This window comes from Actinomycetospora lemnae, assembly GCF_028737315.1.
Lineage (GTDB): Bacteria > Actinomycetota > Actinomycetes > Mycobacteriales > Pseudonocardiaceae > Actinomycetospora > Actinomycetospora lemnae.
Genome location: NZ_JAQZAO010000017.1, coordinates 1 through 56,613, shown reverse-complemented (window position 1 = coordinate 56,613; position 56,613 = coordinate 1). Strand labels below are relative to the sequence as shown.

Annotated in this window: 55 protein-coding genes and 2 tRNA genes (1 of these 57 only partly in view); 39 read left to right on the top strand and 18 right to left on the bottom strand. The window is 73.9% G+C overall.

The features are described from left to right. On the bottom strand, positions 1–1,044 hold the 5' portion of the coding sequence (locus PGB27_RS26740; RefSeq protein ID WP_274203492.1) for a PQQ-dependent sugar dehydrogenase. The gene continues 126 nt to the left of window position 1, outside the view; the window shows 1,044 of its 1,170 coding nt (coding positions 1–1,044); it begins with the start codon at positions 1,042–1,044; the stop codon falls past the left edge of the window. A gap of 77 nt (positions 1,045–1,121) precedes the next feature. On the opposite strand from PGB27_RS26740, the gene PGB27_RS26735 reads away from it, so the two are divergent. Together PGB27_RS26735 and PGB27_RS26730 are read left to right on the top strand one after the other, a co-directional pair. Then, positions 1,122–2,051, top strand: coding sequence for a 2-hydroxyacid dehydrogenase (locus tag PGB27_RS26735; RefSeq protein WP_274203491.1), 930 nt, complete (start codon positions 1,122–1,124; stop codon positions 2,049–2,051). A 129-nt stretch (positions 2,052–2,180) separates the two neighbouring features. Beyond that, a complete protein-coding gene (locus PGB27_RS26730) occupies positions 2,181–2,363 on the top strand; it encodes a hypothetical protein (RefSeq protein ID WP_274203490.1) in 183 nt (60 codons plus the stop codon). A 60-nt stretch (positions 2,364–2,423) separates the two neighbouring features. Here PGB27_RS26730 and ilvD read toward each other — a convergent pair whose 3' ends face one another. Together ilvD and PGB27_RS26720 are read right to left on the bottom strand one after the other, a co-directional pair. Next, on the bottom strand, positions 2,424–4,265 hold the full coding sequence (ilvD, locus tag PGB27_RS26725) for a dihydroxy-acid dehydratase (protein WP_274203489.1): 1,842 nt from the start codon (positions 4,263–4,265) through the stop codon (positions 2,424–2,426). A gap of 44 nt (positions 4,266–4,309) precedes the next feature. Next, positions 4,310–4,906: a PH domain-containing protein gene (locus PGB27_RS26720; RefSeq protein WP_274203488.1), complete on the bottom strand. Its 597-nt coding sequence runs from the start codon at positions 4,904–4,906 to the stop codon at positions 4,310–4,312. 248 nt (positions 4,907–5,154) lie between these two features. Between PGB27_RS26720 and PGB27_RS26715 the strand changes: the two genes are divergently transcribed. The 7 genes from PGB27_RS26715 to lysS all read left to right on the top strand — a co-directional run bounded on the left by PGB27_RS26715 (position 5,155) and on the right by lysS (position 14,408). Beyond that, positions 5,155–7,164: an acetolactate synthase large subunit gene (locus PGB27_RS26715; RefSeq protein WP_274203487.1), complete on the top strand. Its 2,010-nt coding sequence runs from the start codon at positions 5,155–5,157 to the stop codon at positions 7,162–7,164. Beyond that, positions 7,161–7,667 carry an acetolactate synthase small subunit gene (ilvN, locus tag PGB27_RS26710; RefSeq protein WP_274203486.1) on the top strand — a complete coding sequence of 169 codons (507 nt, stop codon included), beginning with the start codon at positions 7,161–7,163 and terminating at the stop codon, positions 7,665–7,667. The genes PGB27_RS26715 and ilvN overlap by 4 nt, the downstream gene beginning before the upstream one ends. 43 nt (positions 7,668–7,710) lie before the next feature. Continuing rightward, the gene (gene ilvC / locus PGB27_RS26705; RefSeq protein ID WP_274203485.1) at positions 7,711–8,751 is read left to right on the top strand and encodes a ketol-acid reductoisomerase; all 1,041 of its coding nucleotides are present in this window, start codon (positions 7,711–7,713) and stop codon (positions 8,749–8,751) included. Positions 8,752–9,018: 267 nt separating this feature from the next. Then, positions 9,019–10,581, top strand: coding sequence for a phosphoglycerate dehydrogenase (gene serA / locus PGB27_RS26700; RefSeq protein ID WP_274203530.1), 1,563 nt, complete (start codon positions 9,019–9,021; stop codon positions 10,579–10,581). 198 nt (positions 10,582–10,779) lie between these two features. Beyond that, positions 10,780–11,826, top strand: coding sequence for a 3-isopropylmalate dehydrogenase (locus PGB27_RS26695; RefSeq protein WP_274203484.1), 1,047 nt, complete (start codon positions 10,780–10,782; stop codon positions 11,824–11,826). A gap of 84 nt (positions 11,827–11,910) precedes the next feature. Continuing rightward, positions 11,911–12,702, top strand: coding sequence for a fumarylacetoacetate hydrolase family protein (locus tag PGB27_RS26690; RefSeq protein WP_274203483.1), 792 nt, complete (start codon positions 11,911–11,913; stop codon positions 12,700–12,702). 47 nt (positions 12,703–12,749) lie between these two features. After that, positions 12,750–14,408 (top strand): lysine--tRNA ligase, encoded by a 1,659-nt coding sequence (gene lysS, locus PGB27_RS26685; RefSeq protein ID WP_274203482.1) that lies wholly within the window; start codon positions 12,750–12,752, stop codon positions 14,406–14,408. A 3-nt stretch (positions 14,409–14,411) separates the two neighbouring features. On the opposite strand, the gene PGB27_RS26680 is transcribed toward lysS, so the two are convergent. Next, positions 14,412–15,152 (bottom strand): AIM24 family protein, encoded by a 741-nt coding sequence (locus tag PGB27_RS26680; RefSeq protein WP_274203481.1) that lies wholly within the window; start codon positions 15,150–15,152, stop codon positions 14,412–14,414. Positions 15,153–15,481: 329 nt separating this feature from the next. Between PGB27_RS26680 and PGB27_RS26675 the strand changes: the two genes are divergently transcribed. Together PGB27_RS26675 and PGB27_RS26670 are read left to right on the top strand one after the other, a co-directional pair. Continuing rightward, positions 15,482–16,636 (top strand): CaiB/BaiF CoA transferase family protein, encoded by a 1,155-nt coding sequence (locus PGB27_RS26675; RefSeq protein ID WP_274203480.1) that lies wholly within the window; start codon positions 15,482–15,484, stop codon positions 16,634–16,636. A gap of 47 nt (positions 16,637–16,683) precedes the next feature. Continuing rightward, positions 16,684–17,973 (top strand): MFS transporter, encoded by a 1,290-nt coding sequence (locus PGB27_RS26670; RefSeq protein WP_274203479.1) that lies wholly within the window; start codon positions 16,684–16,686, stop codon positions 17,971–17,973. Positions 17,974–17,986: 13 nt separating this feature from the next. On the opposite strand, the gene ileS is transcribed toward PGB27_RS26670, so the two are convergent. Further along, entirely contained in the window at positions 17,987–21,187 is a 3,201-nt protein-coding gene (ileS, locus tag PGB27_RS26665) for an isoleucine--tRNA ligase (RefSeq protein WP_274203478.1), read from the bottom strand. 176 nt (positions 21,188–21,363) lie between these two features. On the opposite strand from ileS, the gene PGB27_RS26660 reads away from it, so the two are divergent. The 3 genes from PGB27_RS26660 to PGB27_RS26650 all read left to right on the top strand — a co-directional run bounded on the left by PGB27_RS26660 (position 21,364) and on the right by PGB27_RS26650 (position 22,413). Beyond that, positions 21,364–21,435, top strand: a tRNA-Gln gene (locus PGB27_RS26660). A gap of 48 nt (positions 21,436–21,483) precedes the next feature. Further along, positions 21,484–21,556, top strand: a tRNA-Glu gene (locus PGB27_RS26655). Positions 21,557–21,618: 62 nt separating this feature from the next. Continuing rightward, positions 21,619–22,413 (top strand): alpha/beta hydrolase, encoded by a 795-nt coding sequence (locus tag PGB27_RS26650; RefSeq protein WP_274203477.1) that lies wholly within the window; start codon positions 21,619–21,621, stop codon positions 22,411–22,413. Here PGB27_RS26650 and PGB27_RS26645 read toward each other — a convergent pair. Together PGB27_RS26645 and PGB27_RS26640 are read right to left on the bottom strand one after the other, a co-directional pair. Then, complete coding sequence (locus PGB27_RS26645; protein WP_274203476.1) at positions 22,410–23,357, bottom strand: EamA family transporter; 948 nt, start codon at positions 23,355–23,357, stop codon at positions 22,410–22,412. The genes PGB27_RS26650 and PGB27_RS26645 overlap by 4 nt on opposite strands. Positions 23,358–23,400: 43 nt before the next feature. Beyond that, a complete protein-coding gene (locus PGB27_RS26640) occupies positions 23,401–25,305 on the bottom strand; it encodes a S9 family peptidase (protein WP_274203475.1) in 1,905 nt (634 codons plus the stop codon). A 44-nt stretch (positions 25,306–25,349) separates the two neighbouring features. Here PGB27_RS26640 and PGB27_RS26635 point away from each other — a divergent pair, with 44 nt between their 5' ends. After that, positions 25,350–25,685, top strand: coding sequence for a GNAT family N-acetyltransferase (locus PGB27_RS26635; RefSeq protein ID WP_274203474.1), 336 nt, complete (start codon positions 25,350–25,352; stop codon positions 25,683–25,685). Here the strand turns inward: PGB27_RS26635 and PGB27_RS26630 are convergent. The 5 genes from PGB27_RS26630 to glnT are packed head-to-tail and all read right to left on the bottom strand — an operon-like array spanning position 25,648 to position 32,207. Beyond that, positions 25,648–26,355 carry an aminomethyltransferase family protein gene (locus tag PGB27_RS26630; RefSeq protein ID WP_274203473.1) on the bottom strand — a complete coding sequence of 236 codons (708 nt, stop codon included), beginning with the start codon at positions 26,353–26,355 and terminating at the stop codon, positions 25,648–25,650. The genes PGB27_RS26635 and PGB27_RS26630 overlap by 38 nt on opposite strands. Next, positions 26,348–29,194, bottom strand: a complete 2,847-nt coding sequence (locus PGB27_RS26625) for a 2Fe-2S iron-sulfur cluster-binding protein (RefSeq protein WP_274203472.1) — start codon at positions 29,192–29,194, stop codon at positions 26,348–26,350. Before PGB27_RS26625 ends, PGB27_RS26630 begins: the two co-directional genes overlap by 8 nt. Next, positions 29,191–29,487, bottom strand: a complete 297-nt coding sequence (locus PGB27_RS26620) for a sarcosine oxidase subunit delta (RefSeq protein WP_274203529.1) — start codon at positions 29,485–29,487, stop codon at positions 29,191–29,193. The genes PGB27_RS26625 and PGB27_RS26620 overlap by 4 nt, the downstream gene beginning before the upstream one ends. 49 nt (positions 29,488–29,536) lie before the next feature. Continuing rightward, positions 29,537–30,823, bottom strand: coding sequence for an FAD-dependent oxidoreductase (locus PGB27_RS26615; RefSeq protein ID WP_274203471.1), 1,287 nt, complete (start codon positions 30,821–30,823; stop codon positions 29,537–29,539). A gap of 31 nt (positions 30,824–30,854) precedes the next feature. Beyond that, positions 30,855–32,207, bottom strand: a complete 1,353-nt coding sequence (gene glnT, locus PGB27_RS26610; RefSeq protein ID WP_274203470.1) for a type III glutamate--ammonia ligase — start codon at positions 32,205–32,207, stop codon at positions 30,855–30,857. A 224-nt stretch (positions 32,208–32,431) separates the two neighbouring features. Here glnT and PGB27_RS26605 point away from each other — a divergent pair, with 224 nt between their 5' ends. From PGB27_RS26605 to PGB27_RS26550, 12 genes are all read left to right on the top strand, one after another. Continuing rightward, positions 32,432–33,160 carry a FadR/GntR family transcriptional regulator gene (locus PGB27_RS26605; RefSeq protein WP_274203469.1) on the top strand — a complete coding sequence of 243 codons (729 nt, stop codon included), beginning with the start codon at positions 32,432–32,434 and terminating at the stop codon, positions 33,158–33,160. Positions 33,161–33,372: 212 nt separating this feature from the next. Beyond that, positions 33,373–33,672: a hypothetical protein gene (locus PGB27_RS26600; RefSeq protein ID WP_274203468.1), complete on the top strand. Its 300-nt coding sequence runs from the start codon at positions 33,373–33,375 to the stop codon at positions 33,670–33,672. Next, positions 33,669–34,145: a hypothetical protein gene (locus tag PGB27_RS26595; RefSeq protein ID WP_274203467.1), complete on the top strand. Its 477-nt coding sequence runs from the start codon at positions 33,669–33,671 to the stop codon at positions 34,143–34,145. The genes PGB27_RS26600 and PGB27_RS26595 overlap by 4 nt, the downstream gene beginning before the upstream one ends. Beyond that, positions 34,142–34,324 (top strand): hypothetical protein, encoded by a 183-nt coding sequence (locus PGB27_RS26590; protein ID WP_274203466.1) that lies wholly within the window; start codon positions 34,142–34,144, stop codon positions 34,322–34,324. Before PGB27_RS26595 ends, PGB27_RS26590 begins: the two co-directional genes overlap by 4 nt. Then, positions 34,321–35,802 carry an APC family permease gene (locus PGB27_RS26585; protein ID WP_274203465.1) on the top strand — a complete coding sequence of 494 codons (1,482 nt, stop codon included), beginning with the start codon at positions 34,321–34,323 and terminating at the stop codon, positions 35,800–35,802. Before PGB27_RS26590 ends, PGB27_RS26585 begins: the two co-directional genes overlap by 4 nt. 2 nt (positions 35,803–35,804) lie before the next feature. Next, positions 35,805–36,518 (top strand): hypothetical protein, encoded by a 714-nt coding sequence (locus PGB27_RS26580; RefSeq protein WP_274203464.1) that lies wholly within the window; start codon positions 35,805–35,807, stop codon positions 36,516–36,518. Continuing rightward, a complete protein-coding gene (locus PGB27_RS26575) occupies positions 36,515–36,814 on the top strand; it encodes a hypothetical protein (RefSeq protein WP_274203463.1) in 300 nt (99 codons plus the stop codon). Before PGB27_RS26580 ends, PGB27_RS26575 begins: the two co-directional genes overlap by 4 nt. 99 nt (positions 36,815–36,913) lie before the next feature. Continuing rightward, positions 36,914–37,807 carry a class II glutamine amidotransferase domain-containing protein gene (locus tag PGB27_RS26570; RefSeq protein WP_274203462.1) on the top strand — a complete coding sequence of 298 codons (894 nt, stop codon included), beginning with the start codon at positions 36,914–36,916 and terminating at the stop codon, positions 37,805–37,807. After that, on the top strand, positions 37,795–38,526 hold the full coding sequence (locus PGB27_RS26565; RefSeq protein WP_274203461.1) for a glutamate synthase: 732 nt from the start codon (positions 37,795–37,797) through the stop codon (positions 38,524–38,526). The genes PGB27_RS26570 and PGB27_RS26565 overlap by 13 nt, the downstream gene beginning before the upstream one ends. Next, a complete protein-coding gene (locus PGB27_RS26560) occupies positions 38,527–39,849 on the top strand; it encodes an FMN-binding glutamate synthase family protein (RefSeq protein ID WP_274203460.1) in 1,323 nt (440 codons plus the stop codon). Positions 39,850–39,882: 33 nt separating this feature from the next. Next, positions 39,883–40,548, top strand: a complete 666-nt coding sequence (locus PGB27_RS26555) for a helix-turn-helix domain-containing protein (protein ID WP_274203459.1) — start codon at positions 39,883–39,885, stop codon at positions 40,546–40,548. Between the two features lie 11 nt (positions 40,549–40,559). After that, positions 40,560–40,988 carry an SRPBCC family protein gene (locus PGB27_RS26550; protein ID WP_274203458.1) on the top strand — a complete coding sequence of 143 codons (429 nt, stop codon included), beginning with the start codon at positions 40,560–40,562 and terminating at the stop codon, positions 40,986–40,988. Positions 40,989–40,994: 6 nt separating this feature from the next. Here the strand turns inward: PGB27_RS26550 and PGB27_RS26545 are convergent, their stop codons facing one another. Continuing rightward, a complete protein-coding gene (locus PGB27_RS26545; RefSeq protein ID WP_274203457.1) occupies positions 40,995–41,435 on the bottom strand; it encodes a DoxX family protein in 441 nt (146 codons plus the stop codon). Next, positions 41,432–41,857, bottom strand: a complete 426-nt coding sequence (locus PGB27_RS26540; protein ID WP_274203456.1) for a MarR family winged helix-turn-helix transcriptional regulator — start codon at positions 41,855–41,857, stop codon at positions 41,432–41,434. Before PGB27_RS26540 ends, PGB27_RS26545 begins: the two co-directional genes overlap by 4 nt. 156 nt (positions 41,858–42,013) lie before the next feature. Here PGB27_RS26540 and PGB27_RS26535 point away from each other — a divergent pair, with 156 nt between their 5' ends. Genes PGB27_RS26535 through PGB27_RS26525 form a run of 3 tightly spaced genes read left to right on the top strand, consistent with a single transcriptional unit; the run spans position 42,014 to position 42,926 of the window. Then, positions 42,014–42,469 (top strand): hypothetical protein, encoded by a 456-nt coding sequence (locus PGB27_RS26535; protein WP_274203455.1) that lies wholly within the window; start codon positions 42,014–42,016, stop codon positions 42,467–42,469. Next, positions 42,466–42,729 carry a DUF3817 domain-containing protein gene (locus PGB27_RS26530; protein ID WP_274203454.1) on the top strand — a complete coding sequence of 88 codons (264 nt, stop codon included), beginning with the start codon at positions 42,466–42,468 and terminating at the stop codon, positions 42,727–42,729. Before PGB27_RS26535 ends, PGB27_RS26530 begins: the two co-directional genes overlap by 4 nt. A gap of 14 nt (positions 42,730–42,743) precedes the next feature. Next, positions 42,744–42,926, top strand: a complete 183-nt coding sequence (locus tag PGB27_RS26525; protein ID WP_274203453.1) for a hypothetical protein — start codon at positions 42,744–42,746, stop codon at positions 42,924–42,926. Between the two features lie 7 nt (positions 42,927–42,933). On the opposite strand, the gene PGB27_RS26520 is transcribed toward PGB27_RS26525, so the two are convergent. Next, positions 42,934–43,176, bottom strand: a complete 243-nt coding sequence (locus PGB27_RS26520) for a hypothetical protein (RefSeq protein ID WP_274203452.1) — start codon at positions 43,174–43,176, stop codon at positions 42,934–42,936. Between the two features lie 109 nt (positions 43,177–43,285). On the opposite strand from PGB27_RS26520, the gene glyA reads away from it, so the two are divergent. From glyA to PGB27_RS26485, 7 genes are read left to right on the top strand one after another with little or no spacing between them, the layout of a single operon-like run. After that, positions 43,286–44,575, top strand: a complete 1,290-nt coding sequence (gene glyA / locus PGB27_RS26515; protein ID WP_274203451.1) for a serine hydroxymethyltransferase — start codon at positions 43,286–43,288, stop codon at positions 44,573–44,575. Further along, entirely contained in the window at positions 44,572–45,819 is a 1,248-nt protein-coding gene (locus tag PGB27_RS26510; protein ID WP_274203450.1) for a sarcosine oxidase subunit beta family protein, read from the top strand. Before glyA ends, PGB27_RS26510 begins: the two co-directional genes overlap by 4 nt. Before the next feature lie 21 nt (positions 45,820–45,840). Then, on the top strand, positions 45,841–46,101 hold the full coding sequence (locus PGB27_RS26505; RefSeq protein ID WP_274203449.1) for a sarcosine oxidase subunit delta: 261 nt from the start codon (positions 45,841–45,843) through the stop codon (positions 46,099–46,101). Then, positions 46,098–48,875: a 2Fe-2S iron-sulfur cluster-binding protein gene (locus PGB27_RS26500; protein ID WP_274203448.1), complete on the top strand. Its 2,778-nt coding sequence runs from the start codon at positions 46,098–46,100 to the stop codon at positions 48,873–48,875. Before PGB27_RS26505 ends, PGB27_RS26500 begins: the two co-directional genes overlap by 4 nt. Positions 48,876–48,879: 4 nt before the next feature. Further along, positions 48,880–49,482 carry a sarcosine oxidase subunit gamma gene (locus PGB27_RS26495; RefSeq protein ID WP_274203447.1) on the top strand — a complete coding sequence of 201 codons (603 nt, stop codon included), beginning with the start codon at positions 48,880–48,882 and terminating at the stop codon, positions 49,480–49,482. A 32-nt stretch (positions 49,483–49,514) separates the two neighbouring features. Further along, positions 49,515–51,983 (top strand): GcvT family protein, encoded by a 2,469-nt coding sequence (locus tag PGB27_RS26490; protein WP_274203446.1) that lies wholly within the window; start codon positions 49,515–49,517, stop codon positions 51,981–51,983. Positions 51,984–52,033: 50 nt separating this feature from the next. After that, positions 52,034–52,540, top strand: coding sequence for a cyclodeaminase/cyclohydrolase family protein (locus PGB27_RS26485; RefSeq protein WP_274203445.1), 507 nt, complete (start codon positions 52,034–52,036; stop codon positions 52,538–52,540). Between the two features lie 54 nt (positions 52,541–52,594). Here PGB27_RS26485 and PGB27_RS26480 read toward each other — a convergent pair whose 3' ends face one another. Beyond that, positions 52,595–53,263: a GntR family transcriptional regulator gene (locus PGB27_RS26480; protein ID WP_274203444.1), complete on the bottom strand. Its 669-nt coding sequence runs from the start codon at positions 53,261–53,263 to the stop codon at positions 52,595–52,597. 99 nt (positions 53,264–53,362) lie between these two features. Here PGB27_RS26480 and PGB27_RS26475 point away from each other — a divergent pair, with 99 nt between their 5' ends. Continuing rightward, positions 53,363–54,727 (top strand): L-serine ammonia-lyase, encoded by a 1,365-nt coding sequence (locus PGB27_RS26475; RefSeq protein WP_274203528.1) that lies wholly within the window; start codon positions 53,363–53,365, stop codon positions 54,725–54,727. Between the two features lie 10 nt (positions 54,728–54,737). Further along, a complete protein-coding gene (purU, locus tag PGB27_RS26470) occupies positions 54,738–55,604 on the top strand; it encodes a formyltetrahydrofolate deformylase (RefSeq protein WP_274203443.1) in 867 nt (288 codons plus the stop codon). A gap of 4 nt (positions 55,605–55,608) precedes the next feature. Here the strand turns inward: purU and PGB27_RS26465 are convergent, their stop codons facing one another. Beyond that, a complete protein-coding gene (locus tag PGB27_RS26465; protein WP_274203442.1) occupies positions 55,609–56,385 on the bottom strand; it encodes an IclR family transcriptional regulator in 777 nt (258 codons plus the stop codon). Between the two features lie 26 nt (positions 56,386–56,411). After that, positions 56,412–56,613: hypothetical protein (locus tag PGB27_RS26460; protein ID WP_274203441.1), on the bottom strand; the 202-nt coding region annotated here is incomplete at its 5' end.

Sequence of the window (56,613 nt, the reverse complement as noted above, 5' to 3'; positions counted from 1 at the left end):
GTCCGTGGCCGTGATCCGCCCATAGGTGCCGGCCAGCACCGACTGCGGGGTGCCGACGAACGAGCCCTGCGGCGTCGGCCGCAGCACGAACATCGCGCTCGCGCCCTCCAGCCCGACGACGAGCGTCCCGGGCAGCCCCGCGCACCCGGCCACGCCCGGCCGCTCCGGCCAGGTCCACGCGGGTGCGGCTGCCGCCCCCGGGCCGGGCGCCTCGCCCGGGCGCACGGCGACGAGCACGTCACGGGGACCGGCACGGTCGGTCACCCAGCTGACGCCGGTCGCGGGGTCGGCGCAGACGTCGCCGGGCGCGTGCAGCCCGCTGCCGACGACCGGCGAGGCCGGGTCCGGCGTGCCCGGCGCGGGGCGCCCGAACGGGTCGATGCGCAGGAGCTTGCCCGCGAGCGAGGTCGGCGAGGTCGCCGCGGCCCGGTCGCCGCCGTCGCCGGTCGCGACCAGCAGCGTGCCGTCGGGCTCGACGCCGACCGCGCCCCGGTTGCCCGAGGCCCCGCGCGGGATGCCGCCCAGCACGGTCTTCGGGACGTCGCCGGGGGCGATGCGCACCACGGCGTTGCCGCCGCCCGTGGTGGCGTAGGCGTACAGGAGCTGGTCCTCGGCGTAGGTGGGGGAGAGCGTGAGACCGGTGAGCCCGCCGTCCCCGGCCGCGTCGACGGGCACGGTCGCCACCGGCTCCGGCGGCTCGTCGGGGGCGACGCGCAGGATGCGCCCGGTGGTGCGCTCGGCCACCAGCGCCGCCTGTCCGCCGGGCAGGGTCACGACGGCCGAGAGCGGCGCGAGGCAGGTGGCGACGACCTGCGGGTCCGGGTCGACGCACGGCGGCGGCACCGACGGCCCGCCGGAGTTCGGGGCGGGCGTGGGCTCGCCGGTCTCGGGCAGCTGGGGCTGCGGGGCGCGTTCGGCGCCGAGGTCCGGGCGCTCGCGCCACGGCGCCTGGCCGGCGTCCGGGAACTGCGCGCACCCTGCCAGCAGCGCAGCCAGCACCGTCAGGGCCGCGAGGATCCTCGCGCGGGAGACGGACACGGGCACGGGTGGACACAGTAGGCGTCCGCGACTGTGCCGGCCGTGAGACGGGGTGCCGTCCGGTGGACTACCCTCCGCGCACCGTGGCCCAGGAACCCGTGACCGTCCTCGTCCCGCACCCCGAGGGCGAGGCCGCGCTCGCCGACATCGAGGGCCTCGAGCTCGTGCGCTACGACGAGCAGGCCGACGCGCTGCCCGACGCCGCCGACCGGGCCGCCGTGCTCATCCCCGGCTTCCTGGCCACGACCGATGCGTTGAAGCTGGTGGAACGGTGCCCGCGGCTGCGGCTGGTGCAGCTGCTCTCGGCCGGCGCGGAGATGTGGGTCGGGCGCCTGCCCGACGGCGTCGCGCTCTCCGACTGCCAGGGCGCCCACGGCGGCGTCACCGCCGAGTGGGTGCTCGCCGCGACGCTCGCGGTGCTGCGTGAGATCCCGGTGTTCGTCCGCGCGCAGGACGAGGGCCGGTGGGACCAACACATCACCGACACCCTCACCGGCAAGCGCGTGCTGCTCGTGGGCGCGGGCGACCTCGCCGAGCAGACCGCCCGCCGGCTCGAGACCTTCGACGTCGGCACCATCACGCGCGTCGGGCGCCGGGCCCGCGACGGGGTGCACGCCACCTCGGAGCTGCCCGACCTCCTGGGAGACCACGACGTCGTCGTCCTGCTCGTGCCCCTCACCGACGAGACGCGCGGGCTCGCGGACGCCGACTTCCTCGCGGCGATGCCCGACGGCGCGCTGCTGGTCAACGCCGCGCGCGGGCCCGTCGTCGACACCGACGCCCTGCTCGCGGAGCTGCGCGCCGAGCGCCTGCGCGCCGTCGTCGACGTCGTCGACCCCGAGCCCCTGCCCGCCGACCACCCGCTCTGGTCGGCGCCGAACCTCCTCATCACCCCGCACGTCGGCGGGAGCGTCCCCGGGCACCTGGAGCGCGCCTACCGCGTCGTGCGCACCCAGCTGGAGGCCGTCGCCCGCGGCGAGGACCCGCCGAACCTGGTGGTCAACGGGTACTGAGCACCGCCGTCGGGCGCTTCGGCGATGACTCGCGTCGGTTACATACTTGCGAGATAACACGCAAGTATGTAGAACGGACAGCAGCGCCCACGCACTCCCGACGTGGACGACGGTGGAGCGGAGCCGGCCATGACAGCGACGACGAGCATCAGCACGGGCGCGGGCGAGGAGATCGTGTCCGTGCACGTCGAGGACGAGGACCCGTTCGCGGTCCTGACACTGGGACGGCAGACCGCCGTGCTCACCCGCGACGAGTGCCGCCGGATCGCCGACGCCCTGCGCGCGGCGTCCCTGCGGCACCCGCCGCGCTGAGGTCGGTGACGTCGGCGACGGGACCCGCGCCGGGCGCGGGCCCCGTCACCGGGGACGGCGTCAGATGCTGCGGACCGCGCCCGTCGCGCCGGAGGTCACGAGCTTGGCGTAGGCGCGCAGCGCGCTGGTGAGGTTCCGGTGGCGCTCGACGGCGGGCTGCCAGGGGCGCTCGGAGGCGTCCATCTTGGCGCGGCGCTCGGCGAGCACGTCGTCGTCGACCAGCAGCTCGATGCGCCGGCTGTCGACGTCGAGGAGGATCTCGTCGCCGTCCTGCACCAGCCCGATGGCGCCGCCGGCCGCGGCCTCGGGCGAGACGTGGCCGACGCTGATGCCCGACGACCCGCCCGAGAAGCGCCCGTCGGTGACCAGCGCGCACACCGCGCCCAGGCCCGCGCCCTTGAGGAACGCGGTCGGGTGCAGCATCTCCTGCATCCCGGGGCCGCCGGAGGGGCCCTCGTAGCGCACGACGAGCACGTCGCCGGGCTGCACCTGCTTGCCGAGGATGACCGAGACGGCCTCCTCCTGGCTCTCGACCACCCGCGCCGGGCCGCGGAAGAACCGCCCGTCCTCCGGCAGCCCGGCGCTCTTGATCACCGCGCCGTCGGGGGAGAGGTTGCCGCGCAGCACCGCGAGCCCGCCGTCGGCCGAGAAGGCGTGCGCGACGTCGCGGATCACGCCGCCGGCGCCGTCGGTGTCGAGCGACGACCAGCGGTTGGTCGTCGAGAACGGCTCGACGGTGCGGACCCCGCCGGGCGCGGCGTGGAAGAGCTCGACGGCCTCGGCGGAGGGCGAGCCGCCCCGGATGTCCCAGGTGCCCAGCCACTCCGCGAGCGACGGGGCGTGCACCGCGTGGACGTCGCGGTGCAGCAGGCCGGCGCGGTCGAGCTCGCCGAGGATCGCGGGGATGCCGCCGGCGCGGTGCACGTCCTCCATGTGGTGGCTGGAGTTCGGGGCGACCTTCGACACGCACGGCACGCGCCGGCTGACCGCGTCGATGTCGGCGAGCGTGAAGTCCAGCTCGGCCTCGTGGGCGGCGGCGAGGATGTGCAGGACGGTGTTGGTCGAGCCGCCCATCGCGACGTCGAGCGCCATCGCGTTCTCGAACGCCTGCTTCGACGCGACGTTGCGCGGCAGCACCGCGTCGTCGTCCTGCTCGTAGTACCGGCGGGCGAGGTCGACGACCGTGCGCCCGGCCTGCAGGAAGAGCTCGCGGCGCGCGGCGTGCGTCGCCAGCGTCGAGCCGTTGCCGGGCAGCGACAGACCGAGCGCCTCGGTGAGGCAGTTCATCGAGTTGGCGGTGAACATGCCCGAGCACGACCCGCACGTCGGGCACGCCGAGCGCTCGACCTCGGTCAGCCCCTCGTCACTGACCTGCGACGACGCCGACGCGGAGATCGCGGTGATGAGGTCGGTCGGCGCCTGCGCGACGCCGTCGACGACCACGGCCTTGCCGGCCTCCATCGGCCCGCCCGAGACGAACACCGTGGGGATGTTCAGCCGCATCGCCGCGTTGAGCATGCCCGGGGTGATCTTGTCGCAGTTCGAGATGCACACCAGCGCGTCGACGGCGTGACCCTGGACCATGTGCTCGACCGCGTCGGCGATCACCTCGCGGCTGGGCAGCGAGTGCAGCATCCCGCCGTGGCCCATCGCGATGCCGTCGTCCACGGCGATCGTGTGGAACTCGCGCGCGATCCCGCCGGCCTCGCGCACCGCGCCCGCCACGAGCTCGCCCAGCTCCTTGAGGTGCACGTGGCCGGGCACGAACTGGGTGTAGGAGTTGGCGATCGCGACGAGCGGCTTGCCGAAGTCGGAGTCGGTGAGGCCGGTGGCGCGCCAGAGGGCCCGGGCCCCGGCGGCGTTGCGGCCCTGGGTGGTGACGCGCGAGCGCAGCGGCGGCACGGCTGACCTCTCAGGGGTGGATCAGTGGTGGGCTGACGGCGAGGCTACGCCCGCTCGTCGGGCGCCCCGGCGGGGTCCGGGTCAGCACCCTGCCCAGCACCCTGGCCGGCACCCTGCCCGGCCGCCTGCTCCGCCTGCCGCTCCCGGAGCCGGGCGATGCGCAGCCGGGTGGCCTCGAGCTCGCGCTGGTGGTCGCGCGCCTCCGCGACCTCCTCCGGGGTCGGCATGTCGATGCGCCCGCCGCTGGCCGCCGCGATCCGGCCCAGGTCGCGCGTGCGCACCCCCACCAGTGCGACCTCGGTGTCGTCGCGGCGGACGGCGCGCACCCACCCGCGGGCGACGACGCGCAGCGTCGCCACCTCGTCCCAGCCGACACGGCGCGTGCCCCACGCCAGCAGCACCCGCAGCGCGTCGCCGTCGACGACGGTGCGCGTGCGGACGACCCAGAGGGCGAGCACGAGCGGGGCCAGGAACACGAGGAACCACGCGCCGCCCTGGAACGCGATCGGGGAGAGCCCGAGGGCGACGAACCCCACGGCCACCAGCGCCGGCAGCGGCACCGGCCGGAAGGTGGCGGGCCCCGCCGGGGCGGGCCGCTCCGTGGCGTCCCTCGTCTCCTCGCTGGTCTGCTCGCTCGTCACACGTCGATGGTGCCACCGGCGCAGCAGGGGGACCCGGTTTGACGATCCGTCGACCGGCCACCTACCCTCGCGGTCGTGATCCAGCGGCGAATTCTCGTACTCCCGGGGCGCGTCAGCGCCTGACGGGCCGACGAGCCCGCCGCGAGAACCTGCTGACGCGCCTGCCCTCTCCGCCTCGAGGCGGTGGGGGCTTTTTCATGTCCGGCCCCCCGTGACGCACCCGGCGACCCTCCCGAGGCAGACACCCGATGACCCAAGCCAGACCGACCGCGGCCCCCGGCACCCCGGGGCCGGCGGCGAACGGCACGCGGCGACCCGCACCGCGTGCCGGCGCCCCGACCGAGCAGCAGGACACCGTGCTGCAGACCCCCGTCGCGCCGGACGCCCCGCGTCCCACCCGCGTCGACCCCGAGCCCGCGACCGGCGCGCAGTCGCTCGTCCGCTCGCTCGAGGCCGTCGGGTGCGACGTGGTCTTCGGCATCCCGGGCGGGGCGATCCTCCCCGCCTACGACCCGCTGTTCGACTCGCGGCTCGTGCGCCACATCCTCGTGCGCCACGAGCAGGGCGCGGGCCACGCCGCCACCGGCTACGCCCAGGCGACGGGCCGGGTGGGCGTCTGCATCGCGACCTCGGGGCCGGGCGCGACGAACCTCGTCACCCCGCTCGCGGACGCGATGCTCGACTCGGTGCCGCTCGTCGCGATCACCGGGCAGGTGGGCCGCAAGCTCATCGGGACCGACGCGTTCCAGGAAGCCGACATCTGCGGCATCACGATGCCGATCACCAAGCACAACATGCTGGTGACCGACCCCGCGGACATCCCGCGCGCGATCGCCGAGGCGTTCCACATCGCCGCCACCGGGCGTCCCGGCCCGGTCCTGGTCGACCTGCCCAAGGACGTCCTGCAGGCGCAGACCACCTTCAGCTGGCCGGTCGAGACCCGGCTGCCCGGCTACCGGCCGACCACCCGGCCGCACAGCAAGCAGATCCGGGAGGCCGCCCGCCTGATCGGCGAGGCGCGTCGTCCCGTCCTCTACGTCGGCGGCGGTGTGATCAAGGCCGAGGCCTCCACCGAGCTCCTCGACCTCGCCGACGAGACCGGCGCGCCCGTGGTCACCACCCTCATGGCCCGCGGCGCCTTCCCCGACGGCCACCGCCAGAACCTGGGGATGCCGGGCATGCACGGCACCGTCGCCGCCGTGGCGGCGATGCAGAAGGCCGACCTGCTCATCGCCCTCGGGGCCCGCTTCGACGACCGCGTCACCGGCGACCTGTCGACGTTCGCCCCGGGCGCGAAGGTGATCCACGCGGACATCGACCCGGCCGAGATCGGCAAGAACCGCCCCGCGGACGTCCCGATCGTCGGCGACGCCCGCGAGGTCGTCACCGAGCTGACCGCCGCGCTGCGCAGCTCCGCGGTCGACCGCGACACCCGGCACGAGCAGCTGCGCGGGTGGTGGGAGCAGCTCGAGAGCTGGCGGCAGACGTTCCCGCTCGGCTACGACGACCCGGCCGACGGCACCCTCTCGCCCGAGTACGTCATCGAGCGGATCGGTGCCATCGCCGGCCCCGACGCGATCTACGCGGCGGGCGTGGGCCAGCACCAGATGTGGGCCGCGCAGTTCATCGCCTACGAGAAGCCCCGCACCTGGCTCAACTCCGGCGGCGCCGGGACCATGGGCTACGGGGTGCCGGCGGCCATGGGCGCGAAGGTCGGCTGCCCCGACACCACCGTGTGGTGCATCGACGGCGACGGCTGCTTCCAGATGACCAACCAGGAGCTCGCCACCTGCGCGATCGAGGGCATCCCGATCAAGGTCGCGGTCATCAACAACGGCAATCTCGGCATGGTCCGCCAGTGGCAGACCCTGTTCTACGACGAGCGCTACTCGAACACCGAGCTCGGCACGCACAAGCACCGCGTGCCCGACTTCGTCCTGCTCGCGCAGGCGCTCGGCTGCGAGGGGCTGCGCTGCGAGTCGAAGGACGACGTCGACCGCGTCATCAACCAGGCCATGGCGATCACCGACCGGCCCGTCGTCATCGACTTCACCGTCGGTGCGGACGCGCAGGTGTGGCCGATGGTCGCCGCCGGCACCGGCAACGACCAGATCATGGCCGCGCGGGACATCCGCCCGCTGTTCGACGACCCCGAGGCCGTGCAGGCCGAGGAGGTCTCGCGGGCCGACCGTCCCGTCGACGGCGAAGGACGCGCAGCGCAGCGGAGCCGGACCATCGACGAGGAGCCGGTCCGATGACCACCACCCACACCCTCTCGGTCCTCGTCGAGGACAAGCCCGGTGTGCTCGCCCGCATCTCGGGCCTGTTCTCCCGGCGCGGCTACAACATCCAGTCGCTGGCCGTGGGCCCCACCGAGGAGGAGGGGATCTCGCGGATGACGATCTGCGTCACCGTCGACGACTTCCCCCTCGAGCAGGTCACGAAGCAGCTCAACAAGCTCGTGCACGTCATCAAGATCGTCGAGCTGGAGCCGGCCTCGTCGGTGCAGCGCGAGCTCGTGATGATGAAGGTCCGCGCGGACGCCCACGTGCGCTCGCAGGTCCTCGAGGTCACGCAGATGTTCCGCGCCAAGGTCGTCGACGTCTCGCCGGAGGCGGTCACCGTCGAGGCGACCGGCACCGAGGACAAGCTCGAGGCGCTGCGCCGGATGCTCGAGCCCTACGGCATCCGCGAGATCGTCCAGTCGGGGATGGTGGCGCTGGCCCGTGGCCCGCGTTCCATCGCCGCGCACCACCGATAAGTTCACGACTGCCAGCCGTACCCGGAAGGAAGTAGTCCCGCTCATGAGTGCCCCGGACAACGGCAGTAGCCCCACGACAGGGAATGCTGCTGTGTTCTACGACGACGACGCCGACCTCTCGATCATCCAGGGGCGCAAGGTCGCCGTCATCGGCTACGGCAGCCAGGGCCACGCCCACGCGCTGTCGCTGCGCGACTCGGGTGTCGACGTGCGGGTGGGGCTGCCGGAGTCGTCGAAGAGCCGCGCCACCGCCCAGGAGGAGGGCCTGCGGGTCGTCACGCCGGCCGAGGCGGCCGCGGAGGCCGACCTCATCATGATCCTGGCGCCGGACACCAAGCAGCGGTTCATCTACGCCGACGACATCGCGCCGAACCTCGAGTCCGGGAACGCGATCTTCTTCGGGCACGGCTTCAACATCCGCTACGACCTCATCCAGCCGCCGAAGGACATCGACGTGGCCATGGTCGCGCCGAAGGGCCCGGGTCACCTGGTGCGCCGTCAGTTCGTCGACGGCAAGGGCGTGCCGTGCCTCATCGCGGTCGAGCAGGACGCGACGGGCGGCGCGCAGGCGCTCGCCCTGTCCTACGCCGCGGCCATCGGCGGCGCCCGGGCCGGCGTCATCAAGACGACGTTCACCGAGGAGACCGAGACCGACCTCTTCGGCGAGCAGGCCGTGCTCTGCGGCGGCACGTCGGCGCTGGTCCAGGCCGGGTTCGAGACGCTGGTCGAGGCCGGCTACCAGCCCGAGATCGCCTACTTCGAGTGCCTCCACGAGCTCAAGCTGATCGTGGACCTCATGTACGAGAACGGCATCTGGGGCCAGCGGTACTCGATCAGCGACACCGCCGAGTACGGCGACCTCACCCGCGGGCCGCGCATCGTCAACAACGCGGTCAAGGAGGAGATGCGCAAGATCCTGGGCGAGATCCAGGACGGCACCTTCGCCCGCGAGTGGGTGGCCGAGGACGACAACGGTCGCCCGAACTTCACCAAGCTCGAGGAGGAGGGCAAGGCCCACCAGATCGAGCAGGTCGGCGCCAAGCTCCGCGGCCTCATGCCGTGGATGGCGCGCCCGACCAGCTGAGGCTCGCCGAGTCCGGAGCGAACGGGTATCTCGCCGCTTCTACGCGCGCGAAGTCCCCGTTCGCTCCGGGTCGCGCCCCTCGGCCCGGCCTGTGAACCGGTTCACGAGCGGTCGGTATGGTCCCCGTGAGTGCGGGAGAGTGACCCGCGAGCACGTCGGCGTGCGTCATCGGGCAGGTGCAACGGTCGTCGGCGTGCCCGACCCAGCCGCCGACCCCCGGGGAGCGAAACCATCGTGACCACCGCCGCCAGCAAGCCCGTCGTCCTGATGGCCGAGAAGCTCGCGCCGTCGACGTTGGAGGTGTTCGGCGACGAGGTCGAGATCCGCTCCGTCGACGGCACCGACCGGGCGGCCCTGCTCGAGGCCGTGGCCGACGCCGACGCGCTGCTCGTGCGGTCGGCGACGCAGGTCGACGCCGAGGTCTTCGACGCCGCGAAGCAGCTGAAGATCGTGGGGCGCGCCGGCGTCGGGCTCGACAACGTCGAGGTGCCCGCGGCCACGTCCCACGGCGTCATGGTCGTCAACGCGCCGACGTCCAACATCGTCTCCGCCGCCGAGCACGCGATCGCGCTGCTGCTGGCCACCGCGCGCCACATCCCGCAGGCCGACGCGAGCCTGCGGGCCGGCAAGTGGGAGCGCAGCAAGCTCTCCGGTGTCGAGATCCAGGGCAAGACGGTCGGCGTCATCGGCCTGGGCAAGATCGGGCAGCTGTTCGCGTCGCGCATCGCCTCGTTCGGCACGCACGTCATCGCCTACGACCCGTACCTGCCGCAGTCCCGCGCCACCCAGCTCGGCATCGAGCTCGTCGAGCTCGACGAGCTGCTCGCCCGCGCCGACATGATGACGATCCACCTGCCGAAGACGCCCGAGACGCAGGGCCTCATCGGCAAGGAGGCGCTGGCGAAGACCAAGCGCGGCGTCATCATCGTCAACGCCGCGCGCGGCGGCCTGGTCGACGAGGACGCGCTGGCCGAGGCCGTGCGCTCCGGCCACGTCGCCGGCGCCGGCATCGACGTCTACGTCACCGAGCCGACGACCTCGTCGCCGCTGTTCGAGCTGCCGCAGGTCACCGTGACCCCGCACCTCGGCGCGTCGACCACCGAGGCCCAGGACCGCGCGGGCACCGACGTCGCCCACTCCGTGCTCGCCGGGCTGCGCGGGGACTTCGTGCCCGACGCCGTCAACGTCTCGGGCGGCGCGGTCGGCGAGGAGGTCCGGCCGTGGCTCGGCATCACCCAGAAGCTCGGCACCCTGCTCTCCGACCTCGTCGGCGCGCCGGGCGAGCTGCAGGTGCTGGTGCGCGGCGAGCTCGCCCACGAGGACGTCTCGGTGCTCTCGCTCGCGGCGCTGCGCGGGGTGTTCGGCGAGGTCGTCGACGAGCCCGTCACCTTCGTCAACGCCCCGGCGCTGGCCGAGGAGCGGGGCGTCAGCGTCACCATCGAGACGGCCACCGAGAGCCCCAACCACCGCAGCATGGTGACCCTGCGGGCCGTGCGCGACGACGGCGAGGCCGTCACCGTGTCCGGCACGCTCACCGGCGAGGACCTCGTCGAGAAGCTCGTGGAGATCAACGGCCGCAGCTTCGACCTGCGCGCCGAGGGCCACGTCCTGCTGTTCGAGTACTCCGACCGCCCGGGCGCGATGGGCACCGTCGGCACCAAGCTCGGCGAGTCGGACATCAACATCGAGGCCGCCCAGCTCTCCCAGGTGCGCGACCGGTCGTCGTCGATCATGCTGCTGCGCGTCGACCGGGCCGTGTCCCCCGAGGTGCTGGAGCCGATCGGCACGACCCTCGAGGCGCGGACGACGCGGCTGATCAGCTTCGGCTGATCACTCGGGTGATCACGTTGCTCCCGGCGGGGGAGCGGTCGCGTCGCCAAACTCCGCCGGGCGCAGCAACCCCGACCGAGGCCGGATTCCTACGATTCGGCGATCCGGTTCCGTGATCGACCGACACGCCTAGTAGTCTCCGCGGGTCGGCCCCGGTCACCCCGTCGCGGGGCGACCCGCTCGTGGAGGTTGGTGCGGATGCGACTCGCGGTGGTGCCCGGCGACGGCATCGGACCCGAGGTCATCGGCGAAGCGCTCAAGGTGCTCGACGAGGTCGCCCCGTCGGTCGAGACGACCCAGTACGACCTCGGTGCCGCGCGGTGGCACTCCACCGGGGAGCTGCTGCCGGAGTCCGTCCTCTCGGAGCTGCGCGAGCACGACGCGATCCTGCTCGGCGCGGTCGGCGACCCGTCGGTGCCCAGCGGCATCCTCGAGCGCGGGCTGCTGCTGCGCCTGCGCTTCGAGCTCGACCACCACGTCAACCTGCGCCCCGCCCGGCTCTACCCGGGCGTGCGCGGGCCGCTGGCCGGCAACGCCGAGATCGACCTGGTCGTCGTCCGCGAGGGCACCGAGGGGCCGTACGCCGGCACCGGGGGCCTGCTGCGCAAGGACACGCCGCAGGAGATCGCCACTGAGGTCAGCGTGAACACCGCGTTCGGCGTCGAGCGGGTCGTGCGCGACGCGTTCGCCCGCGCGGCCGCCCGCCCGCGCCGCAAGCTGACGCTGGTGCACAAGACCAACGTGCTGACCCACGCCGGGTCGCTGTGGTCGCGGGTGGTCGAGGAGGTCTCGCTCGAGCACCCGGACGTCTCGGTCGACTACCAGCACGTCGATTCGACGACGATCCACCTGGTCACCGACCCGTCGCGCTACGACGTGATCGTCACCGACAACCTGTTCGGCGACATCCTCACCGACCTCGCGGCGGCCGTCACCGGGGGCATCGGGCTCGCGGCGTCGGGCAACCTCGATGTGTCACGGGCCAACCCGAGCATGTTCGAGCCGGTCCACGGCTCGGCGCCCGACATCGCGGGCAAGGGCATCGCCGACCCCACCGCGGCGATCCTCTCGGTGGCGCTGCTGCTCGACCACCTCGGCGAGCCCGAGCTCGCGCGCCGCGTCGAGGCGGCCGTGGCGTTCGACCTCGCCACCCGCGACCACGCCAACCCCGGCGGTACCCACGCGGTCGGCGACCGCCTCGCCGCCCTCGTCTCCTCGGCTGCGGGCACCCGGACCCCCGCCTAGCGTCCCGGGCCCGAGCGCCCGAGGGGGAGGAGCCGGTGGCCGCGGGCGCGCCCTGAGCGCCGTCGGGGGATAGGGTCCGCGGCCGTGCGCCTCGCCCGGATCGCCCACGCCGACGGTGTCTCCTTCGCGGCCCTGCAGTCGCCGACCACGGCCGGTGGTGAGCCCGAGGCCGGCGACGTGTGCGCGGAGATCGCCGAGCACCCCTTCGGCGACCCCACCTTCACCGGGCGCACCTGGCCGCTCGCCGACGTCCGGCTGCTCGCGCCGATCCTGCCGACCAAGGTCGTCTGCATCGGCAAGAACTACGCCGACCACGTCAGCGAGATGGGCGGCGAGACCCCGCCCGCGCCGCTGATCTTCATGAAGCCCTCGACCACCGTCATCGGCCCGGGGCTGCCGATCCAGATGCCGCCGGACTCGCAGCGCGTCGACTACGAGGGCGAGCTCGCCGTCGTCATCGGCATGCCGTGCCGCGACGTGCCCGAGGCCCGCGCCCGCGACGTCGTGCTGGGCTACACCGTCGCCAACGACGTCACCGCCCGCGACCTGCAGCAGGCCGACGGGCAGTGGACCCGCGCGAAGGGCTACGACTCGTTCTGCCCGCTCGGGCCGTGGATCGAGACGACGATCGACCCGGGCGACCTCGCGATCCGCACCGAGCTCGACGGCGAGGTCCGCCAGGAGTCGCGCACCCACCTGCTGCTCCACCCCGTCGAGGAGCTCATCGCCTACATCTCTCGGGTCATGACGCTGCTGCCCGGCGACGTCATCCTCACCGGCACCCCGGCCGGCGTCGGGCCGATGAGCGCGGGCCAGCAGGTGAGCGTGACGGTCGAGGGCATCGGCACGCTGACCAACCCGGTCCAGGCCCGCTAGGGCCCCGTACCCTGGACGGGACCGATCCAGGGAAGGGGAACGCGCAGGTGGCGCAGGAGTCGGGGCCGGAGCCGGACTGGGTGTCGCGGATGGCCGACGAGGTGATCGAGGCCGCCGCGCGACGCAGCCCGGGACAACCCATCGTGTGCGCGTCGGGCCTGAGCCCGTCCGGGCCGATCCACCTGGGCAACCTGCGCGAGGTCATGACCCCGCACCTCGTCGCCGACGAGATCCGCCGCCGCGGTCACGACTGCGAGCACCTCATCTCGTGGGACGACTACGACCGTTTCCGCCGCGTGCCCGCCGGCATCGACCCGTCCTGGGAAGAGCACATCGGCAAGCCGCTCTCGGAGGTCCCGGCGCCGATGGGCAGCCCGTTCGCGAACTGGGCCGAGCACTTCAAGGCCCCGATGATCGCGGCGCTCGCCGACCTCGGCGTCCCGTACCGCGGCATCAGCCAGACCGAGCAGTACACCTCGGGCGCGTACCGCGATCAGGTGCTGCTGGCCATGCGCGAGCGCGCCCGGATCGACGCCATCCTCGGCCGGTTCCGGACGAAGAAGAAGGACAGCCCGGAGAACCAGGCGCCCGAGAACGACGACGAGGACGGCGCGTCGGGTCGTGGGTACTACCCGTTCAAGCCCTACTGCGGGGGCTGCGGCCGCGACGACACGACGATCACCGCGTACGACGACGACACCACCGCGATGACCTACACCTGCGCGTGCGGGTTCTCCGAGACGGTGGCGCTGCGCGAGTTCACCCGCGGCAAGCTCGTGTGGAAGGTCGACTGGCCCATGCGCTGGGCCTACGAGGGCGTGCACTTCGAGCCGTCGGGCGTCGACCACTCCTCGCCCGGCTCGTCGTACCAGGTCGGCGGACTGATCGTGGACGAGGTCTTCGGCGGCGAGCAGCCGATCGGCCCGATGTACGCCTTCGTCGGGATCACCGGGCAGGCCAAGATGTCCAGCTCGCGGGGCTCGGTGCCCACGCCCGGCGACGCCCTGGAGATCCTCGAGGTGCCGGTGCTGCGCTGGCTGTTCGCCCGCCGCCGGCCCAACCAGGCGATCAAGGTCGCGTTCGACCAGGAGATCCACCGCCTGTACGACGAGTGGGACGCGCTCGAGCGCAAGGTCGCCGCGGGCACCGCGGGCGGCATCGAGACGACGGGCCACGTGCGGGCCGTGAGCACCGCCGAGCGCGAGCTCCCGCGCACCGCGGAGCCCGTCGCGTACCGGACGCTGGCCTCGGTGATCGACGTGACGGCGGGCGACGCGACCCAGCTCGAGCGCATCCTCGCCGGGCTCGGCGCGACCGTCGACGGCGCGCGCCCTCGCCTCGACCGCGCCGCGCACTGGGTGGAGGGCTACATGCCCGACGACGCCCACACGCGCCTGCGCGAGGAGCCGGACACCGAGCTGCTCGCCTCGCTCGACGACCAGGACCGCGAGGCCGTCGCCATGTTGCGCGACCACCTCACCGACGACTGGTCGCTCGACGGCCTGACGACGCTGGTCTACGGCGTGCCGAAGAAGCAGGCCGGGCTGCCGCTGGACGTGAAGCCGACCGACGAGCTCAAGGCCGCCCAGCGCCGGTTCTTCGTGGTCGTCTACCGGCTGCTGGTCGGCGCCGACACCGGCCCGCGCCTCCCGACGCTGCTCCTCGCCGCCGGCCCCGAGCGCGTCCGCCACCTGCTGGCGGTCTGACCGCTAGCTGAACAGCCCGCCCAGCACCCCGCCGCTGCCCGACTGCTGGCCGCTGCCGTGGCCGCCGAGCGCGCCGGCCGGCGGCTCCTCGCTGGGCTGGACGATGACGAAGCCGCGGCCCTGGAAGCCCATGGTGTAGGCCTCGCCCGTGGTGCGGCCGAGCAGGGTGCCGAGGCCGAGCTGGTCGGCGCGGTGCACGCCGACCTGCAGTCCCGCCGACCACGCGACGGCGGCCTGCGGGTCGGCGTAGGTGGGCTGGTCGACGTTGAGCACGACGGGGGCGCCCTTGCACGTGATCGCCAGGCGGCCCTGCCCGCTGAACACGCAGTTGAACATGCCCGCGCCCGACATCGACGCCGCGCCCTGGACCATCTGGATGTCGTAGGACAGCGTCGGCTCGAAGGCGAGCACGTTCGCGCCGTTGATCGACAGGGCGTCCTGCGGGCCCTCGAGGTCGATGAGGTGCACGTCGGCCGCCGCGTCGGCGAGGAAGACGTCGCCCCGCCCGCTGACCTTCATCAGCGGCACGCCCTCGCCGGTGAGCTGCTGCTTGAGGAACCGGCCGATGCCGCCGGAGCCCTTGGCCTCGAACCGCACCTGCCCTTGGAACGCGACCATCGAGCCCTGCCGGGCGAGGCACTCACCGTTGAGCTCGATCTTGAGCATCTTCGAGTTCTGCAGGCGCAGGCCCGGCTGGGCGGACTCCTGCTCCTGGTTCTCCGGGGCGAACAGGTTGCTGCGCATCGGGGTCTCCTCGTGACGCTCGGTGCTCGATCAGCCGGGAACGCGCCGAGATCATCCCCTCGGCGAACACGGACCGTCAACGACCGCCGGAGGAACGGAGTTCCCGGGCCGGCTCAGCGGGGCGACGCGACGACGACGTCGCCGACGTCGCCGACGTCGCCGACGTCGCCGACGTGGGACCGGTCTCGCGGTCGAACGCACCCCCGCAGGAGGTCGACCGGACGCGCATGACTCGGACGACCGGGCCCACCGGTTCGGCGCAACGAGACGACGTGGGTCACGACGAGCAGGACCGAGCGAGGGTGCGCCCCGCGGGGCACGATCATCGCGTGACCTCTCTCCCGCTGGACGGCGTCCTGGTGGTGGCCTGCGAGCAGGCGGTCGCCGCGCCGCTCGCGACGCGCCACCTCGCCGACCTCGGCGCCCGCGTCGTCAAGGTCGAACGGCCGGGACGCGGCGACTTCGCCCGCGACTACGACACCGTCGTGCACGGCCTGTCCAGCCACTTCGTCTGGCTCAACCGGGGCAAGGAGAGCGTCACGCTCGACCTCAAGGACCCCGACGCGCTCGCCGCCCTGCGCCGGATCCTCGCCCGTGCCGACGTGTTCGTGCAGAACTTCGCGCCCGGCGCCGCGGAGCGCCTGGGGCTCGGCGCCGAGGAGCTGCGCCGGGAGCACCCGCGTCTCGTGCACTGCAGCATCTCGGGCTACGGCTCGTCGGGTCCCTATCGCGACGCCAAGGCCTACGACCTGCTCATCCAGGCCGAGACGGGCCTGGTGACCATGACCGGCACGCCCGAGCACCCGGCCAAGGCGGGCATCCCGGCCGCCGACATCGGGGCCGGCATGTACGCGTTCTCCGGCATCCTCGCCGCCCTCTACGAGCGGGAGCGCACGGGGGAGGGGACGGCGATCGAGGTCAGCCTCTTCGACGCGCTGAGCGAGTGGATGGGCTTCCCGCTGACCTACGCTGCGGGCGCCGGCCACGCGCCCCGGCGCGCCGGCACCTCCCACCCCGCCATCGCGCCCTACGGCACGTTCGTCGCCGGCGACGGCACCGAGGTCGTGCTCGCGATCCAGAACGAGCGGGAGTGGGACCGCTTCTGCGCCGAGGTCCTCGGCGACGAGGCCCTCGCGACCGACGACCGCTTCGCCACCGGCTCCGCGCGCCTCGAGCACCGCGACGAGCTCCACGCGGCCATCGACGCCGTGCTGGGCGCGCTCGACGGCGAGGAGGTCGTCGGGCGCCTCGCGAGCGCCGGCATCGCGCACGCCCGCCGGCGCGACCTCGTCGGCGACGACGGCGTCCTCGCCCACCCGCAGCACGCCGCCCGCGACCGCTGGCGCACGGTCGGCTCGCCGGCGGGTGCGGTCCCGGCGCTGGTGCCGCCGATCGGGCTCGCCGGCCGCGAGCTGCGCATGGGTGCGGTCCCCGACGTCGGCGAGCACACCGAGGCGGTCCTTTCCGAGTTCCGGGAGACCTGAGCCGCGCTGTTGCCCGCGCGTGCCCCGGTGCGCTTCCCTGCCTGACCATGGCCGGTCCCTCGCGCAGGAGCATCTTCGCGGCGAGCTTCGTCGGCACGTCGATCGAGTGGTACGACTACTACATCTTCGGCACCGCCGCGGCGCTGGTGTTCGGGAGCCTCTTCTTCCCGCAGTTCTCCTCCGTGGCGGGCACGCTCGCGGCGTTCGGGACCTTCGCGGTCGGGTTCGTCGCGCGCCCGCTCGGCGCCGCGGTGATCGGGCACTTCGGCGACCGCATCGGCCGCAAGGCCATGCTCGTGCTGACGCTGCTGCTCACCGGCGGGGCGACCGCGCTCATCGGCGTGCTCCCGACGTACGCGGCGATCGGCATCGCGGCCCCGCTGCTGCTCGTGCTGCTGCGCCTCCTGCAGGGCTTCGGGGTCGGCGGGGAGTGGGGCGGCGCCGTGCTCATCGCCACCGAGCACGCGTCGAGCCGCCGGCGCGCGGTCTACGGCAGCTTCGCCCAGTTCGGCGTGCCGATCGGTGTGCTCACCTCGAACCTCGCCTTCCTCGCCGTCGCCGGCCTGCCCGACGAGTCGTTCCGGTCGTGGGGCTGGCGCATCCCCTTCCTGCTGTCGGTCGTGCTCGTGGTCGTCGGCTTCGTCGTGCGCAGCCGGCTGCAGGACGCGCCGGAGTTCGAGCAGGTCAAGCAGCGCCGGGAGACGAGCACGGTCCCGGTCGCCGACCTCCTCCGGCGCCACCCGAAGGTGCTGGCGCTCGCGAGCCTCGCCTCGATCGCGCCGCCGGCCGTCGGCTACACGGTGATCGTCTACATGCTGAGCTACGGCACGACGGCGCTGGACTACGAGCGCACGACGCTGCTGACGCTGATCATGCTGTCGACGGTCGTGTGGGTGGCGACGATCGTCGTCGCGGCCGTGCTCTCCGACCGGTTCGGCTCGCGCCGGGTGTTCGTCGTCGGTGCCCTGACCGCCGTCGTCTGGCCGTTGCCGATGTTCGCGCTGGTCAACACGGGGTCGGCGGCCCTCGCCGGGCTCGCGTTCGCGGTCGCGGCGATCGTCCAGGGCATCATGGCCGGCGCCCAGGGCGGCCTGTTCGCCGAGATCTTCCCGGTGCGCGTGCGCTACAGCGGGATCTCCATCGCGTACCAGGTCGGCGGCATGGTCGGCGGGGCGGTGACGCCGCTGGTCGCCACGGCCCTGTTCGGCGCGACGGGGTCGTCGACGCCGATCGCGCTGTACGTCACCGCGCTGTCGCTGCTCAGCCTCGTCGCGGTGTTCGGGCTGCGCGAGGGGTCGGCCCGGTCGGCGGCGACGCACGAGGTGCCGGCCGGCTGACCCCTCGCGCGCGTCACGCCCCCGCGGCGCCGGCGGCGGGGGCGATCGCGACGGCCAGCGCGAGATCGTCGGAACGCGCGGCGGCGTCCCCGTTCACGGCCCCCTCGGTCATCTCGACCGCGAGGACCTCCTCGGCGATGGTGCCGGCGTGGGTGCGCACGGCGTCGGCGACGTCGGCGCGCTCGGCGGCCCAGGTCAGCGCGATGCGGTCGGAGACCTCGAGCCCCCGGGTCTTGCGCGCCTCCTGCACGACGCGCACGACGTCGCGCGCGAGGCCCGCGGCGCGCAGCTCGTCGGTGAGCTCGGTGTCCAGACCGACCGAGAGCCCGCCCTCGCTCCGCACCGCCCAGCCCTCGCGCGGGCTCTCCTCGACGACGATCTCGTCGCCCGAGAGCGCGACCTCGGCGCCGTCGACGACCACCGTGAGCGTCCCGTCGACCGGCGCGGTCGTCGACGCCTTGACGGCCTCGGCCACGGCCGGCGTCTGCTTCCCGAAGCGCTTGCCCAGCGCCCGGAAGTTCGGCTTCACGGTGACCTCGACGAGGTCTGACCCCGCCGCCTCGACGCGCCCGACGTTGAGCTCCTCGGCGATCTCGGCGAGCAGGCCCCTGCCCTCGTCGTCGGAGCCCAGGTCGGCGAACCCGGGGGCGGCCACCACCGCGCGCGACAGCGGCTGGCGCGTGCGCACCCCGCTGGCGGCGCGGGTCGACCGGCCGAGCTCGACGATGCGCTGCACGAGCGTCATGCGCTCGGCGAGCACCGGGTCGATCGCCGTCTCGTCGACGACCGGCCAGTCGGCGAGGTGCACCGAGTCGGGCGCGCCCTCGACGACGTCGCCCTGCAGCCGCGTCCACAGGTGGTCGGTGGTGAACGGGATGAACGGCGCCATGAGCCGCGAGAGCGTCTCGACGCAGTGGTGCAGCGTCGCCAGCGCCGCGGTGTCGCCGTTCCAGAAGCGCCGACGCGAGCGCCGGACGTACCAGTTCGACAGGCCGTCGACGAACGACGAGATCGCGCGGCCGGCGCTCGAGGAGTCGAAGTCGTCGAGCGCGCGGGTGACCTCGCGGACGCAGGTCGCCAGCTCGCCGAGCACCCAGCGGTCCATCGGGTGGTCGCTGCGCACCGGCTCCCCGGTCGATGGTCCAGCTCCGCTGCGCTCCGTGCCCGACGGCCGCCACCCCGACGCGTTCGCGTACGTGACGAGGAACGACGCGGTGTTCCAGTAGGTCAGCAGGACCTTGCGGACGATCTCGCGCAGCGCCTCGTGCCCGACGCGCCGGTCGACCCACGGCGAGCCCTGCGCCAGCATCAGCCACCGCACCGCGTCGGCGCCGTGGGACTCGAAGAGCTCGAACGGGTCGAGCACGTTGCCCAGGTGCTTCGACATCTTGCGGCCCTGCTCGTCGAGCAGCAGGCCGAGGCACACGACGTTCTCGTAGGACGACCGGTCGAACACCAGCGTGCCCACGGCCATCAGCGAGTAGAACCAGCCGCGGGTCTGGTCGATCGCCTCGCAGATGTACTGCGCGGGGTAGGCCTGCGCGAAGTCGGCCTCGTGGTGGTGCGGCGCGCCCCACTGGGCGAACGGCATCGCGCCCGAGTCGTACCAGACGTCGATGACGTCGCTGACGCGGCGCATCGTGCCGGTGCCGCTGGGCGCCGGGAAGGTGACGTCGTCGACGTAGGGGCGGTGCGGGTCGAGCTCGGCGAGGTCCTCGCCCACCCACTGCGAGAGCTCGGCCAGCGAACCGACGCACACCATCTCCGACGGGTCGGCGTCGTTGCGCCAGATCGGCAGCGGCGTGCCCCAGTAGCGGTTGCGCGAGAGCGCCCAGTCGACGTTGTTCTCGAGCCACCCGCCGTAGCGGCCGTGCTTGATGTGCGGCGGATACCAGTTCGTCCGCTCGTTCTCCTCGACCAGGCGGTCGCGGATCGCGGTGGTGCGGATGAACCACGACGGGAGCGCGTAGTAGATCAGGGGGGTGTGGCAGCGCCAGCAGTGCGGATAGGAGTGCTCGTACGACTCCGAGCGCCACAGCACGCCGCGCGCCCGCAGCTCCTCGACCAGCGTCGGGTCGGCGCTCTTGAAGAACATCCCGCCGACGAGCGGGACGTCGGCGTCGAAGTGCCCGTCCGGCCCGATCGGGTTGACCATCTCGAGGCCCTCGGCCTTGGCCACGAGGTGGTCCTCGGCGCCGAAGGCGGGCGCCATGTGCACCAGGCCGGTGCCGGCGTCGGTGGTGACGTGGTCGCCGTGCACGACGCGGTGGGCGTCTCCGAAGCGCTCGGGGTCGATGATCTCGAGCGGGCGGCGGTAGTGGCTTCCGAGCAGGTCCGCGCCGGCGAGGCGGTCGGTGACCTGCGCGTCCTCACCCAGCACCCGCAGGAGGTCCTCGGCGACGACGAGGTCGTCACCGTCGGCCGTGGTCGCGCGGACGTAGGTGATGTCGCGCGCGACGGCCACGGCGGTGTTCGACGGCAGGGTCCACGGCGTCGTCGTCCACACCAGCAGGGCCGCCCCGACCCAGGGCCCGTCGGTCAGCGGGAAGCGGACGTAGACCGAGGGGTCGACGTCGTCCTCGTAGCCGAGCGCGACCTCGTGGTCCGAGAGCGGCGTCTCGTCGCGCGGGCAGTACGGCGTCACGCGGTGGTCCTCGACGAGCAGCCCGTCGTCGAAGATCTTCTTGAGCGACCACCAGACGCTCTCGACGTAGCGCGGGGCCATCGTCAGGTAGGCCTCGTCGAGGTCGACCCAGTAGCCCATGCGCTCGGTCATCGCAGCGAAGGCCGAGACGTTGCGCAGCGCCGACTCGCGGCACGCGGCGTTGAACTCGGCGATGCCGTACTGCTCGATGTCGCCCTTGCCGGTGAAGCCGAGCTCCTTCTCGACGGCGAGCTCGACCGGCAGGCCGTGGCAGTCCCACCCCGCGCGGCGCGGCACGTGGTAGCCGCGCATGGTCTTGAACCGGGGGAAGAGGTCCTTGAACGCGCGGGCCTCGACGTGGTGGGTGCCGGGCTGGCCGTTCGCGGTGGGCGGGCCCTCGTAGAAGATCCACGGCTCGCCGCCGGCGGTGCGCTCGAGGGTGCGACGGAACACGTCACGGTCGGCCCAGCGGGCCAGGACCTCGCGCTCGATCGCGGGCAGGTCCACGCTCGCGGGCAGGGGTGCGAACGCGGGCTGACCCGCGGTACCGGTGGACGGCTGAGAGCTCACGTCTCGATCTTCCTGGTCGTGCGGTAGCCCAACTCAGCCAGGCTACCGGGCGGGACACCGCGGTCCTGACCTGCGGGTCGGGGCCCGTCCCGGGGGGTGTCGAACCGCCGTGCGGCCATGTCCTAGACTGGTCGACGTCAGCGGGCAGGGCGATGCGTCACGCTCGGTGATCGCCATGGGGTATGGTGTAATTGGCAACACGGCTGATTCTGGTTCAGTTGTTCTAGGTTCGAGTCCTGGTACCCCAGCTGCGAGCGGTGGCGGACCGTGATCTAGAGTCGTCGCCGTTCTCCTAGGGCCCCGTCGTCTAGCGGCCTAGGACGCCGCCCTCTCAAGGCGGTAGCGGGGGTTCGAATCCCCTCGGGGCTACGTCCACGAACGCGGTGCACCGTCCTCGGTGCGCCGCGTTCGTCGTCCGTGGGGAGCGTGGGATGTCACCGACCACCTACGTCCTCGTCCACGGCGCGTTCGCCAACGCCTCGCACTGGGGGCCGGTCGCCCGCGCGCTCGCGCTGCGGGGCCACCGGGCCGTCGCCGTCGACCTGCCCGGCCACGGGCTCGACGCGCGACCGACCGGTATGGCCGGGATCTCCACCGCCGACGACGTCGCCGCGGTCGTCGAGGTCGTCCGCGCGGCGCGCGAGCACGGCCCGGTGGTGCTCGTGGGCCACAGCCGCGGGGGGATGACGGTCACCGCGGTCGCGAACGCCGTGCCCGAGCTGCTCGACCACGTCGTCTACGTCTCCGCGTGGTGCTGCGTCGCCGCCGGCCCGTCGACCTACCTCGCCGACACCGGGCCGTCGGCCCTCGACCGGATCGCACCGAGCCTCATGACCGCCGACCCGGCCGAGGTCGGCGAGCTGCGGGTCGACCTGCACACCCAGGACCCGACGGCCCTCGACGCGCTCCAGGACGCGCTGCTCGCCGACGGCACCCGCGCCGAGCTGCTCGCGCTGCTCGCGGCGATGGACGTCCGCGAGGCCCTCGCGATCGACGAGGACGCCGTGCGTGTCGACCCGGGCGCCTGGGGCCTGCTGCCGCACACCTACGTGCGGCTCTCCGAGGACCGCGCGATGTCGCCGGCGCTGCAGGACCGGTTCGTCCGCGAGGCCGACGCGGTGCTCGCGGTGCCGTTCGCCGTGGTGGACGTGCCCACCTCGCACGTGGGGATCCAGCTGCACCCCGCGCGGCTGGTGGGGGTGCTCACCGGGCTCGCGCCGACCTAGGGACCGGGCGGCTCCGCCCAGCGGATCAGCGCGACCGCCCCGACGACGAGCACCCCGCCCGCGACCTGCGTCGCCGTCGGCTCCTGGGACACCAGCCACCAGGCGCCGAGCACGGCGAAGAGGACCTCGCTCAGCCCCACGAACGACGCGAGCCGCGAGCCGAGCCGCCCGACCGCGGCGATGCCGGTGAGGTACGCCAGCGCGGTGGACAGGGCCGCGACGAGCAGGACGCCGACCCACCACGGGGCACCCCGGCCGCCGAGGTCGATGGGTGCGGTCGTCGCGGTCAGCGGCAGCAGGCCGACGAGCCCGAGCAGCGCGACGACCACGCTGCCCACGACGGCCCCGCCCGCGGTGAGCACCAGGGCGGGCGGGCCCTCGGCCCCGCCGGCGGCGGCCGAGAGCCGGAAGTACGCCGCGAGGCACACCGCCGCGCCCAGGCCCCACAGGACGCCGACGACGTCGACCTCCGCCCCGCGCGCGACGTCGAGGACGAGCACCAGGCCCGCGACGGCCAGCGCGGCACCCGCCAGCGTCAGGGGCCGGGGCCGGACGGCGGTGCGCGCCCACGTCCAGGCGAGCAGGAGGACCGGCGCGGTGTACTCGATGAGCAGGGCGACGCCGACCGACAGGTGCCCGACGGCGCTGAAGTAGCAGACCTGCGCGCCCGCGAGCGGGACGAGCCCGTAGACCACCACGGCGCGCCCGTGCCCGGCGCGCGGGCGCCACCCGCGGGCCAGGAGGAGCGCCAGCGGCACGGCGAGGAGGACCGCCGCGCCCGCCAGCCTGGCCAGCGCCACCGCCGGCGGCGACCACCCGACCGCGATCAGCGACGCGGCGAACGGCCCGGCCAGCCCGAAGGAGAACCCCGAGAGCAGCGCGATCGCGAGGCCCGACGCGGTGCGGGCCCGGGGATGGTCGGCGCCGGCGCTGGGGTGCCCCACGAGCGGTGATCAGAACAGGCCGCGGGCGTGCCGGACAAGCGGCTCAGCCGGCCCGTCCGCCGAGGTGCTCGGCGAAGTGCGCCTCCATCGCGCGGTAGAGCCGGAACCGGTTCTCCGGGTTCGCGAACCCGTGGCCCTCGTCGTCGGCGACCAGGTACTCCACCGGCACGCCGCGGGCCCGCAGCGACGACACGATGTTGTCCGACTCGGCCTGCACCACGCGGGCGTCGTTGGCGCCCTGCGCGACGAGCAGCGGGGTACGGATCCGGTCGACCATCGTGATGGGGGAGCGGGACAGCATGTCGGCCTCCTGCTCGGGGTCCGCCGGGTCGCCGACGTAGCGGTACCAGTTGTTGACCAGGTTGGGGCGGGCGAACGCGGGCAGCGTGCGCATGAAGTTCGCGAGGTCGGAGATGCCGACGTAGTCGACGGCCGCGGCGAAGAAGTCGGGGGTGACCGTGACCCCGACCAGTGCGGCGTAGCCCCCGTACGAGCCGCCGTAGATCGCGATGCGGTCGGGGTCGGCGAAGCCCTCGGTGACGGCCCAGCGGGCGGCGTCGATCAGGTCGTCGTGCATGGCGCCGGCGAGCTCGCCGACCGCGGCGGTGAGGTGCCGGCGGCCGTAGCCCGTGGAGCCGCGGAAGTTGACGTGCAGGACGGCGTAGCCGCGGTTGGCCAGGAACTGGGCCTCCGGGTCGTAGCGCCACGTGTCGTGCGCCCACGGCCCGCCGTGGACGATGAGCACCAGCGGCAGGTCCTCGTGCGGCACCCCGACCGGCAGCGTCAGGAACCCGTGCAGCGGCAGCCCGTCGCGGGCCGGGAACCGGACCGGGGTCACGGCGGCCAGCTCCTCGGGGGCGATGTGCGTGAACGACCGGAAGAGCAGCCGGCTCTCGCCGGTGACCCGGTCGTGCAGCCAGGTCATCCCGGGCGCGCGGTCGTGGACGAAGCTCGCGATCCACCAGCGCTCCGCGTCGTCCGACGACACGGAGTGCAGCACCCCGTCGGAGAGCTGCTCGAGCGCGGCGAACACCTCCGCGTACGCCGGGTCGAGCACCTCGACGCGTGGCCGGTCGCCGACGAAGCGCGCGGCGATCACCTCGTGGGTGCGCGCGCTCTCGACGACGACGGGCGGCAGCAGGGGCGAGTGCATGCCCATCGTGTCGAGGCTCTGCCCGTCGACGGCCCCGACGACGGTCTGCGTGCCGGTGTCCCGGTCGACGCGCACGAGCCGCAGGTCGTCGCCGTCCTGGTAGAGGCCGAGCAGCAGGCCCGTGCCGTCCGGGGTCACGAGCTGCGGGTACACGCCCAACGGGTGCTCCGGGCCGCCGACGCGGAGCAGGAGGCGGGTCCGCCCGGGGCCGTCGACGGCGGAGAACTCCCAGTCGCCGTCGTCGGTGAGCTCGGACAGGAACGCCGGGCGGCCCTCCCGGTCGGGTAGGTAGGTGCGGCGCGGCGACGGCTGCTCCACGTGCAGGGTGGTCTCGCCCGTGGCGACCTCGACGCGGAAGACGTCGAAGACCATCGGCCGCCGGTTCATCGTGACGAGCACCTGCCCGGGGAAGGCCGCCAGGACCTCGACGCCCGCGACGCGGGACCCGGCCGGCAGCGGCGTCAGGTCGACGGCGGGCCGGTCGGGCGCCGTCAGGTCGACGCGGTGGAGGTGCCAGTCCTCGTTGCCGTCGGTGTCCTGCAGGTACAGCAGCCAGCGCGGGTCGTCGGTCCAGTGGTAGTCGGTGATGCCGCGGCGCGCGTCGTGGGTGACGCACACGGCGTCGGCGTGCTCCTCGTCGATCCCGCGGACCCAGACCTGCAGGTGCCCGTGGCGCGGCGCGAGGTAGGCGAGCCGCGTGCCGTCGGGCGACACCGTCGCGTGGGCGAACTCGGGGTCGGCGAAGAACTCCTCGACGTCGACGATGCGCGGGCGGGACTGCGTCGGTGTGCTCATGGCGACCAGTCGAACCCGTGCCGTCGCGGCACACTCAAGCCCGCGTGCCCGCCGTCACCGGGCAGGGTGGAGCCGTGCCCGAGCCCGGCGATCCCGCCCGGCGCCACCTCGTGGCCATGTGGGTCGACCCCGCCCGGCGCGGGCAGGGCGTGGCGGACGCGCTGGTCGGCGCCGTGGTGGCGTGGGCCGCGGGCCAGGGGGCCCACCGGCTCGCGCTGTGGGTCGTGGACGGCAACGAGCGCGCCCGCCGGTGCTACGCGCGCCTGGGCTTCGTCCCGAGCGGCGAGCGCCAGCCGGTGCCGAACCACCCGGAGAGCACGGAGTCGCGGATGGTGCGGGAGCTCAGCCACGCGACGGCTCGAGCCCGCGGAACCCCGTGACCTCGAGCCCCGCCCCGGCGCCCGCCTCGAGCAGCGCGTCGGCGAGGTACTGCCCCGACGACCGCTCGCAGTGGAGCAGGAAGGAGGGCACGCCCACAGCGCCCGTCGCGGCAGCTCCGCTGCGCTGCGTGCCGCGGTCGTCGCGGACCACGTCGGTGACCACCGCCGCGACCGACGTCCGCAGCGCGGTGCCGTCGGGGGTGACGGTGTCGGAGAAGTCGATCGCGCAGACGCCGGCGAGGACGCTCGGGGCGGCCGCGCCCTCGAGGCGGACGAGGGCGCGGCCGTGGGTGAGGTCGAGGACCGAGGTGAACTCGCCGGTGCCGGCGAGCAGCTCCTCGAGCGACGCCACGAGCGCCGAGCCCGTGCCGGGGGCGCCGAGCGCCAGCCACTCGCCCGGACCGGCGCCAGCGATCAGCACCCTGTCGCCGCCGATGTCGACCCGCCCCGTGCGGCCGTACCGCACGCCGAGGGCGGCGCGCGCCGCGCCGTCGAAGGGAGCGCGCACGGCGACCTTGGCCAGCGGCGTCTCGTCCGAGAGCGTGAGCGGCCCGACGGCGACCGTCGCGTCGACCTCCCAGCCGTCCCGGACGGTCGGCACGGCGGCCGCGATCGGGCTGCGCGCGACGGCGGTCTGCGCAGCAACGGCGTCAGCCGGGGATTCAGCCACGGAGCTTCGCCCCCTCGGGGTCGACGTGGACGGGGTCGGTGACCTCGGCGGCGACGTCGCGGCCGTCGGGCAGCCGGACGGTGACGCGGGTGCCGACCTCGGCGAGCTCGCGGTCGAGCTGGGCCAGCCCGATCGAGCGGCCGAGGGTGGGGGACATCCGGCTCGAGGTCACCCGCCCGGCGATGCCCCCGGCGCGGTCGAGGATCTGGCTGGCCTCGGGCGGGACGACCGTCGCGTCGAGCGGGCGCAGCCCGACCAGGCGCGGGGCGGTGTCGCGCTCGCGCTGCCAGCGCAGCTCCGGCAGCCCGACGAAGTCGTCCTTGTCGAGCTTGATCAGCCCGTCGAGCCCGGCGCTGAAGCCCTGGGTCAGCCCGTCGGTGTCCTGCCCGACGATGGCGTGGCCCTTCTCCAGGCGCAGGATGCGCTGGGCCTCCACCCCGAACGGCCGCACGCCGAGGTCGGCGCCGGTGGCCATGAGCCGTTCCCAGACGTGCAGGCCGTAGCCGGCGGGCACGTGGACCTCGTAGGACAGCTCCCCGGTGAACCCGATGCGCCACAGCACGCAGTCGTCGACGCCGGCGACGCGCCCGGTGCGGACCTGCATGTAGCCGAACCGCTCGGGGTCGAGGTCGACGTCGGTGAGGCGGCCCAGCAGCTCCCGCGAGCGCGGACCGGCGATGTTGATGCTGGCGTAGGCCGTGGTCACCGGCGTGACGTGCACCCGCCACTCGGGGTGGGCGGTCTGCAGCCAGTTCTCGACCCACTCCCACACCGTCGCCGCCCCCGACGAGGTCGTGGACATGAGGTAGTGGTCCTCGCCGAGCCGGCCGGTGACGCCGTCGTCCATGACGACGCCGTCCTCGGCGCACATGACCCCGTAGCGCACCCTGCCGACGCCGAGCTTCGACCACTTGTTGACGTAGAGCAGGTTGAGCAGCTTCGCGACGTCCGGTCCGCGCAGGTCGAGCTTCCCGATCGGCGTGACGTCGATGATCCCGACGCCGGTGCGGACCGCGGTGACCTCGCCGGCCGGGTCGCCGTAGTGCTCGGGGCGGATCCACTGCCCGGCGATGAGCGGCACCGCGCCGTGGCGCTCGTGCCAGGGCTGCATCGGCGAGTACCGCACCGGCTCGTGGCTGCGCCCGGCCAGCGCGCCCAGGGTCACCGGTGCCCACATCGGGCGCCACGTGGTCGTGCCGGTCTCGGCGATCGTGCGCCCGGTCGCCGCGGCGAGGACGGCGACGGTGTTGACCGTCTCGAGCTTGCCCTGAGCCGGGCCCATCGTCGCCGTCGTGTAGCGCTTGACCAGCTCGACGGAGTCGTAGCCCTCGGCCGCGGCGGTGGTGATGTCCTTGGCCGAGACGTCCTCGGAGAAGTCGACGAACCCGCCGGTACCGGCGCTGAACAGCTCGGGGTGGTCCGCGACGGGCAGCGCGGGGACCGTGACGGCCGCCCCCGCGCTGCGGCCGGCCCGCCGCGCCGCCTCCCGGCCCACGGCGTCCGCGTGCTCGACCAGCGCGTCGACGTCCCCGTCGCCGGCGATCCCGCCGGCGGCCAGCACGTTCTCCGGCATCCGCGTCGGGTCGGGGAGGAAGCGCGCCGCCCGCGGCTCGTAGACCGGGCGGTCCCCGGACTGGTTGAGCAGCGACGTCGGCGCGGTCCAGCCGACGGCGGTGACGAGCAGGTCGGCCTCCACGCGGCGCCCGTCGCCGAGCTCGACGACCCGCAGCCCGGAGCGCCCGTGCGCGGCGCGGACGCCCTCGCCGCGGCGGGCGTCGACGACCTCGGCCACCTCGACGCCGGCGGACTCGAGGTCGGCGACGGCGGCGTCGCCCTCGGGGTTGGCGGTGAGCACGACCGCCCGGCGGCCGGGCCGCACGGCGTGGAGGTTCACCAGGCGCCGGACCGCGGTGGACAGCACGACGCCGGGCAGGTCGTTGCCGGCGAAGACGTAGGGCCGTTCCACCAGCCCCGGCGCGACCACCAGCGCGCCCGCGCGGGCCTTGATCAGGCGCTCGTCGATCCCGGGGATCCCGCGCGCGACGACGGGGATCCAGTTGTCGTCGAAGCGGGCGCCGACGACGGCGTCGGTGAGCACCTCGATCGCGGGCTCGGCGGCGACCAGCGCGCGCAGCTCCGCCAGGCGCGCGAGCTCGGCCGGGCCGCCCCAGCGCAGGTGCCCGCCGAGCTGGTGCTCCTCCTCGACGAGCATCACCGTGGCGCCGGCCCGGGCGGCGGCGACGGCGGCCGCCATGCCGGCCGGTCCGCCGCCGGCGACGACGACGTCGGGGTGGGCGTAGCGCTTGTCGTAGTGCCCGGGGGCGCTGTCCGGCGGCACCTCGCCGGCGTGGACGAACGTGCGCAGCACCTTCTCGTAGGCCGGCCAGAGCACCTCGGGCTTGATGAAGGTCTTGTAGTAGAAGCCGGTGGCGAGGAAGCGGCTCGCGAGCCCGTTGACGGCGCGGACGTCGAACCTCAGCGACGGCCAGGTGTTCTGCGAGCGCACGTCCATGCCGTCGGTGAGGAGCCGGTGGGCGCCGCGGACGTTGGGCTCGTCGCCGACCTGGACCATGCAGCCGGGGTCGAGGTAGTTCGCGGTCAGCAGGCCGCGCGGGCGGTGGTACTTGTAGCTGCGCGAGAACACGCGCTCCCCGGCCGCGGCGAGCGCCGAGACGATCGTGTCGCCGGGGTGGCCGGTGTACGGGGTGCCGTTCCAGCGGAAGCCCACCGTGCGGCGGCGGTCGATGACCTCGCCCGCGCGCGGCGGCAGGCGCTCCGCGTCGGCGCGGTCGGTGGGTCGGGCGGCCCGGGGGCGCCGGGGCGTGGGGAGCAGGCTCATCGGGCGGCCTCCGGGGTCGCGGTGCTCGCGCTCGTCGTCCCCGTCGCCGTGTCCCGCACCGTGCGGATCTCGTGGGTGAGCGTGTGCCGCTCGACCGACAGGTACCGGCGACAGCCGGCGCGGTGGTACCAGGTCTCCGTCGACCAGCCGCACCGGTTGGCGTGGACGTAGAGGTAGTGGCGCCACTGCTCGGGCGTCACGGTCGCGGGGTCCGGCCGCGGTCCGGCCTCGCCGACGAACCGGAACTCCGTCGCGTTGCGGGGCCCGCACCAGGGGCAGGGGAGCAGCATCATGGCGGTCACCTCGGGAAGGGTCGGGGCAGGGACGGGCACGCCGGGGCGCTCAGTGGCCCACGGCGGCCGCTCCCTTCTCGCCGACGAGCCGCCCGTCGCCGAAGCGGTCGAGGCCGAAGGCGGCGATGATCTCGGGTGGTTTGCCGTGGGCGAGGCACGCGGCCATCGCCTCGCCGGACACGGGGCCGGCCTTGAAGCCGTAGGTGCCCCAGCCGACGTCGACGTAGAAGCCCTCGACCGGCGTCGGACCCATGATCGGCGAGTAGTCCGGGGTCATGTCGCAGAGCCCGGCCCACTGGCGCAGCAGCCGCATCCGGTGCAGCGCGGGCATGAGCTCGAGGACGTGGCCGGCGATCCCCTCGCTGAACTCCAGCGACCCGCGCATCGAGTACGACGCGAACGGGTCCACCGAGGCGCCGAAGACGAGCTCGCCGCGGTCGGTCTGGCTGACGTAGACGTGCAGGGTGCCCGAGACGACGACGGTGTCGAGGAACGGGCGCACCGGTTCGGTGACCGCGGCCTGCAGCGGCGAGGTCTGCACGGGCATGGCCACCCCGGCCATGTCGGAGATCAGGCTGGCCCAGCCGGCGGTGGCGTTGAGCACCACCGGGGTCGCGATCCGGCCGCGGGTGGTCTGCACCCCGGTGACCCGGCCGCGCTCGACGTCGATGCCGGTGACCTCGGTCTGCTGGTGGATGTGCACCCCGTGCGCGTCCGCGCCGCGGGCGTAGCCCCAGACCACGGCGTCGTGGCGCACGATCCCGCCCGGCGGGTGGTAGAGCGCCCCGAGGATCGGGTAGCGGGTGTCCTCGCTCGTGTCGAGGTAGGGGACGAGCTCCTTGATGCGGTCCGGCCCGATGACCTCGGAGTCCACGCCCTGGAGCTTGTTGACCTCGGTGCGCCAGTGCATCGTGCGCAGCGAGGCGTCGTTGTGCGCGAGGGTGAGGTGCCCGCGCTGGGAGAACATGACGTTGAAGTTCAGGTCCGCGGCGAGGTGCTCGTAGAGCTTCACCGACCGGTCGTAGAACCGCACGCCCTCGGGGGTGAGGTAGTTCGAGCGCAGGATCGCGGTGTTGCGGCCCGACCCGCCCGAGCCGATGTACGCCCGGTCGAGCACCGCGACGTCGCGCATGCCGTGGTCGCGGGCCAGGTAGTAGGCCGTCGCCAGGCCGTGCACCCCACCGCCGATGATCACCGCGTCGTAGCTCGGGCGCAGCTCCCGCTCGTGCCAGGCCCGCGGCCACTCCTCGCGGGCGAGCCCGTGGCGCAACAGGCTCCACGCCGAGTAGCCACGCAGGCGCCCGGGTCGGTGCCCGTTGCCGTTCGTGCTGGTCACCGGGGCGTCCTCCTCGACGGTTCGGTGCGTCTCACGCCTGGGTCAGGTAGCGCCGCACTTCCCAGTCGGACACCGAGGCGTGGTACTCGTCGAACTCCTGCTGCTTGACCGCGGCGAAGTAGTCGACGAAGTCGCCGCCCGAGGTCTTGCCCAGCGCCGCGCGCAGGACGTCGTCGCCGACGAGCTCCTCCACCGCGCGGTCCAGGGTGCGGGGCAGGTGCTTGATGCCGCGGGCGCGGACCTCGTCGGCGCCGAGGGTGAAGAGGTTGTCGTCGGTGCACGCGCCGGGGTCGATCTCCCGGTCGATGCCGTCGAGGCCGGCGGCGAGCAGCACGGTGGCGGCCAGGTAGGGGTTGGCCGACCCGTCGACCCCGCGGTGCTCCACGCGCCCGCCCTCGGGCACCCGCAGCATCACCGAGCGGTTGTTGCCGCCGTAGGCGACGTAGGCCGGCGCCCACGTCGAGCCCGAGGTCGGGGCGCCGACGCCGATGCGCTTGTAGGAGTTGACGGTCGGGCAGATGATCCCGGCCGACGCCCGGCCGTGCTCGATCAGCCCACCGAGGTAGTGGTAGCCGGTGCGGGACATGCCGAGCGGGTCGGTGTCGTCCGCGAACAGGGCCTGCCCGTCCTGCGTCCAGAGGCTCTGGTGGATGTGCATGCCGTTGCCGGTGAGGTGGCTCAGCGGCTTGGGCATGAACGTCGCGACCATGCCGGCGTCGTACGCCAGCATGTGGATCATGTAGCGGAAGAAGATGGCGCGGTCGGCCGTGGTGAGGGCGTCGGCGTAGTGCCAGTTGTTCTCGAACTGGCCGTTGCCGTCCTCGTGGTCGTTCGCGTAGTTGCCCCACTCCAGGGTGTTGAGGTGACGCGACACCGTCGAGAGGTGGTCCCACATGCGCGTCAGGCCCTTGACCTCGTAGCAGGGCTTGTCCGCGGTGTCGTGCGGGTCGGCGGGCTCGAGGCCCCCGTCCGCGCGGCGGCGCAGCAGGCTGTACTCGAGCTCGGTGCCGGTGTTGAACACCCACCCGCGCTTCTCGGCGAGCTCGTCGAGCTGTCGGCGCAGGATCACCCGCGGCGCGTAGGGCCAGGGCCGCCCGTCGACGTGCGGGTCGCAGTGCAGCACCGCGACGCCGGGCTTCCACGGCAGCTTCGTGTACGACGCCGGGTCCGGGACCGCGAGCACGTCGGGGTCGGCGGGCGACTGCCCGAGGTCGCCGGCGGCGAAGCCCGCGAACCCCGCGCCACCGTCCATGAGCAGGTCGAAGGACGAGGACGGGACCGCCTTCGCGCAGGGCTTGCCGTGCAGGTCCACGAACATCGCCAGGAAGAACTCGATGCCGTCCGCCTCGGCGCGTTCCCGCAGCTCGTTGCGCGCGTCGCCCATGCCGCCTCCCCGGAGTCGTGACGGCCGACGACCGTGTCGGTCCCTCGGTGTCCCGTCCGCGGCGGTCGCGTCGACGTGCTCCCGCCGGATCAAGGTGTGGACTTAGAACCATTCACGCCCGCGCCGAAGGGTGTCAACCCCGCCACACCCGTCACGGGTCGCGGAGCACCGTCGACGCCGTTTCGTCCGGACACGCACCGTGACGCGCGGGGTAGCCTCCGACCATGGCCCGGCAGGTCTCCTCCACCACGCTGGCCCAGGCGGTGGCGGACCACCTGCGCATGCGCATCCACCGCGGCGACGTCAGCCCGGGCGAGCGCCTGCCCGCCGAGCGGGAGCTCGCCGAGCAGCTGGGCGTCGCGCGGATCAGCCTGCGGGAGGCGATCCGCCAGCTCCGCGAGGACGGCTACGTCGAGGTCCGGCGCGGCTCCACCGGTGGCACGTACGTCACCGAGCTGCACCGCCCGGCCGAGGCCTGGCGGGCGCGGATGCGGGCCCAGGCCGGCGAGATGGACGACATCATCGACTTCCGGATCGCCCTGGAGACCGAGACGGCGGCGCTGGCCGCGCGCCGTCACACCGCGGCCGGGCTGGCCCCGGTCCGCGAGGCGGTGCTCGCGCTGCACGACGTCATCGGGCGCACCGCGTTCCGCCAGGCCGACTCCCGCTTCCACGTCGCCCTCGCGCGGGCCGCCGGCAACGAGCGGCTCGAGGAGGCGGTCGAGACGGCCCGCGGCGAGCTGTTCAGCCCCCGCGACCTCCTCCCGTTCCGCGAGCCGGTCGAGGAGACGCTGCGCGACCACCAGGCGATCTACGAGGCGGTCGCGGCCGGAGACGCCGCGGCCGCGTCGGCGGCGATGCGCGCGCACCTGGAGGGGGCGCGGCGGCAACTGAGGATCATCGTGTTCGGCGCCGAGGACGGCGCGGACGACGTGGCCTGGTCCCGGGTCTGAGGGCTGTCCGCTCCGTGCGGATCTGACGCGGTCTTGACACGGTGTGGCGTGGGTCTCCTATCGTTGCCCCGTCCATGGTCCGTCCACCGGACCAATGCAAGGCCCGTCTTCCAGCGACCGCACGACGTCGTGACGCTCGCGTGGACCGTCCGTGGTGACGGTGCCGCCCCCGCCCCGACCGCTCGCCGGTGCGCGCGAACGGAGGCACGCAGATGGCAAGCCTCGACGACCGGATCGCGACGCTGCTGCGCCGCGACCGGCTCCTCGCGATCGGCAGCACGGTCGCCATGTGGGTGGTGCTCGTGTTCGTCTACGTCGCCGCCGCCCCGACGGTCCCGGGTCCCGCGCTGCTCGTGGTGCTCGGCGTGGCGATGGTGGCGCTGGGGGGCCTGAACACCGCCTCGGCGATCGCGCTGATCCGGCGCTACCGGCTGGCGAAGGAGCAGGTCTACCGCCCCGACATCGAGAACCTGGACGCCATCCGGGCGGCCCGGCGCGGGAGCAGGTCGTGACCGCGCCGAGCGGGCCCCGGGAGCACGGTGAGCACGGTGAGCACAAGGAGCACTACGAGCCGCCGAAGCAGTCGGTGCGGGGGCAGCTCCTCGACGCCGTCGTCGTCCTCGCGCTGATCTTCGTGACCCTGTTCGCCACGACCTACCTCACCGAGTCGACGGACACGACGACCACGCCGGCGCGGCCGCTGGCCGAGCTGCCGCTGACCCCGGGCGAGCGTGAGCAGTACCAGAAGATGATCGACAGCGGGGTCGCCGACCTCGAGACGATCACCGCCGGGGTCGAGGCCAACCAGCCGAGCGAGGACAAGTACGCGATCGACGTCCTGGCGCTGGTGGGCACCGCGGTCCTGCTCGCGGCCTACCTCGCGTTCGTCTACCGCGTCTCGTTCCGCGAGTACCGCGAGGTCGTCGAGGAGAGGTTCGGCGCCCGCACGCCCGACCACGACGAGGAACCGGGGAGGACGTCATGAGCACGGTGGCCGTGGTCGAGCTCGTCGCGTGGGTGCTCAGCGGGCTCCTCGCGATCTGGCTGGTCTCCGACATGCTGCGGGTGGGTCGCCAGCACGACGAGTCGACGCTGGTCAACGCCCCGGATCCGCTGGACGACCCGCCGGTCGCCGGTGACGACGCAGGGGTGAGGTCGGCATGAGCGCCACCGAGGACCGCCCGACCACCGCGCCCACCACCGCCCCTACGACCGCCGCCCCCGCCGCGGGCCCGCCCACCACGGAGCGCCCGGCCCTGCGCCGGGTGCTCGCCCCGATGCACATCTGGGCGCTGGGCGTGGGCATCGTCCTCGTCGGCGAGTTCATGGGCTGGAACTTCGCCGTCGAGAAGGGCGGGATGTACGGCGCGCTGGTCGCCTGCTGGGTGGTCGGCCTGCTCTACACCTGCATCGTCATGATCAACTCCGAGGTGACCTCGGCGATCCCGGCCGCCGGCGGGCAGTACGCCCAGGCCAAGCACACGGTCGGGCCGCTCATGGCGTTCAACGTGGGCCTGTACCTGACGCTGGCGTACACGATGCTCGAGGCCGCCAACGCCAACGTGCTGAGCTCGCTGCTCACCGCCCTGTCCGGGCTGCTGGGCAGCGAGCAGGAGCTCTCGCCCTACCCGTTCGCGGTGCTCGCGATCCTCGCGCTGGCGTTCCTCAACTACCGCGGGGTGTTCGCGTCGCTCACGCTCAACCTCGTCATCACCGGGTTCGCCTTCGCGACCATCCTGGTCCTGTTCATCGGCCTGCGGGCCTGGTCGCCGACGGCCGAGCTCGACCTCGCGGGCCTCGCGGGCGACGCGACGAACGCGCTGCCCTACGGCTGGGTCGGCGTCATCGCCGCGTTCCAGTTCGGCATGTGGTTCTACCTCGGCATCGAGGGCACGGCCCAGGCCGCCGAGGAGTGCCGGTCGGCGCCGCGGTCGGTGCCGCTGGGCAGCCTCGCGGGGATCATGACGCTGATCATCGCGGCGTCGCTGACCTGGTTCGTCTGTGCCGGCGTCCTGCCCTGGCACTACCTGGGCACGGCGATCACACCCCTGTTCGACGCCGCGCTCGTCTCCGGGCAGGACGTCCTCGTGGTGCTCCTGCTGCTGGGGACGCTGTGCGCGACGCTCGCGTCGGCCAACGGGTGCATCAACGACGCCTCGCGGGCGTGGTTCTCGATGGGCCGCGACCGCTACCTGCCCGAGTGGTTCGGCGCGGTGCACCCGCGGTACCACACGCCCTTCCGGGCGATCGTGTTCCTCGTGCCGGTGGCGATCGCGTTCGCGCTGCTCCCCGTGGTGCTCGACGAGCCGACGCTGCTCTCGACGGTGATCACGTTCTCGATCCTGTCGGGCCTGCTGATGTACAGCTTCATGGGGCCGAGCTTCATGAGGTTCCGCAAGCTGTGGCCGCTGGGGACGATCCGCCGGGCCTACACGCTGCCGCTGCACCCGGCGCCGGCGATCGCGCTGCTGGCCCTGTCGGCCGTCGTCTTCTTCGCGACGTTCCTCGGGTACGGCATCGCCCTGCTCTCGATCCTGGCGTTCTACCTGCTCGCCTCGATCTGGTTCGTGGTGCGCCGCTACAAGTTCGTCCGCCGCGGCGCGCAGTTCACCGCGGACCTGCCCCGGCCGCAGGGGTACTGACGGTGTCGCCGACGACGGCCGGCGTCCTGCTGGTGCTCGTGGCGGCCACGGTCGCGCTGACCGTGCTGCACCGTGGTGCGCGCCGGGCCGACGCCGCGGAGCGCGCGCAGCTGTTCGACGAGGTCGTGCCGCTGCTCGCCGACGCGCGCCTGTCCGGTGACCCGTCGCGGGGCTACCCGGTGCTCACCGGGCGGTGGGAGGGCCGCCCGGTGACGGTGCGGGCGCTGGTCGACACGCTGGCCCTGCGCAAGCTGCCCGTGCTGTGGGTGGAGGTCCTCGTGGAGCGCCCGCTGGAGGTCGCGGGCACCGTCAACGTCCTGCTGCGCCCGCAGGGCTGCGAGGTCTTCTCGCCCGACGCCGGCTTCCCCCACGAGCTCCCGCCGCCCCCGGGCGTCCCGCGGCCGTCCCGGGTCTCCTGCGCCGGGGCGGACCGGGCACCCGCGCCGGCGGCGCTGGCCCGCGCCCTCGACCCGGCCGCCGACCTCCTGGCGGATCCCGTGACGAAGGAGCTGGGCATCGGGCGCCGCGGCGTCCGCGTCGTCCTGCGCGTCGCCGAGGGCGACCAGGCGAGCTACCGCACCACCCGCCGCGCGGTCTTCGACCGGACGCGCGCCGACGCCGCGGCCGTGCGCCGGGCCCTCGACGTCCTCACCGCGGTGGGCGACGCCGTGGGGGACCGGGTGCCGGCGGGCACGAGCACGAGGACGGTGGCGTGATGCGCGTGCGGCCCTGGCTGGTGCTCCTCGTCGCCGTCGTCCTGCCCGGCATGGGGCACGTGCTCGCCCGCCTGCCGGTCCGCGGCCTGATGTTCGCCTTCTACACGCTGCTGCTCGGCGTCATCACCTGGCAGCTCACGAGCCCGGAGACGTCCCTCGTCGGCCGTCTGGCCGGGGGCCTGTTCGTCTACGCGGTGAGCGTCCTGGACGCCTACACCTGGGCGTCGCGCCGGGCGGCCGCGGACACGGCGTCCGACACGACAGCGGGCTCGGCGGCGGGGACGACGACGGGGTAGTCGTCCGACGGTCGACGTTTCGTGGCGGGCAACGTAGTTTCTCCTCAAGACCCTCGGCTCGACCCGGTCCTCCCCTCCGACGCAGGAAGGCAGAGCGCCATGTGCGGCATCATCGGTCTCCACCTCCGCGACCCCGCGCTGCACCCGATGCTGGGGCGCCTGCTCGACGACATGCTCTGCGGGGTCTCGGAGCGCGGGCCCGACTCGGTGGGCATCGCCGTCTACGGCGACGAGGAGCGCAACCCGCCGGGTCACGCGGCCGTGTCGGTGCTGCGCGCGCCGGGCGACCTCGCCACGACCGTCGCCGGGCTGCTCCCGGGCACGCCCGCGGTCACGACGCAGGCGGCGGGGGACACGACGGTGCTGACCGCTCCGGTCGCGGTCGACGCGCTGATCGCGGCGGTGGCCGCGGCCGCCCCCGGCGCGCTGGTCGTCGGCAGCGGCACCGACCTCGTCGTCTACAAGGGGGCCGGCCACCCGCAGGACCTCGCCCGCACCTACGGGCTGCGCGACGTCACCGGCTGGCAGGGCCTCGCCCACACCCGCATGGCGACGGAGTCGGCGATCAACCCGGAGGGCTGCCACCCGTACTCGGTGGGCGCCGACCAGTGCCTGGTGCACAACGGCTCGTTCTCCAACCACGCCACGATCCGTCGCGAGCTGGCGCGCCAGGGCGTCGTGTTCGACTCGGAGAACGACTCCGAGGTCGGAGCCCGGTTCGTCGCGGCGTGCCTGGCCGAGGGCGACGACCTCGAGAAGGCGCTGCTGCGCCTGGGGGAGACGTTCGACGGCTTCTACACGCTGCTCGTCACCACCGCGGACGGCTTCGCCGTGGTCCGCGACGAGATCGCCTGCAAGCCCGCGGTGATCGCCGAGCACCCGCGCTGGGTGGCGATGGCCTCGGAGTTCCGGGCGCTGGCCGACCTGCCCGGCATCGACGAGGCCCGGATCTTCGAGCCCGACCCCGGCAAGGTGTACACGTGGCAGCGCTGAGCCGCTCCGAGGCCGACGCGCGCGAGAGCGCCGTGCACACCGTGCACACCGTCACGATCGACCTCGCCTCCGCGACGGTGCGGCAGCTCAACGCCGAGCTCCACGCGCCCACCGCGACGTCCTACGAGGTGCTCCACCCGCAGGGCGCGCACTCCATCGGCGCCGGCATCCACGACGAGATCGACGTCCACGTCCGCGGGCACGCCGGCTACTTCTGCGCCGGCATGAACCAGCTGGCGCACGTCGTGGTCGACGGGTCGGCGGGCAACGGCGTCGCCGAGAACATGATGTCCGGCACGGTGCGGGTACGCGGGGACGCGTCGCAGTCGGCCGGGGCCACGGGGCGCGGCGGGCTGCTGGTCATCGAGGGGTCGGCGTCGATGCGCTGCGGGATCTCGATGAAGGGCATCGACATCGTCGTCGGCGGCTCGGTCGGCCCGATGAGCGCGTTCATGGCCCAGGCCGGGCGCCTGGTCGTGTGCGGCGACGCCGGGGACGGGCTGGGCGACTCGATCTACGAGGCACGGCTCTACGTGCGCGGGTCGGTCGGGGCGCTGGGCGCGGACTGCGTCGAGAAGGAGATGCGCGAGGAGCACCGCGCGGAGCTGGCCGAGCTGCTGAGAGCCGCGGGGTTCGACCACGACCCGGGCGAGTTCCGCCGCTACGGCTCGGCGCGGGGTCTGTACCACTTCACCAGCGAGCACTCGGGGACGTACTAGATGAAGGATCCCTCGGAGCGGGGCCTGCGCGAGTCGGCGACGTTCGACCGCGCGTCCATCGCCGCGATCCAGCACGCCGCGCGCACCGGCGTCTACGACATCCGCGGGTGGGGCGCCAAGCGGGCGGTGCCGCACTTCGACGACCTGCTGTTCCTGGGCGCGTCGATGTCGCGCTACCCGCTGGAGGGCTACCGCGAGCGCTGCGACACCGACGTCGTGCTCGGCGACCGGCACGCGACGCGGCCGCTGCACCTCGACATCCCCGTGACCATCGCCGGCATGAGCTTCGGTGCGCTCTCGGCGCAGGCCAAGGAGGCGCTCGGGCGGGGTGCCTCCGAGGTGGGCACGTCGACGACCACCGGCGACGGCGGCATGACCGACGAGGAGCGGGGCGAGTCGAAGACGCTGGTCTACCAGCTGCTGCCCAGCCGCTACGGCATGAACCCGGACCACCTGCGGGCCGCCGACGCCATCGAGGTGGTGCTCGGGCAGGGCGCCAAGCCGGGCGGGGGCGGGATGCTGCTCGGCCAGAAGATCTCCGATCGGGTCGCCGAGATGCGCACCCTGCCGGCGGGCATCGACCAGCGCTCCGCGTGCCGGCACCCCGACTGGACCGGCCCCGACGACCTGACCATCAAGATCGGTGAGCTGCGCGAGATCACCGACTGGGAGAAGCCGATCTACGTCAAGGTCGGCGCGACCCGCACGTACTACGACGTCAAGCTCGCCGTCGCCGCCGGCGCGGACGTCGTGGTGGTCGACGGGATGCAGGGCGGCACGGCCGCCACCCAGGAGGTGTTCATCGAGCACGTCGGCATCCCGATCCTCGCGGCCATCCCGCAGGCCGTGCAGGCGCTGCGCGAGCTCGGGATGCACCGCAAGGTCCAGCTCATCGTCTCCGGCGGCATCCGCACCGGCGCCGACGTCGCCAAGGCCATGGCGCTCGGTGCCGACGCGGTGGCGATCGGGACCGCGGCGCTCATCGCGCTGGGCGACAACGACCCGCAGTACGCCGAGGAGTACGAGGCCATCGGGTCGGCCGCGGGCTACTACGACGACTTCCAGGACGGCCGCGACCCCGCCGGGATCACCACCCAGGACCCCGAGCTCGCCGGCCGCCTCGACCCCGTCGAGGGCGGGCGCCGTGTCGCGAACTACCTGCGGGTGCTGACCATGGAGGCCCAGACCCTGGCCCGGGCCTGCGGCAAGGCCCACGTCCAGCACCTCGAGCCCGAGGACCTCGTCGCGCTGACCATCGAGGCGGCCGCGATGGCCCGGGTGCCGCTGGCGGGCACGTCCTGGATCCCCGGGATCGGGAGCTGACGGCGGCGTGCACCGGCCCGATACGTTGATCTGATGGGGCGACCGGAGGGTCCGGCCGCGCGTGAGGTCGACGCCCCGGCCGACCACCACGGCCGGCTGGAACGGGCCATCGCCGCGCGCGTCCGCGAGCTGCGCCGCCTCGACGGGCGCACCGTCGCCGAGCTCGCGGCCCGCGCCGGCATGGCGAAGGCGACGCTCTCGAAGATCGAGAACGCGCAGATTTCGTGCAGCCTCACGAGCATCGCCCGCCTCGCGGAGGCGCTCGAGGTCCCCGTCTCGTCGTTCTTCCGCGACGCCGACGGTCCCGGCGACGCGGTGCACACGCCGGCGGGGGCCGGGGCGCGGATCGTGGCGCGCGGGACGCGCGTCGGGCACGACTACACGCTGCTCGGCGGGCTGCGGGGCCCGCACCAGCGCATGGAGGCGCACCTCGTGCACCTCACCGAGTCCAGCGAGGTGTTCCCGCTGTTCCAGCACCCGGGCACCGAGCTGCTGTACATGCTGGAGGGCTCGATGGTCTACGGGCACGGCTCGGCGAGCTACACGCTCCACCCGGGCGACGCGCTGCAGCTCGACGGGGAGGGCGCGCACGGGCCCCGCGAGCTGCTGACGCTGCCGATCCGTTTCCTGTCGGTGGTGGCGCACTCGCACCCCGAGGGCAGCTCCCACGACACGGCGCACGCGGCGGGGCACGCCTGATGTCACGGGTGGTGAGCGCGCGCCGGGAGGTCGCCGCGCCGGCGGCGACGATCTTCGAGTTGATCGCCGACCCGGCGCGCCAGCCGCTGTGGGACGGCAACGACAACCTCGCCGAGGCGGTCGAGGGCCAGCGCGTGCGGGCCGTCGGCGACGTCTTCACCGTGCGGCTGACGATGGGGGAGGAGCGGGAGAACCACGTCGTCGAGTTCGACGAGGGCCGCCGGCTCGCCTGGCGTCCCGCCGAGCCGGGCGCCGAGCCGCCGGGACACGTGTGGCGCTGGGAGCTCGAGCCCCTCGCCGAGGGGCGGACGGCGGTGACGCACACCTACGACTGGACCCACCTCACCGACGAGGGGCGCTTCGTGCGCGCCCGCGCGACGACCACCGAGCGCCTCGCGGCCTCCCTGGACCGGCTCGCCGCGCTGGCCGAGGGCTGCTGAGGCGCGTCAGCCCGGGCGACGCCGCCGGAACCACGCCACGAGCGGGCCCCAGGCCCCGGTCGACCAGAGCGCCCACGCCACGAGGACCGGCTGGTAGAGCAGCCGCACGCCCCGCTCCCGGTCGGTGCCGAGCCCGAAGGCGGGGCGCTGCTCGACGAACTGCGCGATGTTGCCCGGGAAGATCACGACGAAGAACGCGGCGACGACGAGGCCGACGACGACGCGCCGGCGGGCGAGCACGAGGAGCGCCAGCCCCAGGACGATCTCCACCACCCCGGAGACGAGCACGACGAGGTCGGCGTCGGCGGGGAACCACGACGGCACCTGCGCCCGGAACGCGACGCGGGCGACCGTGAGGTGCGCCGTCCCGGCACCGATGAGCGCGAGGCCGAGCACGACGCGCGCGACGGTGCGCAGGACCGCACCGACGCGGGAGGAGGTGCTCACGGCGACCGGAGCACGTCGAGGAGCGCCGCCGTCACCACGCGGAGCTCCTCGTCGTCCCACCGCTCGCGCAGCCGCGCGTCGACGTCGGCGACGATCCGCATCCCGGCCTCCCGCAGGCGTGCGCCCTCCTCGGTGACGTGCAGCTCGGCGGTGCGCCCCCGCCCGGGGTCGGTGCCGCGGGCCACGGCCCCGCGCTGCTCCAGGGCGGTCAGCGTGGCCTGCATGCTCTGCGGGGTGACCCCGGCGCGCCGCGCGAGCTCGCTGTAGGACAGCCCCGGCTCCCGGGCGAGGTGGCCGAGGGCCGAGACGTGCCGCAGCGCGATCCCCTCCGCCCGCAGGCCCTCCTCGACCTGCTCGCGGAGGCGGCGACCCAGGGCCATCAGCAGGAACGCGGGGCTGGTCGGCGGCTCCCCGGACGTCACGGCGAGCACCCTACTGGCCGGGGTTGCAGTCGGACTGTAACCTGTTTCAGGCAGACTGGAACAGAGCGATCGCGAGGTGCCCGTGGACGTCCGGATCGTGCTCGTCGACGGCTTCGACCCCCTCGACCTGCTCGTCAGCGCGGCGGGGGCCGGCGCGTGAGCGCGGTCCTGCTCGCCGTCCACGTCCTGGTGGCGATCGTGGCGATCGGCCCCGTCTGCGTGGCGGCCAGCATGTTCCCGCCCGAGGCGCGCCGGGCCCTCGGCGACGATCCCGGGGCGGCGGCGCGGTTGCCCGTGCTCGCCCGCATCTGCCGGACGTACGCCCTCGTCGGCATCGCCGTCCCGGTGTTCGGGCTCGCGACGGCGTCGTCGATGGGGGTGCTCACCGAGCCGTGGGTCCTGGTGTCGATCGTGCTCACCGTCGCCGCAGCGGGGGTGCTCGCGGGGATGGTCCTGCCCCGCCAGCGGGTGCTGCTGGAGGGCGCCGGCCCGCGCGACGCCCTCGCCGCGTCGACCGGTCGGCTCGCCGCCGCCACCGGCGTGTTCAACCTCCTGTGGGCGGTGGTGACGGTGCTGATGATCGTGCGGCCCGGGTCGAGCACGGGGGTGTGAGCGTGCCGCTGCGGATCGCCGCCACCGTCGAGCTCGTCAGCCTCGTGGTCCTCATCGCGAACCGCGTGACGGTGCACCTCGACGGCGTCGCCGCGCTCGTCGGCCCCGTCCACGGCACCGCGTACCTCGCCGCCATCGCGCTGACGGTGGCCCGTGCCGGGTGGCGGTCACGCGCCGCCGGGCTGAGCCTCGTCCCCGGCGTCGGGGGCTGGGTGGCGGCCGTCCTCCTCGGGGAGCGCCCGTATCGCCTGTCCGGGTGAGTCGTTATCTCCCCGTGACCAAGAGAGCGCGCTCCGCATCCCCGGGCCCGGGTCGTCACGTCGTCGCCGCCCTGGGGATCTTCCTGCTCGCGCTGCTGGTCGTCACCGGGATGGAGCTGGCCATCGGCCACCCGCTGTCCGGCGGCCTGCCCGGCGAGACGTCGATGAGCGCGCTGTTCGTGACCCTCGAGGAGTGACGCGGGCTCACGCCACGGGCGAGAACACCGCCCACACGCGTCCCGGCTCCTCGACCGGACTCACGTCCAGCTCGTAGCCGTACCGCCGCGCGATCACCGCGGCCTCGCCGCTGTTGACGCTGCGGATCGTCAGCCCGACCTTCTGGTCGCGCAGGATCCGCGCGGCCAGCTGCTGGTCCAGCCGGCCCATCTCGAACCCGGCCGCCCACAGCTCGGTGTCGACCGAGCCCTCCTGTGTGCCCTCGCGCATCCCGCGACCTCCTCCGATTCCGGCGCGCCCCAAGTGTTGACCCTGCGGAACGTGCCTGTCTACAGTCATCGCCGTCAGATATATCAGTTGGCTACGATGAGGATCGCGGATGACGATCACAGTCGACCCCGCGGCCCGGGCGCTCGACCGCACGCTCGCCGAGGCCGACCCCGAGGTGCACGCCCAGGTGCAGCACGAGGTCCGCCGGCAGGACCGGACGCTCGAGATGATCGCGAGCGAGAACGTCGCTCCGCTCGCGGTCCGCCAGGCGCAGGGCTCCGTCCTGACCAACAAGTACGCCGAGGGCTACCCCGGCCGGCGCTACTACGGCGGCTGCGAGCACGTCGACGTGATCGAGCAGCTCGCCATCGACCGGATCTGCGCGCTGTTCGGCGCCGCGTACGCCAACGTGCAGCCGCACTCCGGCGCGCAGGCCAACGCGGCGGTGATGGCGGCCCTGCTCGAGCCGGGCGACACGATCCTCGGGCTCGCGCTCGCCCACGGCGGCCACCTCACCCACGGCATGCACCTGAACTTCTCGGGGCGCCTCTACGACGTCGCGGCCTACCACGTGCGCGCCGAGGACCAGCGCGTCGACATGGACGAGGTCCGCCGGCTCGCCCAGGAGCGCCGCCCGAGGCTCATCGTCGCCGGCTGGTCGGCCTACCCGCGCCAGCTGGACTTCGCCGCGTTCCGCGCGATCGCCGACGAGGTCGGCGCCTACCTCATGGTCGACATGGCGCACTTCGCCGGCCTCGTGGCCGCGGGGCTGCACCCCTCGCCGGTGCCGCACGCGCACGTCGTCACCTCGACGACGCACAAGACCCTCGGCGGACCGCGCGGCGGGATCATCCTGTCCGGCGACCGCGACCTCGCGAAGAAGCTGAACTCGAGCGTCTTCCCCGGCCAGCAGGGTGGCCCGCTCGAGCACGTCGTCGCGGCCAAGGCCGTCGCGTTCAAGCTCGCGGCCGAGCCCGAGTTCGCCGAGCGCCAGGAGCGCACGCTGGTCGGTGCCCGCCTGCTCGCCGAGCGGCTGCTCGCCGAGCCCGGGCTCGGGGTCGTCTCCGGCGGCACCGACGTCCACCTCGTCCTGGTCGACCTGCGCGATGCCGAGCTCGACGGCAAGCAGGCCGAGGAGCGCCTGCGTCGCGTCGGGATCACGGTCAACCGCAACGCCGTCCCGTTCGACCCCCGCCCGCCGATGGTCAGCTCCGGGGTGCGCATCGGCACCGCCGCGCTCGCCGCCCGCGGGTTCGACGCCGACGACTTCCGCGAGGCCGCCGACGTCGTCGCCCGCGCCCTGCGCCCGCAGGTCGGCGACGCCGAGATCGACGCGCTCGCCGAGCGGGTCGCCGCCCTCGCCGCCCGCCACCCCCTCGAGACGGAGACGCCGGCATGACCGCAGGCACCACCGCACCGAAGCCCCCGGGCGCCGACCTGCCCGAGCACCCCGACCACCTGTGGCGCGACGCCGAGCCGCGCCGGGCCTACGACGTGGTCGTCGTCGGCGGTGGGGGCCACGGCCTCGCCACCGCGCACTACCTGGCGAAGAACCACGGCATCACGAACGTCGCGGTGCTCGAGAAGGGCTGGCTCGCGGGCGGCAACATGGCCCGCAACACCACCCTGATCCGCTCGAACTACCTGTGGGACGAGTCCGCGGGCATCTACGAGCACGCGCTCAAGCTCTGGGAGGGGCTCGAGGAGGACCTCGACTACCCGATCCTGTTCAGCCAGCGCGGCGTGCTCAACCTCGCGCACACCGAGCAGGACGTCCGCGACTCGGTGCGCCGCGTCGAGGCCAACAAGCTCAACGGGATCGACGCCGAGTGGCTCGGGCCCGACGAGGTGGCGAAGGTCTGCCCGATCGTCAACGTCTCGTCGGACATCCGCTACCCGGTGCAGGGCGCGACGTTCCAGCCGCGGGCGGGCATCGCCAAGCACGACTACGTGGCCTGGGGCTTCGCCCGCCGCGCGAGCGAGGCCAGCATCGACATCATCCAGGACTGCGAGGTCACCGGCTTCGTCACCGACGCCGACCGCGTCACCGGGGTGCGCACCACGCGCGGCACCATCGCCGCCGGCACGGTCGCCCTCTGCGCCGCCGGGCACACGTCGACGCTGCTGGACATGCTCGGCGTGCGCGCGCCGCTGCAGTCGCACCCGCTGCAGGCCCTGGTCTCCGAGCTCCTCGAGCCCGTGCACCCGACGATCGTCATGTCGAACGCGGTGCACGTGTACGTCTCGCAGGCCCACAAGGGCGAGCTCGTCATGGGCGCCGGCGTGGACAGCTACAACGGCTACGGCCAGCGCGGCGCGTTCCACGTCATCGAGCGCCAGATGGCCGCGGCCGTCGAGCTCTTCCCGGTCTTCGCCCGCGCGCACCTGCTGCGCAGCTGGGCCGGGATCGTCGACGTCACCCCGGACGCGAGCCCGATCGTCGGGCACACGCCGTACGAGAACGTCTTCCTCAACTGCGGCTGGGGCACCGGCGGCTTCAAGGCCACGCCGGGCCTGGGCTGGGCGTTCGCCGACACCGTCGCCCACGGCCGCCCCCACCCCCTCGTCGCGCCGTTCGGCCTCGACCGCTTCGTCACCGGCGCCCTCGTCGACGAGCACGGCGCCGCCGCCGTGGCCCACTGAGCCGGATCCCCGGGAGCTCTCGTGCAACTCATCGCCTGCCCCTGGTGCGGCCCCCGCGAGGAGATCGAGTTCTCCTACGGCGGCCAGGCCCACGTGGCCTACCCCGAGCACCCCGCCTCGCTGACCGACGAGCAGTGGGCGCACTTCGTCTTCTTCCGCGACAACCCCAAGGGCCCGTTCGCGGAGCGGTGGAGCCACAGCGCGGGCTGCCGCCGCTGGTTCACCGCCGTCCGCGACACCCGCACCCACCGCTTCGTCAGCCCGCCGGAGATGACCTCATGAGCCGCGTCGACGGATACGGCCGCATCGACCGCAGCCGCACGGTCACGGTGACCGTCGACGGCACCGCGTACACCGGGCACCCCGGCGACACCGTCGCGTCGGTGCTGCTCGCCCACGACGCGCGGCCGCAGAACACCAGCGTCAAGTACGGCCGGCCCCGCGGGATCGGCGCGGCGTGGACCGAGGACCCGGTCGGGCTGGTCCAGGTCGAGGAGCCGTTCCCGGAGCCGATGCTGCTGGCCGCGACGGTCGAGGCGACCGACGGGCTCGTCGTGCGCGGGGTGAACGGGCAGGGCCGCCTCGCCGAGGTCCCCGACACCGCCCGCTACGACCGCCGGCACACGCACTGCGACGTGCTCGTCGTCGGCGCCGGGCCCGCGGGGCTCGTGGCCGCCCGCACCGCCGCCCGCGCGGGGCGCAGCGTCGTGCTCGTCGACGACCGGCCCACCGCCGGCGGCACGCTCACCGGCACCGAGACGATCGACGGCCGGCCGTCGCTGGAGTTCGTCGCCGACACCGTCGCCGAGCTCGCGGCCCTCGGGGTCGTCCACCTCCAGCGCACCACCGCCTTCGGGCACTACGACGACGGCTTCGTCCTCGCCCTCGAGCGCCGCGGCGACTGTGTCATCGAGATGGGGCCACGCACCCGCCAGCGCGTGCACCGCATCCGCGCCGGGCGGGTGGTGGTCGCGGCGGGCGCCATCGAGCGCCCCGTCGTGGTCGAGGACAACGACCGGCCCGGCGTCATGCTGGCCGCGAGCGCGCGGGACCTCCTGCACCGCCACGGCGTGCTCGCCGGCCGCGAGGTCGTCGTGTTCACCAGCGACGACGCCGCCTACGCCGCCGCGACCGACCTCGCCGACGCCGGCGCGCGCGTCCGGGTGCTCGACGCCCGGGAGCGGGCGCCGCAGGCCGGGCGGCGGCGCTGCGAGGACCGCGGCATCCCGGTCGAGACCGGCACGCTCGTCCACGGCACCCGCGGCGAGGACCGCGTGACGGCCGCCCTCGTCGGTGCCCTCACGAGCTCTGAGCGCCGCGAGGTCCCCTGCGACCTGCTGCTGGTCAGCGGCGGCTGGAACCCCGCCGCGCACCTGGCCAGCCACGTCGGCGGCTCGCTCGCCTACGACCCGGTCATCGGCGCGTTCCGTCCCGGCGAGCTGCCGCCGGACGTCGCCGTGGTCGGCGCCGCCAACGGCACCTTCGCGCTGGCCGACATCCTGCGCGAGGCCGGCGGCCCCGACGCGCCCGTCGCCCCGCCCGAGGAGTGGCCGGAGCCGACGCTGGTGCTCTGGCGCACCCCCGGCGACCCGACGCGGCAGTTCGTCGACGTCGCGCGCGACGCCACCGTGGCCGACGTCGAGCGGGCGGTCGGGGCCGGGATGACCCACCCCGAGCACGTCAAGCGCTACACGACCATCGGCACCGCCCATGACCAGGGCAAGACGTCCGGGATCATCGCGCTCGGGATCCTCGCCGAGCTCACCGGGCGGCCGATCCAGGAGGTCGGCACCACGACCGCCCGGCCGCCCTACACGCCGGTGGCGTTCGCCGCCCTCGCCGGCCGGGAGCGTGGCGACCTGTTCGACCCGGTGCGCACCACGGCGCTGCACGCCTGGCACGTGGCCGCGGGCGCCGAGTTCGAGGACGTCGGTCAGTGGCAGCGCGCCCGGCACTACCCGCAGGCCGGCGAGGACATGACCGCCGCCGTGCTGCGCGAGTGCGCCGCGGTGCGCACCTCGGTCGGGATCATGGACGCCTCGACGCTCGGCAAGATCGACGTCCGCGGCCCCGACGCGCCGGTGCTGCTCGACCGGCTCTACACGAACCTGATGTCGAGCCTGAAGGTCGGCCGCGTCCGCTACGGCGTGATGTGCGGCAACGACGGCATGGTCTTCGACGACGGCACGGTGCTGCGCCTCGCCGAGGACCGCTACCTCGTCACGACCACCACGGGCAACGCCGCCGCCGTCCTCGACTGGATGGAGGAGTGGCTCCAGACCGAGTGGCCCGACCTGCGGGTGCGGCTGACCTCGGTCACCGAGCAGTGGTCGATCGCCGCCGTCGCGGGTCCCCGCTCGCGCGACGTCATCGGCACGGTGTTCGCGGACGTCGACGTCTCGAACGAGGCGTTCGGCTTCATGACCTGGCAGGACACCTCGCTCGACGGTGTCCCGGTGCGACTGGCCCGCATCTCGTTCTCCGGCGAGCTGGCGTTCGAGGTCACGGTCAGCTCCTGGTACGCGCCGGCGCTGTGGGAGCGGCTGGTCGAGGCCGGGGCGCCCCACGGCATCACGCCCTACGGCACCGAGACCATGCACGTCCTGCGCGCCGAGAAGGGCTACCCGATCATCGGCCAGGACACCGACGGCACCGTCTCGCCCCACGACCTCGGCATGGCCTGGGCGGTGTCGAAGAAGAAGGACGACTTCGTCGGGAAGCGCTCCTACGCCCGCCCGGAGAACCGCAACCCGCTGCGCAAGCAGCTCGTCTCCCTGCTGCCCACCGACGGCGCCACCAGGCTGCCCGAGGGCTCCCAGATCGTGGCGCACTGCGACGACGGCCGGCTGCCCCCGGCGCCCGTGCCGATGCTCGGGCACGTCACGTCCAGCTACCACAGCGCCGCGCTCGCCCGGCCCTTCGCGCTCGCCCTGGTCAAGGGCGGTCGGGAGCGGCTCGGCGAGGTCGTGCACGTGCCCGTCGGCGACGAGCTCGTGGCCGCCCGCATCGGCGAGTCCGTGCTCGTCGACCCCGAAGGAGCCCGCAGAGATGGCTGATCGGATGGCTGACCGCACCCTCACCCCGACCCACCCGCTGGCCGACCGGCGGGGGCTCCTCGCGACGGTCGCCGACGAGACCGCCGGCGCGGTCCGCCTCGAGCTCGAGGCACCCGTCGCCGCCGTGGACCTGCGTCTCGACCCGCGCGGCACCGGCCCGGCGGCCGTCGCCGCGGCGATCGGGGCGGCGCTGCCGTCCGCACCCGACACCTGGACCGCGCACCCCACCGGCGCCGCGCTGCGCCTCGGGCCCGACGAGTGGCTGCTGACCAGCACCGCCGCGAGCGCCGAGGACTGGGAGTTCCACGTCGACGAGGTCGCCGCCGCCCACGGCGGGATGGCGGTCGACGTCTCCGCGCAGCGCACGAGCCTGCGGGTGCGGGGCGCGGCCCGGGAGCTGCTCTCCTTCGGCTGCGCGCTCGACCTGCGCCCCGCGTCGTTCCCGGCGGGGCGCTGCGCCCAGACCCTCCTCGGCCAGTCCGGGGTCCTGCTCGTCGCGCACGACGTCGACGACCTGCAGATCCTCGTCCGCCCCTCCTTCGCCGCGTACGTCGCCGACCTCCTGGTCGACGCCGCCGGCGAGCTCGTCCCCCAGCCCGTCCCGTAGCCCCGTCTCGTCCGAGAAGTCCTGGAGACGCCATGAGCACCACCCCCCGCGTCGTCGTCATCGGGGCCGGCATCGTCGGCGCCAACCTCGCCGACGAGCTCACCGCCCGCGGCTGGACCGACGTCACGGTCCTCGACCAGGGGCCGCTGCCGCTGGCCGGCGGCTCGACCTCGCACGCCCCCGGCCTGGTGTTCCAGACCAACGCGTCGAAGACGATGACCGAGTTCGCCTCCTACACGGTGGAGAAGTTCCTGGGTCTCGACGTCGAGGGCGCCTGGTGCTTCAACCAGGTCGGCGGGCTCGAGGTGGCGACGACCCCGGAGCGGCTCGCCGACCTGCACCGCAAGCAGGGCTGGGCCACCGCCCGCGGCGTCCCGGCCGAGGTCGTCGACGTCGAGGCGTGCACCCGGCTCCACCCGCTGATCGACCCGTCGCGGATCCTCGGCGGCCTGCACACGCCCACCGACGGGCTCGCGAAGGCCGCCCGCGCCGTCACCGCGCTGATGCGGCGGGCGCAGGCGCGGGGCGCGGTCTTCCGCGGCTCGACCCGGGTGACGGGCGTCGCCCAGCAGGGCGGGCGGGTCACCGGCGTCGAGACCGACCAGGGCCTCGTCCCGGCGGACGTCGTCGTGTCGTGCGCCGGCTTCTGGGGCCAGGCGATCGGCGACATGGTCGGGATGCGCGTGCCGCTGCTGCCGCTCGCGCACCAGTACGTGTTCACCGGCCAGGTGCCCGACCTCGTCGGCCGCAACGACGAGGCGATCGAGGCACGGCTGCCGATCCTGCGCCACCAGGACCAGGACCTGTACTACCGCGAGCACAACGACCGCATCGGCATCGGCTCCTACGCCCACCGCCCGATGCCGGTGTCGCTCACCGAGCTGCCCGAGACCGACGACGTCACCGAGGCCCGGCAGCCCTCGATGCTGCCGTTCACCGAGGAGGACTTCGCGCCGCAGTGGGAGGAGAGCCGCCTGCTGCTGCCCTCGCTGCAGGACTCGAAGGTCGACTCCGGGTTCAACGGCGTCTTCTCCTTCACCCCCGACGGCGGGCCGCTCATCGGCGAGTCGCCGGACGTCGCGGGCTTCTGGATCGCCGAGGCCGTGTGGGTCACGCACTCCGCGGGCGTGGCGCGCAGCGTCGCCCAGCTGCTGGTCGACGGGCGCAGCGAGATCGACCTGCACGGCTGTTCGGTGCACCGCTTCGACGAGTTCCAGCTCGCCGACGACTACGTGCGCGAGACGTCGCAGCAGAACTTCGTCGAGATCTACGACGTCGTGCACCCGCTGCAGCCGCGCCTCTCGCCCCGCGAGGTGCGCACGAGCCCCTTCCACGGGCGGCAGACCGAGCTGGGCGCGGTGTTCCTCGAGTCGCACGGCTGGGAGCGCCCGCACTGGTACGAGGCGAACGCGCCGCTGGTCGCGGAGCTGCCGCCGGAGTGGGCGCCGCCGTCGCGCGATGCCTGGTCGGCGCGCTTCCACTCGCCGATCGCGGCGGTGGAGGCGTGGAAGACGCGCACCGCGGTGGCCATGTACGACATGACGCCGCTGACCCGGATCGAGGTCTCCGGGCGGGGGGCGCTCGCCCTCCTCGACCGGCTCACCACCGGGAAGATGGACAAGTCCGTCGGCGCCGTGACCTACACGCTCGCTCTCGACGAGGCCGGCGGCATCCGCAGCGACCTCACCGTCGCCCGCCTCGGCGAGGACCTCTTCCAGGTCGGCGCCAACGGCCCCCTCGACGTCCACCTCCTGACGCAGGAAGCGGCCGGCGAGCCCGACGTGACGGTCCGCGACATCACCGGCGGCACGTGCTGCATCGGCGTCTGGGGCCCGCTCGCCCGCGACCTGGTCCAGCCGTTGACGTCGGCGGACCTGTCGCACGAGGGCCTGAAGTACTTCCGCGCCACGCGCGCGGAGATCGGTGGCATCCCGGTGACGGCGATGCGGCTGTCGTACGTCGGCGAGCTCGGCTGGGAGATCTACACGTCGGCCGAGTACGGGCAGCGGCTCTGGGACGTGCTGTGGCGCGCCGGCGCTCCCCTGGGTGTCGTGGCCGCGGGCCGGGCGGCGTTCAACAGCCTGCGCCTGGAGAAGGGCTACCGCAGCTGGGGTGCCGACATGACGACCGAGCACAGCCCGTACGAGGCCGGCGTCGGCTTCGCCGTGCGGCCCTCGACGAAGGGCGACTTCGTCGGGCGCGAGGCCGTCACGGCCCCGGGAGCCCAGGACGTCACGCGGTCGCTGACCTGCCTGACCGTCGACGACGGGCGCAGCGTGGTCCTGGGCCACGAGCCGGTCCTCGTCGACGGAGAGCCCGCCGGCTACGTGACGTCGGCGGCGTTCGGTCACACCGTCGGTCGGCCCATCGCGTACGCCTGGCTGCCGGCGGCACTCGCGCCCGGGACCCCCGTAGACATCTCGTACTTCGGGCATCCCGTGCGGGCGACGGTCGCCAGCGAGCCGCTGGTCGACCCGGAGATGGCGCGGATCCGGCGCTGAAGACGTCGGCGGCCGGAGACGCGACGCCGGACGACCCCGTGGGAGGCGTTGTGCGCAGCCAGACGGTCGAACAGGTCCTCGAGTCCTTCGCGGCCCCCGGCGGCGGCCCGGGCGGGCGGGCCGGCGCCGCCCTCCACGCCGCGCTCGGGGCCGCGTTCGTCGCCCGGGCCGCGGCGTCGGTCGGCGGGCGCACGGGGGAGTCGGCGAACGAGCTGCGCGAGGTCGCGCTGGGGCTCGCCACCCAGAGCCCGGGCGCCGCTCCGGCGGACGGCGCCCGGGCGGCGGTGCGCGTCATCGAGGTCGCCGAGCGCGCCCTGACGCTCGCCGAGACCCTGCGCCCGATGGGCGACCGCGCGTCGGTCACCGACGTCGCCAACGCCGCGGAGGCGCTGCGCGCGGCGGTGGGCACGGCGCGTGTCGACGTCGAATCGCACCTGGTCGCGATCACCGACCCGGCCGACCGCGAGGAGCTGCTCCTCGCGATCGACCCCGTCGACGACGTCGTCCTGCGCGCCGCCAAGGTCACCGCCGTGGTCCGGGAGCAGATCCACCGCTGACCCCCGTGAGCGGACTGTGGCGCGACAGCTCCGGAGTCCGCTCACGTGCGTGCGTCAGATGACCGCCCGGATCGCCTTCTCGAAGCCCAGCACGTGCTGGCGGGCGCGGCGGGCGGCGACGTCGGCCTCGCCGTCGGCGATGGTGCGCAGCAGGCCGGCGTGCTCCTCGACGTGGGAGACGAAGTCGTGCATGCGGTCGAGGAACAGGCAGAAGATGCGCGTCGCGAGGTTGTCGTAGCGCACGAGCGTGTCCTCGAGGTGCGGGTTGCCCGCGGCGCTGTAGATCGCGCGGTGCACCCGCATGTCCCAGCGCATGAGCTCGTCGCGCGTCAGCGCGGGCACGTCGAGCGCCTCGGTGGCGTCCGCGAGGTCGCGCAGGTCCGCGCGCACCGCCTCGCCCGCGTTCTCGGCGGCACGGCGCGCGGCCAGGGGCTCGAGCTGCACGCGGATGTCGGAGATGTAGGCCAGGTCGGTGATGTCGACGGCGGTGGCGAACGTGCCGCGGCGCGCGTACGAGACGACCAGCCGGTCGACCTCGAGCCGCTTGAGCGCCTCGCGGACCGGCGTGCGGCCCACCCCCAGGGACTCCACCAGCGCGACCTCGTCGATCGGGGCCATGGGTGGGATGTCCAGCATGATCAGCTTGTCCTGGATCGCCTGGTAGGCGCGCTCGGACAGCGACAGCGGCGGGCTCGACTCCTGCTCGTCCGGGAGAACCGTCACGGGCGGAGCCTACAACAGATGGAGCAGCTCTTCTCCTATGCGTGCGATATTGATATACTAGTTCAACATCAATTGCTCTCCCAGCGCCCGGGGGTGACCGTGGCCATCTCGGTGTTCGACCTGTTCAAGGTGGGGATCGGCCCGTCCAGCTCACACACCGTGGGCCCGATGCGGGCGGCGTTCCTCTTCGTCTCGCGGCTGCACGACACCGACCGGCTCCACCGCGTCGCGCGTGTCCGTGCCGAGCTGTTCGGCTCGCTCGGGGCCACCGGGCACGGGCACGGCAGCGTCGGCGCCGTCGTCCTGGGCCTGTGCGGCGAGCAGCCCCACCTCGTCGACCCGGTGGAGGCGGAGCCGCTCGTCGCGGCGGCCCGTGCCGAGGGCCGCGTCGCGCTCGGCGGCAAGCACGTCATCGCGTTCTCGGTCGCCGACGACGTCGTGCTCCACCGGACGAAGCGCCTGCCGTTCCACAGCAACGGCATGGTCTTCACGGCGGTCGACGCCGACGGCCAGGAGCTCGCCCGCCGCGAGTACTACTCGGTGGGCGGCGGCTTCGTCCTCGACGAGGACGAGACCGGCGGGCCGGTGCTGCGCGAGGACGCGACGCCCGAGCGCCACCCCTTCACCAGCGGCGACGAGCTCGTCGCGATCGCGCGGTCGCACGGCCTGCGCATCAGCGACGTCGTGCTCGCCAACGAGGCGGCGTGGCGCCCGGAGCAGGAGACGCGGGCGGGCCTGCTGCACCTGTGGTCGGTGATGCGCGAGTGCGTCGAGCGCGGCTGCCGCACCGGGGGCGTGCTGCCCGGCGGCCTGCGGGTGCGCCGGCGCGCGCCCGACCTGCGCCGCCGCCTCGACGAGGAGGGCGCGGGGTGCACCGACATGGACCGGGTCACGCTCGACGCGCTGGCCGTGAACGAGGAGAACGCCGCGGGCGGGCGGGTGGTCACGGCGCCGACCAACGGCGCGGCCGGGATCGTGCCCGCGGTGCTGCACCACGCCGCCCGCTCGCTGCCCGGGTTCGACGACGACGCCGTCGTGCGCTTCCTGCTCACCGCCGGCGCGGTCGGCCTGCTGTTCAAGCGCAACGCGTCGATCTCGGGTGCCGAGGTCGGGTGCCAGGGCGAGGTCGGGTCGGCGTGCTCGATGGCCGCCGCCGGCTTCGCGGAGCTCCTCGGCGGCTCGCCCGAGCAGGTCGAGAACGCCGCCGAGATCGGGATCGAGCACAACCTCGGCCTGACCTGCGACCCCGTCGGCGGGCTCGTGCAGATTCCCTGCATCGAGCGCAACGCCGTGGCGTCGGTCAAGGCGATCACCGCAGCGCGCATGGCGGTGCGCGGGGACGGCGTCCACCACGTCTCGCTGGACAAGGCGATCCGGACGATGCGCGAGACGGGCGCCGACATGAAGGTCAAGTACAAGGAGACGGCCCGCGGCGGGCTGGCTCTCACCGTCGTGGAGTGCTGAGGAGCGCCGCGTGACCGACTCGTCCGACTCGTCCGACTCGTTCGTCCTGACCCTGAGCTGCCCGAACCGTGCGGGCATCGTCCGCGCCGTCAGCGGCCACCTCGCCGCGTACGGCGCCGACATCGTCGAGCACCAGCAGTTCGACGACCCCGTCAGCGGGCGCCTGTTCCTGCGCACGCGCGTGTCCGCGCCCGCGGGCACGGACCTCGACGCCGTCGCGGCCGCCTTCGCGCCGGTCGCCGAGGCGTTCGCCATGGAGCACGCGTTCCACCGGCTGACCGCGCCCCGGGTCCTCGTCATGGTGTCGACGTCGGGGCACTGCCTCAACGACCTGCTCTTCCGCTGGCGCTCGGGCAGCCTCGGCGCCGAGCTCGTCGGCGTGGTGAGCAACCACGAGACCCTGCGCCCCATGGCCGAGTCCGCGGGCCTGCCCTTCGTCCACGTGCCGGTGACGCCGGCGACGAAGCCGGACGCGGAGGCCGAGCTGCTGCGGATCGTCGACGAGCTCGACGTCGAGCTGGTGGTGCTCGCCCGCTACATGCAGGTGCTCTCGGACCGCACCTGCGCGGCGCTGCGGGGGCGCGCGATCAACATCCACCACTCGTTCCTGCCGGGTTTCGCGGGCGCCAAGCCCTACCACCAGGCCTACGACCGCGGGGTGAAGTTCGTCGGCGCCACCGCGCACTACGTCACCGCCGACCTCGACGAGGGCCCGATCATCGAGCAGGAGGTCGTGCGCATCGACCACTCCTACGACCCCCGGGCCCTGCAGACCGTGGGCCGCGACGCCGAGGCCCTCGCGCTCTCCCGCGCGGTGCGGTGGCACTGCGAGCGTCGGGTGCTGGTCGACGGCCACCGGACGGTGGTCTTCCGCTGAGGGCCTACTCCCCGCGGTGGCCGAGCTTCGCCGAGAGCTCCGCCGCGCCCTCGCGCAGGTCCGCGACGATGGCGCGGGCGCGGCGGCGCGGGAGGCGGTAGACCGGGCCGGTCGCCGAGAGCGCCGAGGCCACGGAGCCGTCGGCGGCGAACACCGGCACCGCGACCGCGTGCATACCGACCTCGAGCTCCTCGAACGAGCGGGCGTGGCCCTCGTCCAGCACGCGCGCGAGCTCGGTGCGCAGGGCGACGACCTCGGTGATGGTGTCGTCGGTGTAGCGCGCGAGGCGCCGGCGCAGCACCGCGCGCCGCTCGTCCTCGGGCGCCCAGGCCAGCAGGACCTTGCCCGCGGCCGTGGCGTGCAGGGGGCTGCGGCGCCCCACCCAGTTCTGGGAGGCGATCGTGGCGGTGCCGAATTCCTGCGCGACGGTGATGCCCGCCTCGCCGTCGGTGATCGCGAGGTTGACCGTCTCGCCCAGGACCTCGGCCAGGCGCTGGCAGACGGGCTGGCCGAGGCGGGCCATGTCGAGCCGGCCCGTCGTCGCGGCCGCCAGGCGCACGATGCCGAAGCTCAGCGCGTACTTGCCGCGGTCGGAGAGCTGCTCGAGCAGGTGGCGGTGCTGCAGGGCGGCGACGAGCCGCGAGGCGGTGGACTTGTGCACGTCGAGCCCCTCGGCGATCTCCGTGATCCCGACCTCGCCCCGCGCGGCCACCATCTCGAGGATGGTGACCGCGCGGTCGACGGACTGGACCGCGGAGGCGCCGGTGCCCGAGGTGCTCATGATCGAGGTGTGGACCGACCGCGGGGTCAGTCCACGGTGTCCTTCTCGATGGCGCGCGCGAGCTCGGTCAGCAGGCCGGGCAGGCGCGCGGCGCAGCGCGGGCAGACGCAGTCGCTGCCGTGCACGGCCAGCTCGTCGGCCACCGCGAAGGCGTCGCGGTAGCGCGTCTCGCCGACCTCGGTCCCGGACGGGTCGCGGTCCTCGGGGGTGATGGACATCGGTCTCTCC

What these genes read in the sequence shown, in the direction of transcription:
- PGB27_RS26730 (WP_274203490.1), top strand. Translation starts at nt 2,181, where the DNA reads ATGACAGCGACGACGAGCATCAGCACGGGCGCGGGCGAGGAGATCGTG.
- PGB27_RS26715 (WP_274203487.1), top strand. Translation starts at nt 5,155, where the DNA reads ATGACCCAAGCCAGACCGACCGCGGCCCCCGGCACCCCGGGGCCGGCG.
- ilvN (WP_274203486.1), top strand. Translation starts at nt 7,161, where the DNA reads ATGACCACCACCCACACCCTCTCGGTCCTCGTCGAGGACAAGCCCGGT.
- ilvC (WP_274203485.1), top strand. Translation starts at nt 7,711, where the DNA reads ATGAGTGCCCCGGACAACGGCAGTAGCCCCACGACAGGGAATGCTGCT.
- serA (WP_274203530.1), top strand. Translation starts at nt 9,019, where the DNA reads ATGGCCGAGAAGCTCGCGCCGTCGACGTTGGAGGTGTTCGGCGACGAG.
- PGB27_RS26695 (WP_274203484.1), top strand. Translation starts at nt 10,780, where the DNA reads ATGCGACTCGCGGTGGTGCCCGGCGACGGCATCGGACCCGAGGTCATC.
- PGB27_RS26680 (WP_274203481.1), bottom strand. Translation starts at nt 15,152, where the DNA reads ATGCGCAGCAACCTGTTCGCCCCGGAGAACCAGGAGCAGGAGTCCGCC.
- PGB27_RS26670 (WP_274203479.1), top strand. Translation starts at nt 16,684, where the DNA reads ATGGCCGGTCCCTCGCGCAGGAGCATCTTCGCGGCGAGCTTCGTCGGC.
- PGB27_RS26650 (WP_274203477.1), top strand. Translation starts at nt 21,619, where the DNA reads ATGTCACCGACCACCTACGTCCTCGTCCACGGCGCGTTCGCCAACGCC.
- PGB27_RS26640 (WP_274203475.1), bottom strand. Translation starts at nt 25,305, where the DNA reads ATGAGCACACCGACGCAGTCCCGCCCGCGCATCGTCGACGTCGAGGAG.
- PGB27_RS26625 (WP_274203472.1), bottom strand. Translation starts at nt 29,194, where the DNA reads ATGAGCCTGCTCCCCACGCCCCGGCGCCCCCGGGCCGCCCGACCCACC.
- PGB27_RS26620 (WP_274203529.1), bottom strand. Translation starts at nt 29,487, where the DNA reads ATGATGCTGCTCCCCTGCCCCTGGTGCGGGCCCCGCAACGCGACGGAG.
- glnT (WP_274203470.1), bottom strand. Translation starts at nt 32,207, where the DNA reads ATGGGCGACGCGCGCAACGAGCTGCGGGAACGCGCCGAGGCGGACGGC.
- PGB27_RS26605 (WP_274203469.1), top strand. Translation starts at nt 32,432, where the DNA reads ATGGCCCGGCAGGTCTCCTCCACCACGCTGGCCCAGGCGGTGGCGGAC.
- PGB27_RS26600 (WP_274203468.1), top strand. Translation starts at nt 33,373, where the DNA reads ATGGCAAGCCTCGACGACCGGATCGCGACGCTGCTGCGCCGCGACCGG.
- PGB27_RS26590 (WP_274203466.1), top strand. Translation starts at nt 34,142, where the DNA reads ATGAGCACGGTGGCCGTGGTCGAGCTCGTCGCGTGGGTGCTCAGCGGG.
- PGB27_RS26585 (WP_274203465.1), top strand. Translation starts at nt 34,321, where the DNA reads ATGAGCGCCACCGAGGACCGCCCGACCACCGCGCCCACCACCGCCCCT.
- PGB27_RS26570 (WP_274203462.1), top strand. Translation starts at nt 36,914, where the DNA reads ATGTGCGGCATCATCGGTCTCCACCTCCGCGACCCCGCGCTGCACCCG.
- PGB27_RS26560 (WP_274203460.1), top strand. Translation starts at nt 38,527, where the DNA reads ATGAAGGATCCCTCGGAGCGGGGCCTGCGCGAGTCGGCGACGTTCGAC.
- PGB27_RS26555 (WP_274203459.1), top strand. Translation starts at nt 39,883, where the DNA reads ATGGGGCGACCGGAGGGTCCGGCCGCGCGTGAGGTCGACGCCCCGGCC.
- PGB27_RS26520 (WP_274203452.1), bottom strand. Translation starts at nt 43,176, where the DNA reads ATGCGCGAGGGCACACAGGAGGGCTCGGTCGACACCGAGCTGTGGGCG.
- glyA (WP_274203451.1), top strand. Translation starts at nt 43,286, where the DNA reads ATGACGATCACAGTCGACCCCGCGGCCCGGGCGCTCGACCGCACGCTC.
- PGB27_RS26510 (WP_274203450.1), top strand. Translation starts at nt 44,572, where the DNA reads ATGACCGCAGGCACCACCGCACCGAAGCCCCCGGGCGCCGACCTGCCC.
- PGB27_RS26500 (WP_274203448.1), top strand. Translation starts at nt 46,098, where the DNA reads ATGAGCCGCGTCGACGGATACGGCCGCATCGACCGCAGCCGCACGGTC.
- PGB27_RS26495 (WP_274203447.1), top strand. Translation starts at nt 48,880, where the DNA reads ATGGCTGACCGCACCCTCACCCCGACCCACCCGCTGGCCGACCGGCGG.
- PGB27_RS26490 (WP_274203446.1), top strand. Translation starts at nt 49,515, where the DNA reads ATGAGCACCACCCCCCGCGTCGTCGTCATCGGGGCCGGCATCGTCGGC.
- PGB27_RS26465 (WP_274203442.1), bottom strand. Translation starts at nt 56,385, where the DNA reads ATGAGCACCTCGGGCACCGGCGCCTCCGCGGTCCAGTCCGTCGACCGC.